Below are 55,222 nucleotides of genomic sequence, written 5' to 3'. Positions count from 1 at the left end.
CGAGATAGGCGACACCGCCTCTCACCGCAATATCAACGCACACACATGCCGCATCCCTGTTCAGCGTCATGCGCTCAAGGTGGGTCAGGCGTGGCACAACTTGTGGCATTCGCCGACCGCCTCCTACAGGTGTTGGATTGCCGCAGCCGTTGTATCGTTCTTTGCTGGTGCGGGATTCGCACGCGGTCGGGGGGTCGATCACGAAGATGATGTCGAAGGGCTGTCGAAAATATGAGAATCGCCGCGAAGTTCACGACCGCGCTTATCGGTGCGGGCACGGTCGCAATGATGGCGGCGGGGCCCGCTGTCGCCGCGCCGGACACCGGTTCCGGGTCGGCGGTCATCCCTGCGGGCAACACGATCGAACCGCCCATCGACTGCACTCCGGACTCCGCGCACCCCAGGCCGGTCGTGGTGTTGCCGGGCGGGGACGGAACCACTGCCGATACCGCGGCGCAATGGAATACCATGCTGACCACCTTGCGCGGGGCCGGGTACTGCGCGTTCTTGTTCCAGGGCGGGATCATCAACGGCAACCGCTGGACCGGCGATATTCCCAGCGCCGCACAGCAAGTCGCGGACTTTGTGGCCGAGGTACGTCAGACCACCGGCGCCGATCAGGTCGACATCGTCGCGCATTCGGCCGGAACGATTGTCAGCAACTACTTCCTCAAAGTCCTCGGCGGCGCCTCCTCTGTCGCGCGTGCGGTGTTTCTCACTCCGGAAATCCGGGGCTGTGACGGTTCCGGATTCCTTGGCGCATACGGCATCAAGAACCCACCCATCAGCCCGGCCCAGGTGGCCTCCGGCCTGCCGTTTCTGGGCACCGTCCTCGCGGTCATCGCCCCCGACAAGGCCAACCTCGTCCAGATGATGCCCTCCTCGCCGGTTTACCAGGCCGTCTTCAATGGCCAGGTCGCTCAGCCCGGCGTCCGTTACTCGGTGCTGTCGACCCGCAACGACGAACTCGCGACACCGGCCACGGTTTGCACGAATCTCACCGAACCGGGCGTGAACATGAACTTCTACGAGGACCTGTTCCCAGGCGCCGCCCCAGTCGGGCACTCCAGCCTGCGATCAAGCCCCGACACCGCGAATTGGGTAGCCCAGCAACTCCAGGCCTGAAACCGTCTGGCACCTACCAGAACCAGGGCGAGGACGGTGGGCACGAGTTGGATCCGCGTCGAGACGGTAAACACCGACGATATCCGAACATCGTGCACGCCGCGCTAACCGGACCGGCCAGCGTAGGCGGCGGAAGATCTCAACCGGCCATGCCCATCTGACGTCGGCCGAACGTCCGCAACGGCCGATTATGTGATGTGTGGTTGATTCGGCGCGCATGGTTGCGGTGGGTCGGTGTTGGTGCGCACGAATTCCGCGGCTCGGTGTTGCGCGGCGCAATCGCGCAACACCGAACCTCGGAATAGATCATCTAGCGTTGCAGGAACTCGAGGGTGATGCGTTCGAACGCGTCCTTCGCCTCGAGCATGATCCAGTGCCCACAATTCGGGAACACGTGCAGTTCGGCGTTCGGGATGCTGCGCATCGGCAGCAAGGCCATATCGAGTGGAGTCTGGCGATCATCGCGTCCCCAGGCGAGCAGGGTCGGGCACACGACCTTGTGCATCATCGCCCAGTACGGTGGCGTCTCAGTGTCGGCCAGCGCTCGCCGACGCGCCTCGAAAGCCGCTGCGCCGTACATGGATTTGATCGATGCCAGCGCATCCGGATCCAGCGCGGTCTGCCAGCGCTCCTCGATCAACTCTTCGGTGACGAGCTCCGGACTGTAGGACATGCACCGTATCCAGCGGATCAGGTTCTCCCGCGTCGGCTGCTCCGTGAAATCCTGCAGGATCTGCGACCCTTCGCTGAGGGGCTGGGTGAACAGGTTCGGCCCCACCCCGCCGATGCAGACGAGCTTGTCGACGCGGCCCGGGTGGCGGATCGCCAGGTTCAGCCCGACCACCGCGCCCAGCGAATTCCCGATGACGGCGGCGGATTCGATACCCAGTGCGTCCATGAAGCGGAGCACCGAATCCATCGCGGTCCACACCGGATTGCCCGGAACCGGGTCACTGACGCCGAATCCGGGGAACTCCAGAACGTAGCAGTGATACTGCTGTGCGAACGCTGCCAGGCTGCCGCGGTAGTTCCGCCAGCCGGTCACGCCGATCCCGGAACCGTGCAGCATCAACAGCGGCGGCCCGTCGCCGGCCTCGTGGTAGCGCAGAACGCCCGTGTCCGTGGCCACTTCACGTTTCGTGGTTTCAAAGGCTGTATCCATGACCTCGAAACTAGAACGTGTTCCTAAGATCAACATGTGCAATCAATAAGGGATACAAAGGATTTCGTTGTACCAATCCACCGAAGCGTCTCCCCGGTTGGCGCTGCTCACAAGCAGCAGCAGCGCAAGGCCCGACTCGGTCGGGCGCTCTTGATCTCCACGGCAGGCACAACATCGACCATCTGAAGGCTCCCCTCACAGCAGCAGCACCAGAACATCCGAAAATGCCTGCTACTCGCGCTGACCGAACCAGCCGGCGCGGGGCGCCGGCGGTCGGAACCCGGTGCGGCGCGGAACGTCCGCAACGAGCCGATTTCCGGATGTTCAGATGTCGCCCACGGCAGACCCGGCCCCAGTTGAGAATGTTGGGACTGGGCCTGATCATCCAGTCCGACAACCATATTCAGCCTCACACGAATCCGGCACAGAGTGCGGTCGACAACGGCTACGCTCCGCGAGATGGTCCCGCTTTCACACGCCGCGGCCTTCGCCTTCGCCGCCTCGATCCTCATCGTCATTCCAGGCCCGAACGTGCTGTTCGCCATCGGCCGAGCGCTGACTCTGGGGCATCGGTCCGCGGTCCTCTCGGTCGCGGGTGGCGTCACTGGATCGTTCGTACCGCTGGTCGCAGTGTCGTTCGGCCTGGGCGCGGTGTTGATGGCCTCAGCAATGTTGTTTCTGATCATGAAAGTTGTTGGGGCCGCCTATCTGATTTACTTGGGCGTCTCGACGATCCGGCAGCGGAAGAAGCTGGCGGCAGCCTTGCAGTCGAAGGTCCCGAGCATCGGTGGCAGTCGTGTGTTCAGGCAGGGATTCATCGTCGGTGCTACCAACCCCAAGACGATCGTGTTCTTCGGTGCCGTCCTTCCGCAGTTTGCGGTACCGAGCCGGGGGGCTCTGCCCGCACAGTTGCTGATTCTGGGTGTCATATTCCTTGCTATCCAGGCGCTTTCGGACGGATGTTGGGCACTGTTGGCAGCAACGGCGCGGTCATGGTTCGCGCGTTCTCCACGTCGCCTCGAAACTGTCAGCAGCACCGGCGGGCTGATGATCATCGGAGTCGGCGCCGGTATGGCGCTGACCGGTCCCAACTGACGGAAGCCAAGGGATCTGGGCTGCTGCTGAGCGAGAGCCGAGCATCCGCTGGCTGCATACCGCGCTGACCGAACCGGCCGGCGCGGGGCGTCGGAAGCTCAACCGGCCGTGCCGATCCGAGGCCGGTGGAACCTCCGCAACCACCGAATGCCGGATGGAGTGTTGTACCCGGGGATGGCCTCATGGGGGGCTTTGCGGATGCGTGGTCAGGCAGGTTGGTCGGCGGCGAGGAAGGGGGTTATGAGGTTGAGCAGTTCTTGCGGACGGTCCAGCGGGATGATGTGGCCACAATCCGGAATGACGTGTCCTGCAAGGGTATCGGCGATAGGGCGAAGTTGCTGCTCGAGTGCGTCGCCGACCGGGTGGGCACCGATCGCCAGGGTGGGTGTGGTGAGTCGGTCGGCTGCCACGGCGTGATCGATCTGTCGTGCGCTGGTCGGCAGTGCCCGGTAGTAGGAGAAGGCGCAACGTAGGGCGTCTTCACCGGTGTAGGCATCGACGAACGCGTCGCGGATATCGGCCCGCACACCTCGGCCACGGGTGCCGGTGGTGAGAAACCATTCGACATACTGTGCCTCGTGGCCGGGCAGAACCGTTTCGGCGAGACCGGGGACGGCGTGAAAGCCGAACCACCACGGCGGACCCGCGGTGAGGAAGTCCTCGGCGCCGGGGAGCGTGCCCAGCAAGGCTTCCATGACCACCAGCCGTCGTACCCGGTCGGAGTGGCGCAGGGCGAGCAGGACCGCGACCGGGGTGCCGGCATCGATCGCGACCACGGCCGCGGTGGGTTCGCCGAGGGCATCGAGGATCCCGGCCGTATCGGCGGCCAGCGTACCGGCGTCGTAGCCGTCCGATGCACGGCTGGTGGCGCCGAACCCACGCAGGTCCGGGGCGATGATCCGGTAGTGCTCGGACAGCGGGCCGATGATCTCGCTCCAGAGTCGCCAGGTGTGGGGAAAGCCGTGCAGCAGAACGACTGCGGGGCCGGAGCCGGCGATGGCGACGTTGGCGCGGATGCCGTTGGTCTCGATCCGGCGCAGCTCGATAGGGGCGGTTTGCAGTGGTGGCGTGTGGGTCATGGGACCTCCTTGCGGTTACCATTGGTTACCAGGAAACGATAGGTAACCTCAGTTAGGCTGCCAAGAAGGCACTTCGGCTACAGGTGGTGAGGTCCAGGTGACTACTCGATCAGCGCACGCGAAGACGCCGGTTCGCGGTGATCTGTTCGATTCCCAATGCCCGACACGGCAATTACTGGACCGCATCGGCACCAAATGGACGTCGATGGTGGTCAAGGTCCTCGCGCAGGCCGCCCCGGGTGAGGTGCGCTTCGCCGAGCTGCGGCGGCGAATGCCCGGTGTATCCCAGAAGATGCTGTCGGTGACCCTGCACAACCTGGCCCGCGACGGTCTGGTCACCCGTCGAGTGGAGCCGACAGTGCCACCACGCGTGCACTACCGGCTCACCGAACTTGGCTTGTCCCTGGAGATCCCCTTGGCGGCTTTGCGCACCTGGGCCGAGGACCATATGGCCGAGATCGATTACGCCAACACCGTCAACGACGCACAAGCCGACCCAACCGCCAGCGAATAGCTTCCCAACACACGCTCATGCCGCTGATCGTGCTGGTCGAGTCGCGCTGGTCGCAGGTGGGCAGGCACCGCTTCACCGTTCAGTGGAGGCCCGGCCTTTTCACGAAGTCCGCTGTGCAGCAGGCCGGTTCGGGATCGAATGGGCTTGCGGCCTTGCGGTGGTTCGGTTTCGTGGCCGCGCTGGCGCCGGATACCTGTCCCGAGAAAAGTCGAGACACTAGTTGGCGGATGGAAACTAGTTGATTATGCTGCGATAGTGAGCGACGCATTGGCACCACAGGACGCACTCGACATCGCCTCGGCCACCACTCGTCGAGCGCGCAGCGCGCCGGCCCGGCCCCGCTGGGTGCCAACGGCGGGGGCGCTGCTGTGTTTCTGCTCGTTCTTCCTGATCGGCGACGCGGTCGCCATGCCCATCGATCGCGCGATCACCGTTCGTGGGGTTGCCGGAATCGTTGTGACGGTTGCATTCGGTGCCTTCGTGGCGTGGGTGCTTCGAGAATGGCGCAACGGTGGTGTCGTTCCCCGGTCTCTGGCCGAGCAACCGGTGCAGCGATGGAAGCGAGTGGCTTTGGGCTGGCTTCCGCCATTTGTCGGCGTCACCCTGCTCGGTGCCATGCCCGGATGGATGACTATCGCGTCCGCTGTGATCATGGGCGCATGGATGTGGTTCCAGCTGACCCAACCACGGGCCGCGTCGTGACGGAGCTGAGCGAGCTGCTGGGTTCGCTGCCGCGCCTGAAAGTGGTTGCGTTTCTGGACGGATGCCGCGAGGCCGAGTTCGGCATGATCACCGACCTGTGCGAGATGAACAAGTCCACGTTGTCGAAGGCGATGACCGTCCTCGAGGCCGCCGGATATATCACGATCACGAAGGGATATGTCGGGCGGCGGCCCAAGACATGGCTCGCATTGACCGACCGCGGCCGCACGGCCTATCACGAACACTTGAACGCCCTCACCGCACTCGCACAACAGGCACGGAAGGCGGCGGGCGAGCCGGACTCACCGTCTGGTAGATCCTGATCGCGCTGGGAAAGAAGTGTAGCTGTGGGCTGATGGCGGGATGTCGCACCAGTGGTCTTCCGCCGAATAGCCAGGGACACATCCAGGCCCGCGGCGATTCGAAGCCTGATCTGCCGAACGCACTATTCTGCCGCTGGTCGCGCTGACCGAATCGGTCAGCGCGGCACCGCGGAAGATCAACCGGCCGTTGCCGAACCGAGGCCGGCCAGTGTCTACACATGCCGAGTTCCGTTCGACCGGTGCAATCCCGCACAATCCGCTGTAGAACAGCGATTTCGCGCCAATTCCTCAGCTGTAGTGCATGTTTAGAACGGTTGGGCTGGCCGTCCATGCCCGCATGGCAGCGCACGCTCCTGCCGCGTGGCGCGCGGCTCGGATCGGCCACGCGGCGACCTCGAAGATCAACGGGCAGAGACCATCTCGGGTAACGCACGGCCGTCGGCACTGCACCGTAATGCCGAATTGCGTGCATTCCGAACGATTCATCCGGTCGCGGAGTCACCGAAAAACCTGTTGGCGGACTACAGCGACCACTGCTAGCTTTCCGGAGACCGTGCAAGAGGCCGAGGAGGTGGTACCCGTGAACGCAGTATCGACATGGGTGCTCCCCTCAGGGGTCACGGTCGGGCGATAGGTCGTCCGGGAGCGCCGTTCAGCAGCACTCCCGAAAGAAGACACGACCATGCACTTCACTTCCGAAAAGCACCTCGATGACGACAGCATCCTCGAGCGTGAATTCACCCTCGGCGAGATCCCCGGCATCCTGTGGACGCCCGCGTCCGTATCCGCACCGGTCCCGCTGATCCTGCTCGGCCCCCCTCCCCTCGGGCTGCGCAAGGCATACCCGCGACTGCTGGCCCGGGCCCGGCACGCCGGGGCGGAAGGCTACGCCGCGGCTGCCATCGAGCTCCCCGGCAGCGGCGAGCGGCCCCGTTCCGCTGCCACCGATCAGGCCCGCGCCGATCTACAGCGGGCGCTGCAGGCCGGCGAGCCGGTCACCGACGACATCGTCGACCGGCTCATTCTCCCGCTGGTCGACCAGGCTGTCCCGGAATGGCAGGCCACCCTGGACGCCCTTCTCGCACTGCCCGAGATCGGCGGCCCGGTCGGGTATGCAGGCGGGGTGATCTCGATCGGCACCCGGCTGGCAGCGGTCGAGCCGCGCATCTCGGCCGCCGTTCTATTCGCCGGGAGCTTCGTGCCCCGCACCATCATCGAGGAGGCCCGGCAGGTCACCATCCCGCTGCACGTCCTGCTGCAATGGGACGACGAAGGACACCACCGGCAGATGGCGCTGGACCTGTTCGACGCCTTCGGCTCCAAGGAGAAGACGCTGAACGCCAACATGGGCGGGCACCTCGGCGTCCCGCAGCACGCGGGGGAAGAGGGGAACGGGTTCTTCGCCCGACACCTGAAGTAGGGCCAGCCCGTCAGGCCGCCAGACGCTAGGAGCAGTCGGCCAGGACGCCGCTATCGAGGACAGGTCTCGGCCCTTCCTCGATAGCGGTGGCCGCAGTCAATGCACGGTCATGCCGCTGATCGCGCTGGGTGTCTGGCTGGTTGCCGGCGTCTCGCATCCTGGCGTTTCGGTAGGCGCCTGGCTGGGGGTGTCGGGGACGCTTGTTACATCGTCGCGACAGCGACCGTATTGATGTACGGCCATCGGCACGGCAGCTACGAATCACTCTCAGCGGTCAATGAGTGAAGTCACTGCGAGAGAGGAGACCTACCGTGCCCAGCTCCAACGATCCGATGGCGGTGGTGCGCCAGTATGTCGACGCTTTCAACAACGGTGACGAGAAGGCGATGGCAGCGGCGTGCGCTGACCCGATGCAGATTCTGGACGGAATGTCGCCACATGTGTGGCAGGGGCCGACAGCCGCAGCGGACTGGTGGCGGGCCGCGCTTGCCGAGGCTGAACACGTCGGGGCTTCCGGCTACCGCATCGATCTCGGTGAGCCGCGGCATGTCGATGTCACCGGCGACTTCGGGTATGTCGTCGTTCCGGCCACCTTCTCGTACACCCTTCAGGGCGAGCAGGTCACGCAAACCGGCGCGGTCTTCACTGCGGCACTGGACAAGGTCGGCACCGACTGGCGCTTAACGGCCTGGGCCTGGGCAAAAGGATGAGAGACACTTGGCGGCTCTACGATGACCGCCTGAGCCCGCACCGCATACCGCGTTGACCGAACCGGCCAGCGCGAGTGCGTGGAAGATCAACTGGCAGGTGCTATCTGAGCCCGCCGACCGAACGTCGTCAGTGCAGGTAATGCCGCATAGTGCGCCGTTCGACGGGCCATCCGGTGGACCGAAGGTCTACGGCGCGTGATCATGTCGGGCTGGTTCGCCCGCGCGGTTGGTGTCCGGGCCTCCGGTACGGGCGGTGTGTCAGGAGGGCGCCGCGATGGTGTCGTTGTCGACCATGGCCGTCGTTATGCGGTGTGGCATTTCGATGCGGAGTTCGCGGCTGGATGTCCCGGCAACCACAGTCGACGAGAACTGTGTCCTCGAACCACGTCACTGCCCGTTGCGCTGCTTGCGCATCCGCTCTCGCTGCGCACGAGTTCGGTCGGTGAGTTCCTCCGGCCGTTCGATTTTCGGCCGCATCCGATGCTGTGCACGAAATCTCACCGCCAACATCGCCACGATTCCAACCGCGAACAGCACCGCTCCTGGCCAGACGAGCCAAGGCTCCGGGGCCCGCGCATTGATCGCGGAGACTGCCGGACGACTCCAAAGCCGTATTCGGGCCGGGATCCATCAGATGCAGGCCGAGGGACTCATTGGTGCACACGTCGACGCCGACGCGATCGCCCATTCACTGGTAGCCGGTATCCACGGCGCAACCTTGCTGCAACTCGCAACAGGAGCCGACTCCCACATCGGCAATGTCATCGACACGGCCGTCGAACAACTCGAGAGCTCGGCGCCTCAGCGCACAGCGGTGCAGCCGACATGATCGCGGTCGAAATGATGTGTGTCTCTGTGGAACGCGGAGGTAGGCGGATCGGACATGGCTGCTCGACGACGGAGGCCCGATTCCATCCGTGAGGATGGGAACCTTTGTTTCCGGCGACGCGTGGCCGCCAAGCCGGAATCGATCTCGGTGCCGCCCAGGCGGTCTCGGTCGACGCCCTGTCACAGGCTGTGCTCGACCAACTCGGTGCTGGTGAGGATCGGCTGATCCGGGTGATCGGAAGTCTGGGAATGCGGCTGCATTCGTATCTCCCGACGCGGACCTTCGAGCTCGCCGTTCAGGACTCGAGCATCGTCCATTGGGCGCGCGTGCTGAAGCGCCATGAATTCGAAGCACGTCGTGCCCCGTCTGATCGGGGCACCAGAACCCGTGGCTGTCTGCGGGACAGCGATCTTGGAACAGTTGCGAGGGCTTTCCATTCCAACAGATGGGTTTCCACACGATGACTACCGTTCGCTCAGCTCTCCGTACCGGCCTGGTGGCCACGGTTGCCGCCGCCGCGATCGCGGCGGGCTCCGCGGTCGCCGCCGCCTCTCCCACGTCGGTCGACGGGGTTCCCCTGGAACTCGCAGCGCCCGCGAACCAGCCAGCCGTCGCGCAGCCGATCTACACACCGGACAGCGGCAGTGCCGTGATCAACCTCCTCAACCTCCTCACCGGCAGTGCTGATCGGCCGTGCAACAGCCCCGCCACCTGCCTCTGATCCGATCTCGCGTAAAGGCCGTCCATCCTCGGTTTCGTTCGATCTGCCCGCAGCGCCCCTGCTTGCCACAGGCGTGGTCTGAGCGGGCCGAGATGGACGGCCTGGCACTCGTGCCACAAGGTGGTCCCAAACTCATTGCGGGCGGCGGGGCTGTCGCGCGCCGATGTCCTCTGGGCGGCTGCCGAGGTTGTTCGTCTGCCGCCGCGGGAGGGTGCCGATGCGCGGCTGTCAGTTGGGTTCGGTGTGGCGGTCGTAGCGGGTGCGGGCTCGATTGTGGGCGTTTCGGAGGAGGGTTCGGATTGGGGCCTCGGTTCGGGGGCCGGGGTTGACGACGGCTAGCCAGGCGGCTGAGGCGTAGACAGGGTGGGGGATCAGGGTGTCGGTGGTGGTCGGGTCGAGGGAGCCTGATTCGCGGGGAGTGTGGCCTGTCCACTCGATGAACTCGGCCCTTGATGTGTTGATGTTCAGACGGAACGTGTTGGGGCGGCCGAGCTGAGAGGTGGCGTCGTCGGGGTAGTCCTTCGTGACGAGGGTGGCGAAGGGCTGGACCGTGGTAGGGGTGACGCCGTCGGGGGCGTAGTAGAAGAAGTAATCGCCCCAGGCGATTTCGGGGGTGCCGTCGCCGGGGGCCGGGTGGAGGGTGAGGACGCCGCCGAGGGATTCGATGTATATGGCCAGGTCTTCGATGGTCATGAGTTACAGCGTTACATTGAAGTGCTTGTGTGGACTTTTCCCTGGATATAGGGAGGTGGGGAGTTGCGAAGTCGCAACTCGGGACGATTGCGGACCGTGGATGTGGCGCGGCTTGCGGGGTGCTCGGTGCAGCAGGTCCGCAACCTGGAGAACGAGGGCGTGCTGCCGCCGGCGATCCGCACGGACGCCGGCTACCGGATGTACGGCGAAGCCCATCTGTGGTCCGTGCGGGCATACCGGAGTCTGGCGGCGGGCGCGGGGCCGGGGGCGGCCAAGCAGATCATGCGGGCCGCGCAGGCCGGAGCCGGCCCCGAGATGCTCGCGTTACTGGATGCAGTGCACGGGCGGCTCGACGGCGAGCGGCGGGAACTCGAAATCGCAAGGGCCGCAGCCAGGTTGATCGCCGAAGAACCCATCACGGATGCGCGGCCCTCGGACGAGATAGGCGTGACCGAGTTGGCGGGGGCACTGGGAGTGCGGGCCTCCACGCTGCGGCACTGGGACGCGATGGGACTGGTTGTGCCGGGACGTGGGGACAGCCGGGGTGCGCGCAGATACGCGCCGGCCGAGGTGCGGGATGCCCGGATCGTGCATCAGTTGCGGGCCGCGGGGTACCGGATTCCGCAGTTGCAGGAGTTGATGCCGCAGTTCCGGGGTGCGCGGCGGTGGGACGCGGTGATGGCCGGGCTGGCCGCGCGGGACAAGAGCATCGAGAACCGGTCCCGGGCACTGTTCGAGGGCACGGCGGCACTCAGCACAGCCATTTCGGCGGCGGGCGATGAGGGAAGATCGACTTCTCTTGAAGGACCGAAGGTTTCGGACTGACAGAAGAATGCGCTTGCGGCGCTACAGTTGCACACCGCGCCGCTCCGCACGACCTACGACCCCGGCTGCCCTGTGCAGCATGGATTTTCGCCGTACCAATAGTTGACCACGTCAGCCGCCGCGATACGAACCCGCGAGCCATCCGGCGACCAGAGCACATCCGAGCCGACGCGTCTACGAAACATGTTGTCAGCGACCAAATTCGGCGTTGGCGACACCCTTGGCGAAGGCGGACCATTCGGCGGGGTTGTAATCGAGGGTGGTGCCGTGGGGGTTGGTCAGCGTCGCACCGCCAGCGGCGGAGAGGGTGACGGACAGGTGTTCACCGATTCGGCCGGAGTTGCCACTCAGCACGAGATCCAGAAAGGCGGGCCAGAGTTCTGGGGCGATCGCGAGCGTCGGTTGATCGTGAGACGGGCCTGTGTACTTGCTGTCGCGGAGCAGTACACGGTCAGCGCCGTGGGCGACCTCGACGCAGGTACCGTCCCCGCCGCTGAAGGTGGACTTGAAGAATTCGGCACTCACGGTTTTCACCTTAGTTCTGGCGGGCAATCTCCTTGATCAGCTCGAGCGAGCGCTGATGGTCGAGTGCGATCGATTGGATCTGCTCGAAGAGGTACTCGAGTGCGGTGACTCGCTTCGGATCATCGACGATCTCGAAGTAGGCAGCGGCTTCGATCCAGCCCAGCGTGGGAAGGCGCGCACTCTTGAAGTCCAACAGGTGAAAGGTCGCGGAGTTGAGACTCGCGATAGCGCCGCCCGCCTCGTACGGAATGACGCGGATGTCGAGAGTGCCCGAATGCCTCTCTGCCATCTCTATCAGGTGCTGCAGTTGCCTGCTACGGATGTCGTCGTTGCCGACCTTGTACATCAGGGCCGCCTGCCCCATCACCACGGATAGCTCGAGCGGATCGGGACCTTCGAGTAGCCGCTGCCGACGGAGCCGCGCGCTGACACGTGGCTCGACCTCGGTTGGCCTACCGGTGGTTACCCGGGCCTTCATGAGAACGCGCGTGTAGTCCTCGATCTGGAGCAGACCGGGTATCACGATGTTCTCGAAGCTGCGGATACTCTGCGCACCGGCCTCCAGTCCGTAGTAGCGCATGAGCTGTTCGTTGAACAGGGCGGAATACTCGGCGAACGGATGGCGCCCCTTCGCAATGTCGCGTAGCGCCAACAACTCTGCTCGTTCGTCGACGTCGAACTCGAGCAGACCCATGAGGTCCTTCAGCTTGTCCTCGGCGAGCGTGCCTCGCCCCCGGGTGAGTGCGGACCAGTACTGCTGGCTGACATCGAGCGCCTTCGCGATCGTGCTTGTCTTCACTCCGCGATCGTCAGCCCGGTTCCTGATGCGCAGCATCAACTCCCAGTTGGCGACCGTTGGAGACGTACCAGTCATCTCGATCCTTCCTGCGAAGAAACCGCCAACACCGTATAGCACCGGCCAGATCCGAAGTGCCGCTTCAAGGCTTGCTGGTTGTAACAACTAGGCGTAACGTGTGATTTGAACAACATTTCACAAGCCGAGGCGGCACATGGACCGCACGGCATCGAAACCCAAGATCCGCAAGCGCATTCAGCGAGGAGCTGGCGTAATGGTTTGGGACATTTGGTTTTTACTTCTGATTACCGCTACGGGAACTGCACTTCTGGCTGTCGCACGGTGGGGATTCGGCGATGCCCGTACGGCTGCACCGGGCCACGCGGCGCTGGTTGCGGGCAGATTTGCCCGCGTGCCGCTACATAACCGCCACCGCGTGCGTGGCAGACACCGCGCGTGGTGACAACGTGCCCTCTTCCCGTCAGACGACCCGGAGTCGATGATGACCAATCCCTATATCGCGCCTGCCGATCCACCCGGGCACGACCGGGCGGCGTCGCTGCGCGCCCATCCGTCCTGGCATGCGCAGCCCTCACCCTGGGCGGTGTTCTCCGATCGAGAGATCGAAGCCCTCTTGCAGGCCCATAGTGAGGCGTGCGAGAAGGCCGGCTGCGCGCTGCGCCGACACCTCGTGCGGTTGCGCGACGAGCGCGAGCACAAGGGGCGGCGACCATGATCAGACTGCCCGATTGGGTGAAAGTAGGTGCGCCCGTGCGGTTCCGGATGACCGGAAGGGACGACGCCGACTGCATCATCACCGGGATCAGTTCGACCGGGCGAGTCACTCTCTGCAATGGCGAGTGCTTCGCCCCGGCCCACCTGACATCCGGAAGTCTCGATGACACACGGTATTTCGAGAAGTTCAACCGCTTGTCGAGAGTGACAAAATCGGTGCGCAAAGCGTGACTCGAGGTGCCGGCGGCCGGACTGAAATCGAAGGCCGTGGCGGTACCCGGGGGCATCACACGCCGATGTGGAGCGCGCTGACAGCGCGCTCCACAGGATCATGGTGCGGGTATTCAGTCGATCTTGACGCTGAGGCCGTAGTCGACGGTGCTGTGGCTGGGCGAGGACACCGTGAGCCGGTAGGAACCGTTGACCGGCAGGGTGACCGAGGTCCACTGGTGCTGGTAGGACAGGGTGCCGGTGGGGCCGGTGATGGTGACCGTCGCGTCCGACCAGTAGGGGGTGGCGTCGACCACCATGACCTGGCCGCCGTGGGCGTCGACCTGGTAGGTGTCGTGGCCGAAGCCGGTCAGGCGGCCGCTGACGTAGCCGTTGTCGGCGCCGTAGGCGAAGTAGATCTGGTGCACGTCGTCCGCGGAGGCGGGGCCGGCGCCGAGGATGGTGGCGGTCGAGGCGGCGGCGAGGACGGTGGCGGCGAGGAATTTCTTTTTCATGCTGCCGAGAGTGGGCGGCGGCACCAATCAGATTCCAACCGAACACTATTGGCGCATATCAACGCCACCGCTCGACGGCCGGCGCTCTCGCGGTAGCGGACTCGCGTGGAGCGAGGACACACCCATCTCGGGGTTGGAGGTCCTCACACCGACCAACTCGCGCCGTTGTTGGAACGTGGAATCCCCCGGCAACCGGGACGAACGGACGCGGCCGCAGCTCTACCTTCGGCATCCAGGTTCGGGCAGTGAAGCCCGGCACCTGCAGGAAGGACATCCAGATGACCACGAGCAAGCGGATGCGCGTGCGCATCGCCGCCGCGATCATGGGCGCGGCCGTGATGGCCGGTACGCACAGCGTGAACGCCCAGGCCGCTACCCAGCCCACGATCCAGGACCTCGTCGACGCCATCAACACCGGCGTGACCACCGCCGGCAAGGCACTCGCGGACACCGGCATCTCCAGTGCGCCGCACTCCACCATCCCGACCGGCAACGGTCCCGAAATGACGGACGCCGTCGCCGCGTTCACCTTCTCACTCGCCAATGAGAACATGGCCCCCGCCGGCGCCAACGACTGGAACTGCAAACCCAGTGCGGCGCACCCCGAGCCGGTGGTGCTGCTGCACGGATCATGGATGAACGCCTATGACGGGTTCGCCTATTTGTCGCCCAAGATCAAGGCGGCCGGATTCTGCGTGTACGCGCTGAACTTCGGCCAGGAGGGTCTGCTGCAGCAGGGTGGTCTGGGCGCGCTGGTGCCGGGCGTCAATGGCATTGCGCCCATGGAGGATTCAGCCAAGGAGGTCGCCACCTTCGTCGACAAGGTGCTCACCTCGACCGGCGCACACCAGGTCGACATCATCGGACACTCCCAGGGCGGCACGGTCGCCGACCAATACCTGAAGTTCGACGGCGGCGCCGGGAAGGTCGACCAGTTGATCACCTTCGGCGCCACCCACCACGGCACCACCCTCGACGGCATCGCCACCCTGGGCCGGCATCTGACGGACATGGGTTTCAACGCACTGGGATTCAGCCAGCTGCTGGTCGGTCAGGGCTTGATCGAGCAGGTGACCGGATCCAGCTTCTACTCGACCCTCGACGCCACCGGCGACACCGTCCCCGGCGTGCACTACACCAGCGTCGCCACCACCCACGACGAGATCTCGACCCCGTACAACGCCACCTTCCTGACCGCCGGCCCCGGCGCGACGGTGAACAATGTGACCCTGCAGGACAACTGCGGTATCGACCTGTCCGACCACCTGTCGATGATGTACTCCCCACGGGCCGCGTCCATCGCCCTGCACGCCCTGGACCCGGCCGGCCATCCGAACCTGGTCTGCACCTTCAATCCGTACGCACTCTGAGCGACCGCCCGGATTCGCCGCGCGGGTGCGCGCCGAACCCGGGCCCGGACCGGCAACGCCCACCGGACGGTCGACAGTCGTCGTCCCGGACGGGTCAGGCCGCGCCGGACTCGAAGGCCGTCATGGTGCCGACGGTCGCATCCGGCTTTTCCCAGGGGGCCGGATCCGGGAAGTAGGTTTCCAGGAATTCCGAGACTGCGCGGACCCGTTCGGCCTCCGGGACCTCCGGGAAACTGCCGTCGTTGAGGCAGAAGAAATCTACGTTGCGGCGTTTGGCCAGGCCGTCGAGCAGGGCCAGGCCCGTGTACATGGTGGTGTCCACATAGCGCATCTTCGCGGCCTCCTGCGGGACCGCGCGGCCCGTGAGCAGGGCGTAGTAGTGGTACAGGGAATTCGTCACCGAGATATCGGTGGCGGCCCGGAAGCGGCTGGCTCGGGTACGCGCGAAATCCTCGGCGAAGACCTGCTCCATCTCCAGGAGCACACTGCGGCGCAAGGGAACCGGCGTGTGCTCGAGGTGGCGGGTGATGACGTGGCCGAAACGCTGGGTCAGCAGGGCGCGGTTGACGCGGGCCGCGTTCTCGAAACCGCTGCGGCGTTCGTTGTTGGCGCCCGGGCCGATTCGGGTGCCCGCTTCGATATAGCGGCTGATGCCCGCGGGAGTGAAGAACATGGACGGGCGCACGGGGCGGGCGAAGAACATGTCGTCGTTGGAGTAGAGGAAGTGCTCCGACAAGCCCTCGATGTGCTGCAGTTGGCATTCGATCGCATGGGAATTGAACACCGGCAGGCCGCTGATATCCGAGAAATGGTCCACCGCACGGACAATGGTGACCTTCGGGTCGTCGGCCAGCCAGTCCGGAATCCGGGAATCGGTGGCGATGAAAATGCGCCGGATCCACGGCGCGTTCTTGTGCACCGAGCGCAGGGCGTAGCGCAGTTCGTCGATCTGGCGGATGCGGGCGTCCGCCTCGTCGCCCTCGCCGACCACCACCTGCGCCATCATTCCGGCACGGCGGGCGCGGAATTCGGGGTCGGTGCCGTCCACCCACGAGAAGACCAGGTCGATGTCGAAGCCGACATCGGTCGGGTTGGGGGTGAACATGCCCGCCAGGGTGGGCCAGCTGGCGTCGTAGAGCAGCACGGTGGCGGGTTCCACGTCGGCGACGTCGAAGACCATGCGGGTCAGGGCATTCGGGCGCGGGCACTCGACGGTGTCGCCGTGGTACTCCCACAGCTCGAGCTCCACGTGATGGGCCGGGTCCAGGTCGCGGCCGAGGCGGAAGACATTGTGCGGCTTCTCGTTGCAGGAGAAGCCCGCGACCATCGCGGCCCCCAGCACCCGTCTCAGGGCCGACCGGTGACCGCTGTCCACGGCCAGTACCAGCCGATGGTCGGTGTCGCGCACCAGCACGAACGGCACATCCGCGGCGGCCAGTTCGCCACGCAGGTAACGCAGATCATCGATGACCGCATCCGATACCACCAGATTCGCCGCGGTCGCGCGCCCCACCATCTCCACCATTTCCGGCTGCTGCCCCGAACCCAGATCCGCCATCACCATCTCCGCTCTCTTCGCGCTGTACACCTCACATCTGCAGCCCCGGACCGGCGCGACCGGACGCCGGGCGGACCCGGTACCGGCAGCGTCGTGAAACCTGTTGGGCAGTCAGAAGAACGGAGCGGACAGGGCGGTGCGAGGTGTATTCCACGGTCGTCGCTGATACGGCCGGAATCCCATTCGCACTCACCTCACTCGTTCACATGGCGCCTGCCGCGCCGGTTGGGAAAAGCTGCTGCGTTCGTCGACACCCGGATGGGCGGACGATATTCACCGGGCAGTCATCGGCCGGTTACTCGCATGACCTCGTTCAGTCGAGGGACTGTAACGAATGATGCAACCGTTATCGCTTCTCGTCAATCTGTTTCCACGCAGGTCCGGCGGTGTTTTCACAGTCGTAACGGACGAACCTCGCGGAACCGGCACGCCGCGGGCCCCGATCGGACGCCAGCGGGCCAGCGCGGCAACGGCATACACTTGCGGCAGCACAGTCCAGCCCGCTGTGCGGAGCCGATGGTGAGGTGACGCGGATGGTAGCCGGAGCGCGGGAACGTCAGGAGCCCTCGACAGTGACGGAACCGGACGACACCGAGACGACAGCACATCCGACCGACCACCCCGAACTGGACGCCCTGCCCGAATGGCCGCAGGACACCATCGCGGTTCTCGTCACCACCGATCCCGCGCCGCACGCCATCCCGGTCTCCTGGCCGGTGCGCGCCGGTGATCGCCGAATCCTGCTCAGCCTCAAGTTCGATCGCGGCTCGCTGACGCGGCTGCGGGAACGTCCTGAGATCGCGCTGCTGATTCTGGGCGGCGGCGATGTGGCGCTGTGCGCCCGCGGCACCGCCAAGGTGATCGCCGATCCCATGCCGGACGCGGACGACTATGTGGCGGTGGAATTGACCGTCGAGGTGATCGACGACCACCGGCAATCAGCATTCTCGGTCGCCACGGGAATTCAGCGCACCGTCCTCGACGACAGCGAACTACGCTATCTGGAGAAACGAGTCGCGACGCTCAAAGCGATGGCGGCCGACCGCAACTGAGTATCGAAGGAGACCGTGTGTCTGTCAGCTTGGCCAAGGGCGGAAACGTTTCGCTGTCCAAACAGGCCCCCAACCTGACCAAGGTCGCGGTGGCGCTGGGCTGGGACGTGCGCACCACCACCGGCGCCGATTACGACCTGGACGCCAGCGCACTGGCCTGCGGATCCAATCAGCGCGTGCTCTCCGACGCGCACTTCATCTTCTACAACAACCTGCGCTCCCCCGAAGGCACCATCGAGCACACCGGCGACAATCTCACCGGGGCGGGCGACGGTGACGACGAGGTGATCAATGTCGATCTGGCCGCCATGCCGCCGACCATCACCAATATCTTCTTCCCGGTCTCCATCCACGAGGCCGACGTCCGCCGCCAGTCCTTCGGCCAGGTCCGCAACGCCTACATCCGCGTGATCGACGCCGTGACCAGTTCCGAACTGGCGCGTTTCGACCTCACCGAAGACGCGTCCACCGAAACCGCCATGGTCTTCGGCGAGCTCTACCGCCACGGCCCCGAGTGGAAGTTCCGCGCCATCGGCCAGGGCTACGCCTCCGGCCTGGCCGGCATCGCCCGCGACTACGGCGTGAACGTTTGATCATCGCCTTCTCCGTGACCCCGCTCGGCGTCGGCGAGAACGTCGGCCGCGCCGTCGCCGAAGCGGTCCGGATCGTCCGCGCCAGCGGCCTCCCCAACGAGACCAATGCCATGTTCACCACCATCGAGGGTGAATGGGACGAGGTCATGGCCGTCGTCAAACAGGCCACCGACGCCGTCATGGCAGTCGCCCCACGCTGCAGCCTCGTCCTGAAAGCCGACATCCGCCCGGGCGTCACCGACGCCATGAAGGCCAAGGTCGAAACCGTCGAGCGCTACCTCGCCGAAGAGTAGACGTGCCACCGATGAATGTGGTGGAAGTCGCGAGCACCCCGGTTGTGCTGGACGACCCGTACCGGCAGACAGCTACCTGATTCGAACGCCGACGGGGCCCGGTCGATCCGCGGTCACGAGATGCATTGGCGGAGCCAGGTAGGGATTTGTGCTAGCTCATGGTTGCCGGCCGGGTCGCGGCGACAACGTGTCTCCATGGCTGCTATCTTGGGGACACCGTGTCGCCAAGATGGGAGGTCGAGGTGCCGAGGATCGACGCGCCGACTGTGGCGGAGCATCGGGCCAATCAGGAGCAGGTGCTGCTCGCGGCGGCTCGGGAATTGTTGCTGAGCAAGGGGGTTGGGGCGGTGACGCCGGCGGCGGTGGGGGCGGCGGCGGGGCTGGCCAGGAGCAGTGTCTACAAGTACTTCCGGTCTGGGGAGGAGATTCTCGCGCGGATCGTGGTGGACTCGTTCGCCGGCTGGGCGCGGATCGTGCGTGAGGCCGTTGCGGCCGCCGAAGGGGCGGATGCGCGCGTCATCGCCTATGTGCGGACCACCGTGGAGTTGGCGGGGGCGGGGGCACATCGGATCGCGGTCCTCGGCGGGGCGGGGCTCACGAATGAGAGTGCACGGGAGCGGATTTCGCGTACGCATCATGAAATGGCCGAACCGTTGCGGCAGGCGCTCGCCGAGCGGGGAGATCCGGAACCGGAGTTGACCGCGGAGCTGATCGATGGGGCGTTGGGACGGGCCATCGATCGGATCGACGCGGGGGATGGTCTCGATCGGGTGCTGTCCACCACCGTGCGATTCATCGGTCGCGCGCTGAATCTCGAGGAGTAGTCATGTTTGTCGTCGTCAATGAGTTGTTCGTGGCGGACGCGGATCGGGAGGTGTTCGAACGGAACTTCGGGGCGAGCATGCGGGGGACGCTGTCGGCGGTGCCGGGACTGGTGGGGGCGCGGCTGATGCGCGCCCGGGAGGTCGGGCGCGGCTATGTGTCGATGCTCGAATTCGCCGATGAGGCCGCGTATATCGGGTATCTGGAGTCGGATGCGTTTCGGGCGGCACACGACTGGCCCGACCACGCGCCGATCGAGAGCAACGTATTGAGCACCTATTCGGTGATCACCGACGTGGTCGAGAACGTCCGGCCCTGAGCGGTCCGCGCGATCAGGAGATGCGCTGGCGGAGCCAGGTGGGGATTTCGTCGCCGGCGCGGGGGTAGGTGGCGAGTTCGCGGCGGCATTCATCGGGTTCGGGGATCGGGAGCCAGTCGGGAATTTCCTTGAAGGACAAGGTGAATTCGGCCTTGGTGGAGGCGGCGCGGAGGACGACCTGGCCGCTGAGCCAGGTGCCGGTCATCTGGTCGTAGCAGACTTCCTTGAGCCGGTTGAGGAGCGTGAGGATCTCCTCGGAAGGCTGGAGCTCGTCGGTGTGATCGGCGTCGGGGTCGGTCAGTTCCAGCTGGATGCCGGCGTGGCCGTCGTCGCCGACCAGGGAGAACCACAGGACCGCGACATTCCAGCCGACGGGGAGCGCTTCGGTGAGGGCGCCCACGAGCGCGCTCTCCACCATGTCGCGATCGGGTGAGCGGGGCGCGGCCGGCGGCGCGCCGGCGGGCGCGTCCTCGACGGCACGCACCGACAGGCCGGGATGATGCTCCCGCATCACATCAACCACCATCGGCACCGGCACCGGCAGCCGCTCGGCCACGATGAACAGCCGGCGGTCCGGATTGCGGCGCATGGTCACATCGCCGAGTGCCTGTACGCGGTCACGGAATTCGGCCGGATCGCGCAGCACCACCTCGGCGAACATCTCCGTTCGACCGCCCTTGCGCAGCCGCCCGATGCCCAGCCGCACCCGCTCCACCTCCGCCCACGCCACATGCGGAAACCCGCGATAGGTGAAGCCCTGGTCGGTGACCAGCAGGGTCGGCTGCGGGCGAAGCAGATCCTCGAGCATGGCGTACACCCCGAAACCGAACAACGCCATGGCCAATCCGCCGAGCACCCGCATGACCAGCTGCTGACTGCCGTCGAACACCACGAAACCGGGTAGCGCGGTCATCGATAGGAAGAAGACCAGCGCGATGATCGCACCCGTTCGTGGCGGGTAGTACTCGGTAATCGATTCGCGCCCCGAAGCATGCACCCCTCTGACGCTAGCCGAAACGAGCCGAAGGCAACACCGCCGTTATCGCCCGGCATTGCGACCGCGATGCCCGATCCGTCCGCGACGCCGGATTCCGTTCAGCCGCGCGGCCAGTACCGATGCCAGTCCGCGGCGGCCAGCGCGCGCCGCTCGCCCCGGTCGATTTCCGCGGCATCCTCGGCGGCGCGGATGGCGGTAGCGAACGCGAGAGTGGCCTTGCGCAACCGCTCTTCGGCACTGTCCGGCCCGCCGAGCTCCACGACACGCAGAGCGCCGGGAATCAGCTCCTCGGGTAAACCCGCCTTGATACCTCGCGAGCGAACCTTCTCCGCCAGCGCCAGCGCGGGCTGCGCCATGGCAATGCCGTCCAGGCAGGAGCGCCGCGCCTTCTCGGCGGATTTGCGCTCCTCCCAAGCCCTTTCCTGCGCCGCGATCTTGTCGGCGACCGCCGCGGCCGGATCGATGCCGTATTCGCCGGAACCATGCTCGCCGATCAGATGCGGACTGCGGTGCACCAGCTTGGACACCAGGGCCGCGGCTACGTCGGCGACGGTGAATTCCCCTGCGGCCTCGGCGATCCGGGAGTGGAACAGCACTTGCAGCAGCAGATCCCCCAGCTCCTCCTTGATGGTCTCCGCGTCTTCGGCCTGAATGGCGTCCAGAAGCTCGTACGTCTCCTCCAGCAGGTACGGCCGCAGCGAATCATGCGTCTGCGTCACCTCCCACCCGCCGAAGTTCCACAGCCGGTCCATCACCTCGACCGCCTCGCCCAGCGCCGCGATCATGCGCGCGGTATCCGCCGCGGATTCGGCCGCCATCGCCTCGCGCCCCGCCTCGCCACGCCCGAAACCGCCTCCCGCACTGGGCTGTTCCGAGCCCGGCCGGACCGACTCGCTCCGCCGGGCCGACTCCGCTCCCGCGCCGTTCCCGGTACTCATCACGCCACCGCAGCCGCGGGCCGGACGCAGGACGCCATCGGCGCGACGGCCCGCCCTGCGAACGCCCGTGGCAGGCTTGCATTGGTCGGACAACTCATCGGGGAGCCAGCACCTCCGCCGCGACCTTGACATCCACTGCGCCCGGGGCCTTTCCGTCCAGGGCGAGCAGCAGGTCCGCGACGAACTGGAGCACCTGCACGTCGCGGACGCGGGCCGCACCGACGCTGTCCTCGACGCGCGGCAGCGGCAGCTGGACGATGCCGGTCGCCGGGCGGTAGGTGGCGTTGGGGTACAGCCGCTTCAGCCGCAGCTGCTTGGAATCCGGGAGCTGCAGCGGCGACACCTTCAGAGTGGTTCCGGTGACGCCGATCTCGGCGATGGCGTACTCGCGAGCCAGCAGGCGCAGCTTGGCGACCGAGACCAGGCGGCCGACCTCCACGGGGAGCGGGCCGTAGCGGTCCACCAGTTCCTCGACCACGGCCGAGAGCGCCGAATCGTCCTGGGCGGCGGCGAGTTTGCGGTACGCCTCCAGGCGCAGGCGGTCGGAGGCGATGTAGTCGGGCGGAATGTGGGCGTCCACCGGCAGGTCGATGCGGACCTCCTTGACCTCCTCGTCCACCGAGATCGGGCGGCCGTCGGCGGCGGCCCGGTAGGCCTCCACCGCCTCGCCGACCAGGCGCACGTACAGGTCGAAGCCGACACCCGCGACATGGCCGGACTGCTCGGCGCCCAGCACATTGCCCGCGCCACGAATCTCGAGGTCCTTCATGGCCACCGCCATGCCCGCGCCCAGATCCGAGTTCTGCGAGATGGTCGCGAGCCGGTCGTAGGCGGTCTCGGTGAGCGGCTTCTCCGGCGGGTACAGGAAGTAGGCGTAGCCGCGTTCCCGCGAGCGGCCGACCCGCCCGCGCAGCTGGTGCAGCTGCGAAAGGCCCAGGGCGTCGGCGCGTTCCACGATCAGGGTATTGGCATTGGAGATGTCGAGACCGGTCTCGATGATGGTGGTGCACACCAGCACATCGAATTCCCGCTCCCAGAAGCCCTGCACGGTCTTCTCGAGCATGTCCTCGTTCATCTGCCCGTGCGCGACCACCACTCGCGCCTCCGGCACCAGGTCGCGAATCCGCTTGGCCGCCTTGTCGATCGACGACACCCGGTTGTGCACGTAGAACACCTGGCCGTCGCGCAGCAGCTCACGGCGGATGGCCGCGGCCACCTGCTTGTCGTTGTAGCCGCCCACGTAGGTGAGCACCGGATGCCGCTCCTCGGGCGGGGTCAGGATGGTCGACATCTCGCGAATGCCGGCGAGGGACATCTCCAGCGTGCGCGGAATCGGCGTGGCGGACATGGTCAGGACGTCCACGTGGGTGCGCAGCGCCTTGATGTGCTCCTTGTGCTCGACGCCGAACCGCTGCTCCTCGTCGATGACGACCAGGCCCAGGTCCTTCCAGCGCACCCCGGTCTGCAGCAGACGATGGGTACCCACCACGATGTCGACATCCTTGGTGGTCATGCCCTCCAGGATTTCCCGCGATTCGGCCGCATCGGTGAAGCGGGACAAGCCCTTCACCACCACCGGGAAACCGGCCATCCGCTCGGTGAAGGTCTGCAGATGCTGTTGCGCCAGCAGCGTGGTGGGCACCAGCACGGCCACCTGCTTGCCGTCCTGCACCGCCTTGAAGGCCGCACGCACCGCGATCTCGGTCTTGCCGTAGCCGACGTCACCGCAGATGACGCGGTCCATCGGGACCGCCTTCTCCATATCGGACTTCACCTCGGCGATGGCCGAGAGCTGATCGACGGTCTCGGTGAACGCGAAGGCGTCCTCCATCTCCTGCTGCCACGGCGTGTCCGCGCCGAAGGCGTGGCCGGGCGCGGCCTGCCGGGCGGCATAGAGCTGCACCAGCTCGGTGGCGATCTCACGAACCGCCTTGCGCGCCTTGCGCTTCGTATTGGCCCAGTCGGAACCGCCCAGTTTGGACAGCGACGGCATCTCGCCGCCGACATAGCGCGACAGCTGATCCAGCGAGTCCATCGGCACGAACAACCGGTCCCCCGGCTGGCCGCGCTTGCTGGGCGCGTACTCGATGACCAGGTACTCGCGGCGCGCGCCGCCGACGGTCCGCTCGATCATCTCCACGAAGCGGCCGATGCCGTGCTGGTCGTGCACCACCATGTCGCCGGCGGTCAGCGCCAATGGATCGACCTGGTTGCGCCGCCGCGCGGGCAGCTTCTTGCCCTCGCCGGGCGCGGTGACCCGGTTGCCGGTGAGATCGGATTCCGCGATCACCACCAGCTTGGCGTCGTCGAACACGACGCCGTCGTGCAGCGACCCGCACAGCACGCCGACCAGTCCGCGCACCGGCTCGGCACCGGCCTCCAGCGCCGCCGCGGGCACCTCGGCATCGGCGAGCCGTTCCAGAATGCGTTGCGCCGTACCGTGTCCGGCCACCACGATGACCGCGCGGCCACCGGTCGCGACATGCGCGCGCAGCGAGGCGAAGATGGTGGCGACCAGCTCCTCCGAACCGCGCGCCGAGGCGGCGGCCAGCACCGGCAGCGCGATCTCGTTCGGATCGTCGGCGGCCAGCGGGCTCAGCGTCCACCAGGGCAGGCCGCGCCGCTCGGCATCGGCGTGCACCACATCCAGCCCCCGGTAACTCGAGGCGGCCAAATCCAGCCCGTGCGCGCCCAGCGGGGCGGCCCCGCCGAAGGAGGCCGCCGTCCACGACGCCTCCAGGAACTCCTGCCCGGTGCGCACCAGGTCGGCGGCGCGGGTGCGGACCTTCTCCGGATCGCACAGCAGCACATGGGTTTCCGCGGGCAGCGCGTCCACCAGCAGTTGCAGCTCACCGGGCTGCAGCACCGGCAGCAGCGCCTCCATGCCCTCCACTGGGACACCCTGGGAGATCTTCTCCAGCATCTCCACCAGCGCGGCATCGGCCGGATTCTCGGCGGCCACCCGGGCGGCGCGTTCCCGCAGGGCGTCGGTGAGCAGCAGCTCCCGGCACGGCGGCGCGACCACCAGCTCGATCGGCACCTCGTGGATCGAGCGCTGGTCCTGCACCGAGAAGGCGCGCACCTCGGAGACCTCGTCGCCCCAGAACTCCACGCGCACCGGATGATCCGCGGTCGGCGGGAAGACGTCCAGAATGCCGCCGCGCACCGCGAACTCGCCGCGCTTGCCGACCATGTCGACCCGCTCGTAGGCGAATTCCACCAGCCGCGTGAGCAATTGGTCGAAGTCGAACTCGGCGCCGCGGCGCAGCACGATGGGCTCGATCTCCCCGAGCCCCGCCGCCATCGGCTGCATGAGCGAGCGCACCGTGGTGACCACCACCCGCAGCGGACCCGCGAACCCCGGGTCCTCCGGATGCGCCAGCCGGCGCAGCACCTGCAGCCGCCGGCCCACGGTGTCCGCGCCCGGCGAGAGTCGCTCGTGCGGCAGCGTCTCCCAGGACGGGAACAGTGCGACCGTGTCGCCCAGTATCTCCGTCAGCTCGACGGCCAGATCGTCGGCCTCCCGCCCGGTGGCCGTCACCACCAGCAGCGGGCGGTGCCCGGCAATGGTCGACGCGACGAACGGCCGCACCGCCGACGGCGCGACCAGCATCGCCGACTCCCGGCCGATCAGGCTCGCGACCTGCTCCAGCGCGGCATCGGCACCGGCCACCGCAGCCAGTCCCGCCAGAGGTGGACGTTGGGTGGTCATGGGGCAGACTCCTCGGCGCAGATCAGCGTTCCAGACAGCCAACTGAGTCTAGTCACCCGCTGTGACAGCTTCACCACGCAGACGCTTCTCAGCCCCCGAGCGCCCCGGCCGTGCTTGGATGGCGGAATGTCCCAGGCGAACGATCCGCGGGTGGACGCCTACATCGACGCCCTGCCCGGCTGGCAACAGGGCATCTGCGGCCAGGTCCGCGACCTGGTGCACGCGGCCGACCCGGCGGTCGAGGAGACCATCAAACGCACGGTCCGGCCCTACTTCGTGCTCGACGGCAATATCTGCGCGCTGCTCGCCACCAAGAAGGCCGTCGACATCTTCCTCTACGACGGGGCCATCGTGCCCGATCCCGAGGGCATCATCACCGGTGGTCACGACAACAAGACCGCCCGCATGATCGCCGTGGCGGAGGGCGAAACCCTCAATGCTCCAGCACTTCTCGCCATGTTCCGGCAGATCATCGCCAACAACCGCGCGGGCGGCCGGCGAAAACTCGAGGGCAAGTAGCCGTGCCGGGCGCTGCCGCCGATTTCGCCGGCCTACCGGCGTCGGGGCCCTGTGATAACAATGGTCCCCGCGGGGAGGAGGTCCGGGGCTCGACCCGCTGTGACCAGAACGCCCGGGTCCAGGGGACAGTATGACCACACCGCCACCCGCGCCACCCTCCGGCGGGCAACCGGATCAGCACAGCAATCCACCGCAGCCGGACAGCCAGTGGGCACCCACCCAGCAGTGGCACGGACAACCGGCTCAGACGCAGTTTCCGCCACAGGGCCACTTCCCGTCGCAGCAGCAATTCGGGCAACCACAGCAGCAATTCGGGCAACCACAGCAGCAGTTCGGACAGCCCCAGCACTTCGCCCCGGGACCGGGTCACGATGTACCGCAGCACGGGTTCCCGCCACCGGGGTTCGGCGCACCGCAGCGCCAGTTCAGCTCCCCGCAGGGTCAGTTCGGTATGCCGCAAGGGCAATTCGCTCAGCAGCAGCCCTTCGCCACACCGGGTCAGTTCGGCGCACCAGCGCCGGTGATCACACAACCGGTGGGGCGCAACCGGAATCGGATGATCCTGCTGGCGCTGGCCGGAGTCGCGGTGCTGGTCGTGGGTGCGGTGATCGCCGTGGTGGCGACCCGGTCGGATGACTCGGGCGGCACACAGGCCCAGTCCCCGGAGACGTCGAGCGCGGCCACCACCACCAAAACCGGAGCGGGCACGAGCGATCCGGCGGCGATGGTGCTGGCGGTCGACGACCTGCCGGTCGGGTGGACCGAGGACACCAAGAAGGAGCAGCAGACCAACGACGGCACCGATGAGGCCCGGGTCTCGGGTGAGACTCCGGACTGCACCGCGAAGCTGAAGAAGGAGGCCGCCCCGCCCGCGACCAAACCGGCGGCGAAGGCCACCTCCGCCTTCGGCCAGAAGGGCGGCTACGGCGGGGCCGCGGTGACGACGACGGTCGCGTTCCGCACCCCCACCGAGATCAAGACCGAATTCGACGAGGAGAAGGACGCCTCCGACAACTGCCCGACGGTGATCTACGACGGCATGCAGATCGTGTACACGAAGATCTCGAACATTCCGGCGGTGGGCGACGAGATCATCGGCTACCAGATGGACGCCACGGCGGCCGGCGGCGGCCAGGCACGCGGCCTGCACTATGTCTGCCGGTCGGGCGGCAAGATCTGGTACTTCGACTACAACGCCAACGTCAACGACTACCACGCCGACGAGGCCAACCGCCTGCTCAGCAAGGCGCTCACCAAGTGGCAGGCGGGGCTCAAGTAGCCGATTCGCGAAACCTGCTGCGCCGCAGCACTGCTCGCTGCCTGCTCACACGCACCACACGGTGCTCACCGCACTGCACCGTGCGCAGTCTCACTGCACGTAGCGACGCAGGCGCCGAGCCGCGAATTCACGGAAGTAGGCGACCTTCTCCTCGGGCACGATGCTCGGCAGCAGGAAGTACCAGGCCCGCTCCATGCGGGTCGCCATCTGATCGATGGACTCGGTGCTGACCGCGACGATATGGACGCCGGTGGTCATCTCCTGCAGCAGCATCCCGATGGTGTCGGGATCCAGGTCGGGTTTGAGATCCCCCTGGGTGATCGCGCGTTCGGCGAGCAAACGGTGCGTCTCACCCCAGGTCTTGGCGATATTGTCGCCGGTCGCGCCGCGGTAGTCGCCGATCTGGTGGGTCAGTTTGAGCATCGCGCCCACCATCGGGTCGTTCATGGTGAGGTCGGCGACCACATAGGTGATCCCGATGCACGCCTCCAGCGCCGGCACCCGCGGATCGAAGAATCCCTGGCATGCGCTGACCAGTCGCTCGTTGCCCTGATCGACGACCGCGCGCGCCAGTTCTTCCTTGGATCCGAAGTGAAAGTACAACGCGCCCTTGGTCACATTCGACTGCGCGATGATCTCGGACAGGGACGCGTTCGCGTAGCCCAGTCGCAGAAAGACATCGGCCGCGCCCGCGAGGACGGAATCGCGAGTGATCTCCGCACGCGCCTGCCTAGCCATCAGAGCCGCCTGTCATCAAACCAGCCATCCTGAAGTAGACCGATATCCCGAAGTTGACCGACATCACAGTTCGAACAGCACTCGAAGGATGGGTGAACCGTACCACCCGGCTGCGTGCTGCCAGTCGATTCGAGCATTCGACCCGTCCTCCTTCGCAATTCGCTGGTTAACTGTCCAGTTCCGCCCCGCTAGGACAGACATATCAGACCTGAATTCAAACCGCCGGGTTCTATAACCCCTTGCCGCTCGGCCATTCCGACGCCAGCTGGGGTTCCGCCTCCAGATGCGTGAGGCCGTTCCAGCACAGGTTCACCAGATGCGCGGCCACCACTTCCTTGGATGGCTGGCGCTCGTCCAGCCACCAGGTCGCCGCCGTCGCAACCATTCCCACCAGCGCCTGCCCGTACAGCGTCGCCAGCGTCGGGTCCAGCCCGCGGCGCTCGAAATCCCCGGCCAGAATGTGCGCCACCTGATTCACGGCCTCGTTCAGCAGACTCGAGTAGGTGCCCTCCGCGGCCGACACCGGCTGATCCCGCATAAGGATCCGGAAGCCGTCGGTCCGCTCCTCCATATAGGTGAGCAACGCCAGCGCCACCTGCTCCAGCCGCACCCGCGAACGGTTCTGGGTGAGCGAGGAGGTGATCATCTCCAGCAGCGTCGACATCTCCCGGTCGACGACCACGGCGTAGAGCCCCTCCTTGCCGCCGAAGTGCTCGTACACCACCGGTTTCGACACCTGGGCCCGCGCCGCGATCTCCTCGATCGAGGTGGCGTCGTACCCTCGCTCCGCGAACAGCGCCCGGCCGATCTCGATGAGCTGCTGGCGGCGCTGAGTGCCGGTCATGCGCGCCCGCGCGGGCCGACTGCCCTCACCGCCCGTCATCGCTACCGCCTCCCTACTCCGCAATCAGACCGCTCATAACTGTTCCAGACTCTCCAGGAGAATGCGGCCAGGGGTCACTCGCCGTCCGTATTCGCCAACGTAACAACTGATTTGTCTCGATCGGGGTAACTCCTGGGGTACTGAGTGAGTCCGTTGCGTCGTAACCGCCGGTCCATGACGCGAACCGGCCCCGCACGTGACTCGTCGGCAAGAAACACGGAGAGGCGGGGGAGCACAGTTCGACGTAGAGGCGTACTTCATGCGAGGATCAGACCCGCATGAAGCGTCAATCCGCCGTGGTGTAATGGCAGCACAACTGATTTTGGTTCAGTTTGTCCAGGTTCGAGTCCTGGCGGCGGAGCTCACGAGCAGGGTCGATATGGTGGGCCCCGCACAAAATCGCTGACCACGCTGTGGGTGCTGACCCACTGTGGCCCAGCACAACCTGACTCAGCACACGATGACCGGCAGCCGAGGGAGATCCATGCCACAGCAGACCGCCGTCGTCGTTCTCGCCGCCGGAGCCGGAACCCGAATGCGGTCCAAGACACCCAAGGTGTTGCACCCGCTCGCCGGTCGGAGCATGCTCGCCCACGCGCTGCATGCCGCGCACGAGATCGACCCGACGGCGCTCATCACCGTGATCGGTCACGATCGCGAACAGGTCGGCGACGCGGTCGGCAAGGTGGGTGCCGAACTGGGCCGCCAGATCACCCTGGCGGTGCAGGAGGAACAGCGCGGTACCGGGCACGCCGTGCAGTGCGCGCTCACCGCGCTGCCGGAGAACTTCGACGGCGACGTCCTCGTCACCTACGCCGACGTGCCACTGCTGGACGGGCACACCCTGCACGCACTGCTCGACGAGCACCGCAGCTACTCCGACGGATCCGCAGTCACCGTACTGACTTTCGAGCCCGAGGACCCGAACGGCTACGGCCGCATCGTGCGCGACGCGCAGGGTCACGTGCTGGAGATCGTCGAGCACGCCGACGCCAGCCCGGCGCAGGCGGCCCTCACCGAGGTCAACTCCGGCGTCTACGTCTTCGACGCGGCCGTGCTGCGAATCATGATCTCGCGCATCGATACCGCCAACGCCCGCCACGAGCTGTACCTCACCGACGTGCTCAAGCTGGCCCGTGAGGCCGGACATCCGGTGCACGGCGCGCGGCTGATCGATTCCGCCAAGGTCACCGGCGTGAACGACCGGGTGCAGCTGGCCGGCGCGGCCCGCACCCTCAACCGCTACATCCTGGAACGGCACATGCGCGCCGGGGTCACCATCATCGATCCGGCCAGCACCTGGATCGACGGGAACGTGGTGATCGGCCGTGACACCGTCATCCGGCCGGGCGTACAACTGTTGGGCGACACCGTGATCGGCGAGGACGCCGAGATCGGACCGGACTGCACGCTCACCGACGTGACCGTCGGCGACGGCGCCAAGGTGGTGCGCACGCACGGCGAGAAGTCGAGCATCGGCCCGGGCGCGAGCGTCGGCCCCTTCGCCTATCTGCGGCCCGGCACCTCGCTCGGCGCGGAGGGCAAGATCGGCGGCTTCGTCGAGACCAAGAACGCCACCATCGGCGCGCACTCCAAGGTCCCGCACCTCACCTATGTCGGCGACGCCACCATCGGCGAATACAGCAATATCGGCGCGTCCAGCGTTTTCGTCAATTACGACGGGGTCAAGAAGCACCACACCACGGTCGGCTCGCACGTGCGCACGGGCAGCGACACCATGTTCGTCGCGCCGGTCACCGTGGGTGACGGCGCGTATTCGGCGGCGGGTACTGTACTGCGCAGAAGCGTTCCCCCGGGAGCGCTCGCGGTGTCGGGTGGAGCACAACGCAACATTGAAGGCTGGGTGCAGCGCAATCGCCCCGGCACCGATGCAGCCCGCGCGGCCGAAGCGGCGCTCGCGGCTCTCCCGGATCCGCCGGGAACCACCGAGATATCCAACGAGCAAAAGGATGGCGAACGTCAGTGACCGCGTTCTCTACCGATAACCAGAAGAATCTGATGCTGTTCTCGGGGCGCGCTCATCCTGAGCTCGCCGAGGCGGTGGCCAAGGAACTCAACGTTCACGTCACTCCCCAGACCGCGCGCGACTTCGCAAACGGTGAGACCTTCGTCCGGTTCGAGGAATCGGTGCGCGGCTCCGACGCTTTCGTGCTGCAGAGCTTCCCGGCCCCGCTGAACCAGTGGGTCATGGAGCACCTGATCATGATCGACGCGCTCAAGCGCGGTTCGGCCAAGCGCATCACCTCGGTGCTGCCCTTCTACCCCTACGCCCGTCAGGACAAGAAGCACCGCGGCCGCGAGCCCATCTCGGCCCGCCTGATCGCGGACCTGCTCAAGACCGCGGGCGCGGACCGCATCATCACCATCGACCTGCACACCGATCAGATCCAGGGCTTCTTCGACGGCCCGGTCGATCACATGCACGCGCAGGTGCAGCTGGCCGAGCACATCCGCAACAACTACGACCTGTCCAACATCACGGTCGTCTCCCCCGACGCCGGCCGCGTGAAGGTCGCCGAGAAGTGGGCCAACTCGCTGGCGGACGCGCCGATGGCGTTCATCCACAAGACCCGCGACCCGCTGGTCCCCAACCAGACCGTCTCCAACCGCGTGGTCGGTGAGGTCGAGGGCCGCACCTGCATCCTGATCGACGACATGATCGACACCGGTGGCACCATCGCCGGCGCGGTCAAGGTGCTCAAGCAGGCCGGCGCGGGCGACGTGGTCATCGCCGCCACTCACGGCATCCTGTCCGACCCGGCCGCCGAGCGTCTCGCCGGCTGCGGGGCCAAAGAGGTCGTGGTGACCAACACCCTGCCGATCGACGAGGCCAAGAAGTTCCCGACGCTGACCGTGCTGTCGATCGCCCCGCTGCTGGCGCAGACCATCCGCGAGGTCTTCGAAAACGGTTCCGTCACCGGCCTTTTCAACGGGAACGCATAACCGGAACTCTCGTAGCCTCTCAGGGCTCCGCCCCTGAACCCCAACGGCAACCGGGGCTCTGCCCCGAACCCACCGGGGCGGCCATCACAATCGCTTCAACGAGCGCCCCTCCCACTTCCGGGAGGGGCGCTTCTGTGCGAAATGGGGATGGCAATGGATGTCCGTTTCTGAAGGTAAGCGGTAGCGTTGGATCGAACTCAGGGTTGCTACTGGTGCGCTGACTGCGCGGAGAGGTGGTGCCGAATGGCCGGCCGGCCCGACGAGGACGATGCCCGCCTGATGGACGAGATCTTCGACACCGATCAGGTCTTCGACAGCGACGTCGACAACCTCGACTACGACCTGGGCGACGACGATCAGGAGGACGAGATCCGCGAGTACACGCGGTTCATCACCGATCCGCCCGAGGACCTCGTCATCCGCGATCGCGAGAGCGCCGACACCGGCAGGCTCGGCATCGGAGCCGAACTCGACCAGGAGTGGAGCCGCCGGCGGCAGCGCGAAGAGTTCGTGGCCGAGGACGACCGGCCCGCGGAGGTCGCCGCCATGGACATCGTGGAGGAACTCGGCGATTAGGACTGTTGCGTAGCACGTCCCGCAGAGGGATATCCCTGAAGACGCACACCACGATCGAGGAGGGCGCGATGAGCACGCCGCCGCACGAGCCCGGCAAGCCGTCGGACGAATCCGGCACCGGACCGGCCGACATGTTCAAGAAGGAATCCGACACGCCAGCGGCGGAGACGCCAGAAAACGTCTCGGAAGCATGGCCCACCGACGAACAGCCCGCGGACGACATCACCTTCCGGTACATCCCGGGCACTCCCCCGCCTCCCGGTCAGCCCGACCCCACACAGTTCAATCCGGCCGCGCAGTCCGAGCCTCCACCGGCCCAGCCGCAGTACCCGGCAGGCGGGGTGTACGGATACCCGCCACAGGGCGATCAGCCACCGGCCGCCTACCCGGGCGGCGGGTTTCCGCCCTACCCGAACGCTCCCTACCCTCAGGGTTCGCAGCCTTCTTACCCCCAGGGTGCGCAGCCGCCGTACCCGCAGCAGTTCGGACCCGGTCAGGAGCCCTACGGTCAGCAGCAGCCGTACGGTCAGCAGCCCTACGGGCAGCCGTATCAGCCGTATCCCGGTGGCGCGAATTTCGGTGCGCCGCCGCCGCGCAGCGGGCCGCAGACCTTCTCGATCATCGGATTCGTCTGTGCGGTCATCGCGCTCATCTTCTGTCCGCCGCTGTTCGGCATCGCGGGCATCGTGCTCGGCGTAATCGGGCACAGCAAGGGCGAGCCGCTGGGCAAGTGGGCCGCGGTCGCCTCCGGGGTGGCGCTGGTGCTGGGCATCATCATCGGGGTCGCGATCTACGGCTCCGGGGTCATGCCGAACACTAATTGACATGACCGCATTCACCGGATTCCCGTTCGCCGGACTCGACTTCTACGAGGATCTGGAAGCCGACAACAGCAAGACCTTCTGGAACGCCCACAAGCAGGTATGGGAGGAGTCCGTCCGGGATCCGATGAAAGCGCTTGTCGCCGAGCTGGAACCGGACTTCGGCGAGGCCAAGATCTTCCGGCCGTACCGGGATGTGCGCTTCGCCAAGGACAAGTCGCCCTACAAGAACCATCAGGGCGCGGTGGTGTACAGCGCGCAGTACTCCGGCTGGTACGTCCAGATCAGCGCGGCCGGACTGCGGGTGGGGGGCGGCATGTACGCCGCCGAGAGCGCCCAGCTGACCGCGTTGCGGGCCGCCATCGACGACGAGGTGCGCGGGACGGAGCTGGAAGGGCTGATCGCACAGCTCGTCTCGGCCGGATACCAGATCGGCGGGGACAGGCTGGCGACCAAACCCAAGGGCTACGACATCGATCACCCGCGCATCGAGCTGCTGCGGCACAAATCCCTCACCGCCGGCAGGGATTTCGGCGCACCCAAATGGCTGAGCACCCCGCGCGCCGCCCGGGAGGTCCGGGCGGCGTGGGAGGAGATGCGGCCGCTCATCGAGTGGCTGGCGGCGGTGACGGCGCAGAAGTAGCCGCCACCGCCCGCACACCTACCCGCGCTCGGCGAGCACTGTGCCTACCTGCGCTCGGCGAGCACCAGGGCGAACCGCTCGGCGGGATCGGTCCACACCCGCTCGGTGGTGAAACCGGCTGTTTCCAGCTCGCTTTCGAGGACCTCGCGGCGGAACTTGGCGGAGATCTCGGTGCGCAGCTGCTCGCCCGCGGCGAAATCGACGGTCAGGTCGAGCTCCGGGATGTGGACGGCCATGGCCTCGGTGGCCTCGAGGCGCATTTCGATCCACTCCCGCTCGGCGTCCCAGATCGCGACGTGCCTGAACTTCTCCGGGTCGAAGTTCGCGCCCAGCCGGGTGTTCAGGACATGCAGCACATTGCGATTGAATTCCGCGGTGACACCCGCGGCATCATCGTAGGCGGGGACCAGGACCGCCGGGTCGATGACCAGGCCCGCGCCGAGCAGCAGCTGCTCGCCCGGTTCCAGGACATCCCGGATGCCGCCGAGGAATTCGGCGCGCTCGGCGGGGATCAGGTTGCCGATGGTGCCGCCCAGGAAGGCGACCATGCGGCGGCCGCCGCCGGGCAGGTTGTCGAGGGTGGCGGTGAAATCGCTGACCACGCCGTGCACGCCCAGGCCGGGGAACTCCGCGGCCACCTCGTCCGCCGCCATCCGCAGCGCCGCGACCGAGACATCCTGCGGCACATAGCTCTTCAGCGGCCCCTCGGCCTTCAGCGCGTTGAGCAACAGCCGGGTCTTGGCAGCCGAGCCCGCGCCGAGCTCGACCAGCACCTCGGCCTGCGCGGTCCGCGCGATCTCGCCGACCACCCGTTCCAGCAGGGCCCGCTCGGTGCGGGTCGGGTAGTACTCGGGCAGCTCGGTGATCTTCTCGAACAGCTCGCTGCCGCGCGCGTCGTAGAACCACTTGGGCGGCAACCACTTCGGTTCCGCGGTCAGCCCCTGTCGCACGTCCGCGCGCAGCGCGGTCGTCAAATCCTCGTCGGTCAGATGAATTTCCAGCGTAGCCGCAGTCATGAGCCAGCCTTTCCGATCTCGATATCCAGTGGTTCCACCGACACCCGCCCGTCCCGCACGCTCAGCAGCCGCCGATCGGCAATCGGCCGCCACCGCGGATCGTCATCGAACGGTTCCGAGGCCACCAACACGAACCCGTCGGTCTCCAACACCGACAAAGAGTGATGCCACGTCGTCCCCCAAATTCCCGCCCCATCCCCCATCAGCAAGTTCAACCGCGCGCGGGGCGACCGCGCCAGCACCGCCGCCATCACCAGCCGCAGTACCTCCCCCGGATCTCTCGCCCGCGCACCATGGAACGCCGCGCCGGCCGAGCCGTCCGAGGTCGTGGCCGACCCCCAGGTCCGAACCTCCGGCGCCGCACTGGAAGCCGAGGTGACACTGATCGCCGACCGGGACGTCACCGTCGCGCCGAAACTGCGCGATTCGCCGATGCCCGAATGCTCGACGCCCGCAGTGGTGTCGCCACCACCGTCGAGCAGTCCGCGCAGGATCACCCACAGGGCGGCGGAGTCGGTCAGGGACTCTGCCTCCAACAGCGGTGGCGAATCGAATTCGGCGGCAACCGCACTCAGCGCCCGCCGCCAGTCGGGGATCGCGCCGTTGTGGCTGAAGGCCCAGCGGCCGTGGGTGAACGGGGCGCAGGCCGCTCGCTCCACGGGCATTCCCACTGTGGCGGAACGGATCGCGGCCAGTACTGCTCCGGACCGGATCTGCGGCAACACCTCGTCGACCGCCGGATCGGTCCAGATCGGTGCCGCATTGCGATACCGGCTGACCACCGGATCCGCCCCCGCGGCATCGGATCCGGCCTGATCCGCCTGAGCGCCGACGGATTCCGCCGCAGCCCGGATATCCGCGGCCGTGCCGCCGTGCCAGATGACGCCGGGTCCGTGGTCGGGAGCGGCGGCATCGGGGTGGTGCCACCAGGCGACGCCGAAACCGTCGGCGTTGATGGTGCCCCCGCCGCGCATGTCGTGCGGAGCCCAGGATTGGGTGCGCAGGGAATTCGGGCCCCGGGTCAGGAGCACCCCTACCGGGGTGGGTGGTCCCAGGTAGGCGAGGTGACGGCACATCAGCGCTCGTCCGATCTCAGGTCCCGGGCGAGGCGGAAGCCGGCGAAGATCTGGCGGCGGATCGGGTGATCCCAGTTGCGGAAGGTGCCACGGGAGGCGACCTGGTCGGCACCGAAGGAACCACCGCGCAGGACGCGGTAGTCGCCGCCGAAGAAGACCTCGGAGTATTCCCGGTACGGGAAGGCGCGGAAGCCCGGGTAGGCCTCGAAACCCGAAGCGGTCCACTCCCAGACGTCGCCGATCAGCTGATGGACACCGGCCGGGGACGCGCCCGCGGGGTAGGCACCGACATCGGCCGGTTCCAGGTGGTGCTGGCCGAGATTCGCCAGGGCATCGCTGGGATCGATATCGCCCCAAGGGTATCGGCGAGAGCGGCCGGTGGCCGGATCGAAGCGGGCGGACTTCTCCCATTCCGCCTCGGTGGGCAGGCGCTTGCCCGCCCAGTTCGCGTAGGCCTCGGCCTCGAACCAGCAGACGTGCACCACCGGCTGGTGGGCGCGCAGCGGCTGCATGGTGCCGAAAACCCTACGCCACCAACGCCCTCCGGCGTCCTGCTCCCAGAACTGGGGCGCGGTCAGCCCGGCCTGCACGCGGTGCGCCCAGCCCCGCTCGGACCACAACTCGGGCCGCTCGTAGCCGCCGTCGTCGACGAAGGCCAGATACTGCTCGTTGGTGATGGGCGCGGCGTCGATGGCGAAGGCGTCGACGTGCACCGGGTGCGCGGGCCGCTCGTTGTCCAGGGCCCAGGGATCGGAGTCGGTGCCCATGATGAATTCGCCTGCGGGAACGACGACTTCACCGGTGACCGCCACCCGCGCGGCGGGGGTGGGCGGGGCGGACAGCACAGCTTCACCGGTCCGCAGTTGGTGGGTGGCGAGCATGGTCTCGTCGTGCTGCTGTTCGTGCTGGGCGATCATGCCGAAGGCGAAGCCGTCGTGGACCAGGTCATTGCCGCGTAAGGGGCTGCGGTCCAGCACATCCCACACCTTGTCCCGCACGGTGCCGACATAGTCGCGGGCCTGCGCCGGATCCAGCAGCGGTAGCGCGGGCCGGTCCGCCCGCGCGTGCCGGAAGGCGTCGTAGAGGTGATCGATGTCCTGCCGCACGGGTTCCCGTCCGCCCACATCGCGCACCAGCCAGAGTTCCTCCTGGTTGCCGATGTGCGCGAGATCCCAGACCAGCGGGCTCATCAGCTGCGAGTGCTGCGCGACCAGTTCGGCCTCGTCGACGCACTCGGTCAGTCCGATGGTCCGCCGGCGCGCCCGCTCGAGCGCGTCCGCGATCCGTCCGCGCAACGCCTCGGTCGCCGCCCGATCCGATCCCGGCAGATGCTGAACAGTCATGAGAGAACTTCCGATTCTGTCGGGGTGCGGCCGCTGCGACATCGGTCGGCGGCGGCAGCCAATTCCTTGGCCGCCTCGGGAGTGGCGGCACGCGCGGTGGCCAGGTCGAGCAGGGCGACCGCGGCTGCCCGCAGCTCCGCGTCGGCCAGCCCGCAGCGGGCGGATTCGGACCAGAGATCCGCGGTGGAGGCGGCCAGAGCCGTTGCCTCCGTGATGGTTCCGGGATCGGACAGCAGCGCGTCGATGGCATGCACCGGCACCGACCACCCGTCGCCCGGCTGTGTGTCGAGGTAGCGGACCTCGAGGTGCCCGGCCGCGCGGACCGGCGGGAACAGGGTGGTGAGGTGATAGTCCAGATCCGCCCGGTCCGGGCGACGGCCGATCTCCTCGTCCAGCGCCCCGCACAGCCAGTCGGCGAACGTGGCCCCCGGCGGGGCCGACCAGTCACCGGCCTGCGGGTCCAGCGACCGCACACACAGCAGCGGCACGTCCAGCGCCCAGCGCGCGTACCCGGTGATCGGGTCGGCCCAGTCGTGCACGGGCGGCCGGGTGCGGAGCTGATCGAGCCGCTGCCAGGCCCGCATGCGCTGCGAGGCCCAGTCGCCGGGCGGGGCGGTGTGCAGCCCCGGTGAGCAGGCGAAAGCGGCCAGCAGGGCCGGACCCACCGCGTACAGGACCTGCCAGCGGGCGGCGATCTCGGCGGGATTCGCGCCCGCGTCGACGCTCACCTGGGTGGCGGCGGTATTGCACATCATGAGCGCACCGAACGGGCCGATGCCGGCGAAGGACCGCTCCATGGCCCGGTAGCGCGGCAGCTGCAGCACACGAAGCGGCCGCCGAGTGGCATCGGCGGCAGCGGAAATAGTTCGGATTTCGCGGGATTCGAGCAGCTCCCGCAAGCGTATCGAGTCTGCCCGCAAGCGCTCGCACAGTTCGGCTGCGGAGCCGAACGGGGCACTGGACAGTTCGATCTGACCGCCGGGTTCGAGGGTGACCCGGCTGCCTCCCGGCAACGGAACGGCCGGGGAATCGGGGGAAATGGACCGTGGCGCATACGGTCCGAGAGCGTCCGCGAGGACCCTCGGGTCCGGACGCGAATTGGTCGCCGAAAGTTCACCTTGCGCGGTGAGCCACTCCAGTTCGGCGCCGATGAGCAGCGGTGGGCCCTGTTTGAAACAGACTTTTCCGACATAAGCCTCGGCGGCGGCGCGTGACGTGAATTCGCCGCCCGGCTCCGATTCGGCCAGGCCACTGTGCAGCACATCGGTCGGTGACGCTGTGACAGCCATTGCCAACCTCCGTCTGATGCGGTCGCCGCTGGGGATCGCACGGCGACCCAAACAAGAGTAGCGAGCGACGGTGACAAGAAATCTGACGAAATGGAGAACGCCTGCAGAGGAACAACCGATTCCCCGATCCTGCTATCAGGGCCGCACCGAGCGCACGATGGCCCCGGCCTTGCGGCGTTCCTCCAGCTCACGATGGGCATCCGCGGCCCGTTCCAGCGGATGGCGGGCATGGATCCGGGGCCTCGGCTCACCACGGCCCGCTGACGCGGTGGATAGGGTCGAACCTATGAGAGACAACGCCACACTGGACATCGCCCGTCTGCGCGCCGACACGCCGGGGTGCCGGAATCAGGTCTTTCTCGACAGCGCCGGGTCCTCACTCCCCCCGCAGATCGTCGTCGACACCGCCATCGACCACCTGCGGCGCGAAGCCGAGATCGGTGGCTACCGCGCCGCCAACGAGCGCATCGACGACCTGCACGGCGTCAAGACGGCCATTGCCGAACTGATCAATGCCGACCCGGCCGCGCTGGCCCTCAGCGACAGCGCGAGCCGCTCCTGGAGCGACTTCTTCTACTCGGTCCCGCTGAGCCCCGGCGACCGGATCCTGATCTCCGGCGTGGACTACGGCAGCAATGCCATCGCGGCCCTGCAGCGCGCGCGGCAGACCGGCGCGGTCGTGGAGGCCGTTCCCAGCGACGGCAGCGGCCAGCTCGACCTCGACGCTCTGGACGCCATGATCGACGAGCGCGTGAAACTGGTGTCGCTGGTGCATGTTCCGACCAATGGCGGCCTGGTGAACCCGGTCGCCGAGGCCGCCCGCATCGCGCACCGGGTGGGTGCGCTGGCGCTGCTGGACGCGTGCCAGTCGGCCGGTCAGCTGCCGCTCGATATCGCCGAACTCGACGTGGACGCGCTGTCCGCCACCGGCCGCAAGTGGCTGCGCGGCCCGCGTGGCACCGGATTTCTGTATGTGCGGCCCGACCTGGCGCTGAGTCTCGAGCCCGGCCGGCTCGACCTGCACAGCGCCGAGTGGATCGCGCCCGACGACTACGTGCTCTCCCCGGACGCCGGTCGGTTCGAATTCTGGGAATGCTCGGTCGCGAGCCGCCTCGCGCTGGGCGCGGCCGTGCGCTACCTGCTCGACCTGGGTCCGGCGCAGGTGTACGCGGCGATCGCCGAACGCGCCGAGTACCTGCGCAAGGCCCTGCAGGAGATTCCCGGCGTCGAGGTGCGCGACCGGGGCATCCAGCACGCGGGCATCGTGTCCTTCACCGTCGACGGCCTGGAACCGGTCCAGGTGCGCGATCGGCTGGCCGCCGAGGCCATCACGGTGACGGTCAGCCACCGCGGCTCCACGCTGCTCGATATGACCGCCAGAGAACTGAACTCGGTGGTCCGGGCCTCCCCGCACTGCTTCGTCGACTACCAGGACCTGGATCGCTTCGTCGGGGCGGTCAGGACCTTCGTCTGACTGCCGCCCAAAACTCCGAAACGGTTCACAGCCCGCACCGGGCGCGGGATTATTTGAGGTGCTGGTTCGGCGTTTGAGGAGTCGATCGTGAGCCGATTCACCGACGAAATGTATGCCACCGCCCGCGTTTCCCGGAGAGGGCTGGTGACCGGTGAGCCGGATGCACCGGTACGGCACGACTGGGGCCGGATCCATGACATCGCCCGCCGGATGGCCGGCGGCCTGGCCGCCGCCGGGATCGGGCCGGGCGACGCGGTGGGCGTGCTGGCCGGCATGCCGGTGGACATCGCGCCCGCCTGCCAGGCGGTGTGGATGCGCGGCGCCTCGATCACCATGCTGCACCAGCCGACCCCGCGCACCGATCTGCAGGTGTGGGCGCACGACACCGAGACCGTGCTGGGCATGATCCAGGCGCGGGTCGTCATTCTGGGCGCGCCGTTCGAGATCGCGGAACCGCTACTGCGCGAACGCGGTATCGCGGTGGTGACCATCGCGGCCATGCGCACGGGTGAGCCGATCGAGCCGGTGCCGACCGGCGAGGACGATATCGCCCTGCAGCAGTTGACATCCGGATCCACCGGGTCGCCCAAGGCGGTGCAGATCACGCACGGCAACTTCTTCGTCAACGCCCACGCCATGTTCGATCGGGTGAAATTCCAGCTCGACGACGACGTGATGATCAGCTGGCTGCCGCTGTTCCACGACATGGGCATGGTCGGATTCCTCAGCGTGCCCATGCAATTCGGCGCCGAAGTGGTGTGCGTGACCCCGCTGGACTTCCTGACCCGCCCCATCCTGTGGGCCGAGTTGATCTCGAAGTATCGCGGAACCGTCACCGCCGCACCGAATTTCGCGTATTCGCTGCTGGCCCGCCGACTGCGCAACGCGGCCGACGGATCGGTCGATCTGAGCAGCGTCCGCTACATGTGGAACGGCGCGGAACCCGTCGAGGCCGACACCATGGACGCCCTCGCCGAGGCCGGAAAACGCTTCGGCCTCAACCCCATGGCCCTCACCCCCGTCTACGGCATGGCCGAGACCACCCTCGCGGTCTCCATCCCCGATCCGGGCCTCGGCCAGGTCCTCGACGTCGTCGACGCCGACCTGTTGGAAGCCCTCGGCAAAGCCGTCCCCATCCGCGATCCGGAACACCATCACGGCGGCGTGCGCCGCCTGCCGACCCTCGGCTACCTGGTCGACAACCTCGAGGGCCGGATCGTGGACGCCGAGCGCCGGCCCCTCCCGGTGCGCAGCGTCGGCGTCATCGAATTACGCGGCCCCGCAGTCACATCCGGCTACCTGACGGTGGACGGCTTCCGCGCCGCGCAGGACCCGCAGGGCTGGCTCGACACCGGCGACCTCGGCTACTTCACCGACGACGGGCTGGTGGTGGTGTGCGGCCGCATCAAGGACGTCATCATCATGGCGGGCCGCAATATCTTCCCCACCGATGTCGAGCGAGCGGCCCTGCGCGTCACGGGGGTTCGCCCCGGCAATGCGGTGGCCGTGCGCCTCGACGCCGGGCAGAAACGCGAAAGCTTCGCCGTCGTGGTCGAATCCAACGATCACCAGAATCCCGAGGAGGTCCACCGCATCGAGCACGACATCGTGCACGCGGTCTTCTCCGAGGTCGGGGTCCGGCCCCGCAGCGTGACCGTTCTCGGCCCGGGCGCACTGCCCAAGACCTCCTCCGGCAAGCTCCGGCGCTCGGCCACCGCCACCCACCTCGGCTGAGCCGGTCCGGGGGGGGTGGGTCGCGGCACCGGCTATTCCGTCCCGGCGACCAGGAGTTCGAGGGTCAGCTTCGGCATCTCCTTGGTGATGTACTGCAACCGCCACTTGTCGCTGAACAGCGCGAGCAGCGCGCCGTCGGTGCGGGTGAAGACCTCGACACCGCGCTGACGGTTCAGTTCCTCCGCCGATTCCGCGTCGGTGCGCCGGGCCAGCTGGTACGGCAAGTGATCGAGCTGGGTCTCGACATTGAACTCGGATTGCATTCGGGCCGTGACGACTTCGAACTGCATGGGACCGACCGCGGCCAGCACCGGCGACTGGTCACCGCGGGCGTCATTGCGCAGCACCTGCACCACGCCCTCGGAGTCGAGCTGGTCGATGGCCTTACGGAACTGCTTGTATTTGCCCGCGGTCTGGGCCCGCAACGTCGCGAAGTGCTCCGGCGCGAAGGACGGGATCGGCGGGAACTCGACCTTCTTGTCCACGAACAGGGTGTGCCCGGGAGCCAGCGCGGTGGCGTTGACCAGACCGACCACGTCACCGGGGTAGGCGGTGTCGACGGTGGTGCGTTCGCGGCCGAACACCGTCAGCGCGTACTTGGTGGCGAAGGGCCGCCCGGTCTGCGCGTGGGTCACCACCATGCCGCGCTCGAACTCACCGGAGACGATGCGCATGAACGCCAGCCGGTCGCGGTGCGCGGTGTCCATGCCCGCCTGCACCTTGAAGATGACAGCGCTGAACGGCGCGGTGGTATCGCGCGGATTGCCCTTGATGTCCTTGCGGCCGCGCGGCGGCGGCGCGAGCTCGACCAGGGTGTCGAGCAGCTGGCGCACACCGAAGTTCAGCATGGCGGAGGCATAGATGACCGGCGAGGTGTGCCCGGCCAGGAACAGTTCCTGATCGTGGTCCTGCCCCGCGGCCGAGAGCAGTTCGCTCTCCTCGGCGGCCGTGGTCCACACATCGCCCTCGCGCGCGGCGGCCTGCTCGGGCGTGAAGTGCTCCTCGGGGGCGATGGTCGCGCCGCCCGCGGTGCGGGTGAAGTGGATGTACTCGGTGGGCGTGCCCTCCTCGCCGCGGCGCAGCAGGCCGCGGAAGTCGCCGGCGATGCCGACCGGGAGGAACAGCGGGGTGGGGGTCAGGCCGATGCGCTCGACGATCTCGTCCAGCAGTTCCAGCGGCGCCTGGCCCGGGCGGTCCCACTTGTTGATGACGGTGATGACCGGGATGCCGCGATCGCGCGCGACCTGAAAGAGCTTGAGCGTCTGCGGTTCCAGGCCCTTGGCGGCATCGATGAGCATGACCGCCGCGTCCACCGCGGTGAGCACGCGGTAGGTGTCCTCCGAGAAGTCGGAGTGGCCGGGGGTGTCCACCAGGTTGATGACGCAGTCGCCGTACTCGAACTGCAGGGCCGTGGAGCTGACGGAGATACCGCGCGCCTTCTCCATCTCCATCCAGTCGGAGACGGTGGACCGGCGGCCGGCCTTGCCGTGGATCGCGCCCGCCTCGGAGATCATCTTGGCGTGCAGCGCCAGCGCCTCGGTGAGCGTCGACTTACCCGCGTCAGGGTGGGAGATCACCGCGAAGGTGCGCCGCCGCGCCGCCTCGTCGGCCAGCCGACCGGCGGTAGCTGAGGGGGCAGTCGGGGAACTCACGGGGGACTCCTTTTTGTGCAGACGAGGCAACCGCCCCAGGGTACGTGACCGGCCCCTCTGCCCGACCGGCCGGTCCAGCGCCGTCCGGGTCCGGCACGCTATTCGCCGGTTTGCCCTGCGAGGTGCCGGGCGACAGCCTGCGCGACCAGCGCATCGATATCGGCCCCCGGCGCGATCGCCTCGATACTGCGATTCGCGACCACCACCGCGATGCCGTGCAGCTGGGTCCACAGGCTCAGGGCCCGCTCGTCCGCGCCGTCGCGCACGCACTCGGCGACCAGTGCCCGCCAGCTCGCGAACATGGGCAGGGTTGTGTTCGCCCGCAGGTTCTCGCCCGCGCCCTCCAGCAGGTCGTGGCGGAACATGAGGGTGAACATCTCCGGCCGCGCGGCCGCGAAACCGATGTAGGCCAGGCAGGTGCGCCGCACCCGCGCCGGCGCCGTATCACCCTGCACCGCATCGATTTCGGTCCGCAGGTCGGCGTAGCCACGCGCGGCGATGGCGGCCAGCAGGGCACTGTGGGTGGGGAAATACCTCCGGGGGGCGCCGTGCGAGACCCCCGCCTCACGGGCGATGGCGCGGAGGCCGAGCTCGGCGGAGCCGACCTCCTCGAGCAGGGCGACACCCGCGGTCACCAGGCGTTCCCGCAGCGGCTCCAGCGAAGTCATGCGTCACATTCTCCCGATAGGGGTAGACAGTGTCTACTCCGGTCCGGTAGGAACAGTGAGTAGACATTGTCTACGGCCGCGATTCGGGAGGCATTCCATGTGGTACTGGCTACTGAAGCAGGTATTGGTGGGGCCGGTGCTGCGACTCCTCGGGCGACCGAAGATCGAAGGGCTGCACCATGTTCCGAAGGACGGACCGGTGATCATCGCGGCGAACCATCTGGCCGTGGTGGACTCGTTCTACCTGTGCCTGGTGCTGCGCCGCAGGGTCACCTTCATCGCCAAGCAGGAGTACTTCACCGGGAGCGGCTTCCGCGGCCGCATCAAACGCTTCGTCATGAATGCCACCGGCCAGGTGCCGGTGGATCGCAGCGGCGGCACCGCGGGATCGGATTCACTGGCCGCCGCGGTCCGCATTCTCAGGTCGGGCGGTATCTGGGGCATTCACCCGGAAGGGACCCGCTCACCCGATGGCCGCGTCTACCGGGGACGCACCGGCGCGGTCCGCGTCGCCATGGAGACCGGCGCTCCCGTCATCCCGGTCGTACTGTCCGGCACCGATCGGGTCAATCCGCGCAATCGGCGTTTGCTGCGCCCGGCCAAGGTGGGCATCTCCTTCGGCCACCCGCGCTATATCCCGCCCGCCGATCCGCCGGCCGTGCGCCGGGCCACCGACGAGCTGATGGCGGATATCGTGCGCCGCTCCGGCCGCCCGTACGTCGATTGCTACGCGGCCACGTTCAAGGCCGCGTAGCAGGTCGCCGACGCCGCGTAATCGATAGGGCCGCGGATATCGAGACGGCCCGGGAAAACAGAACGGCCGGTTGCTCGGACCCCCGCGCGGGTTCCGGGCAACCGGCCGCCAGCCAGAACGTCAGCTCACCGGGGAGGAGGCGCCGAGGCTGCTCAGGAGGTTGCTGATCAGCGGGATCAGCGAGCCCGCGCTACCGGTTCCCGTCGTGGTGGTGGTCGTCGTCGAGGGGTCGGAGACGGTGACATCCACCGGGCCGGAGGTCGGCACCGACTGGGAGCCGCCGCTCAGTACCACCCACAGGTGATGCGAGCCCGAGGTGGCCGGGGTCCACTGCACGGACGCCTGGGTGGAGCCCGAGGAGGTCGCCGAGCCGACCGACACCGTGGTGTTGGAGGCGTTGGTGTCGTACACGTTGGCGGTGACGCCGGGAACGCCGGTGATGATGTTGATGGTGTACGCCGTGCCGGTCTGGAAGTTGCTGCCGACCACGGTCATACCGTTGCTGGAGGTGTCCGCGGCGGCGAACGGGGCGGCGAGGGCGGCGGTGGCGGAGATGGCGGCGATGCCCGCAGCGCTCAGACCGAACCGGCGGATGTTCTTCATGTATCTGTTTCCTTACTTCGAAGACAAGCTACTCAGCGTGCCGATCAAATTGCCTAGCACCGGAGTGGCGTCTCCGCTACCGGAACCGGTATTACCGCGGAAAGCGATGACGACCACCCGAACCGGTCACGACAGCGAGGCAAACAGATAACCGACCGCCGGTTCAGTCCGGTTTCGTCAGCCGACCGAGGTAGCGGTGCCGCTGGCCGTCGAAGTGCCGTGGGCGCCCAGGCTGCTCAGAATGTTGTTGACGAGCGGGCCCAGGGTGGCCGAGCTGCTGCCGGTGCTGGTTCCGCCCGGGGTGGACGGGGGGCAGTTGGCATTCGAATCGGCCGCGGCGACCGGGGCGGTGAGGGCGACGGTGGCGGAGACGGCGGCGATGCCCACGGCACTCAGACCGAACCGGCGGATGTTCTTCATCAAACTGATCCTTACTCGGAAGACACGCTACTCAGCGTGTCGTTCGAATTGCCCGGCACCGGAAATGGGGGCACATTTCCCTACGGCGCAAAGCATTCCCCGCGAGGCGGAGTGATGCGAAATGGTAGTGTGTCAGATTGCGGGAAACAAGAGTGAAAATATTCCTGTGCAATTCCTGGGAACGCACGCCCCGCACCCGGCCATCGAGGGGGTGGCGCAGAGCCGTTCCGGCCGCGTGTTAGAGTCGTCAGGTTGTCTCGGCGAGGGTGCGGCACCCAATTGCCCACCGTGATCGACGCGGCTCGGCCTATACGGCCGTCCATGTTGGTCTTCGCCGACGAGCAGACCAACCTCAGCCAGGGCGGCCCCCGTCGCCTGGCGACACGCTGACATTACAGCCGGACGAGCCGTAGGGAGTAGACAGTCATGTCCGACGCCAACCTTCTCGAAGCCACCGTACGCACCGAGTTCGGTAAGGGCGCTGCCCGCCGTACCCGCCGCGACGGCAATGTCCCGGCCGTGCTCTACGGCCACAACGAGGAGCCGCAGCACCTGTCGGTGAACGCCCAGGCGTTCGCTGCCATCCTGCGTGAGCACGGCACCAACGCCGTCCTGAACCTCGACATCAACGGCAAGAAGCAGCTGGCGCTGACCAAGTCGGTCGTCGTCCACCCGATCCGCCGCTACATCGAGCACGCCGACCTGCTGATCGTGCGCCGCGGCGAGAAGGTCACCGCCGACGTGCTCGTCGCCCTGGTCGGCGATGCCGCCTCCGGCACCCTGGTCACCCAGGACGCCACCACCCTGTCCATCGAGGCCGAGGCGCTGAACATCCCCGAGTCCATCGAGGTCTCGATCGAGGGCGCCGAGGCCGGCACCCAGATCACCGCCGGCCAGATCGAGCTGCCGAAGGGTGTCACCCTGGCCGGTGACGCCGAGGCCCTGATCGTCAACATCATCGCCGCCCCGGCCGCCGCCGCCGAGGAAGAGGCCGCCGCTTCCGAGGAAGCCGCGGAGTAACTCCCTACTCCCACAACGGTTCTCGATGACCGAGGCAACGGCCGGGCCCGCGCTGGTGGTCGGTCTGGGTAATCCCGGATCCGAATACGAGCGCACCCGGCACAATGTCGGTTTCCTGGTCGCCGATGTGCTCGCGGAGCGCGTCGGCGGCCGTTTCACCGTGCACAAGAAGTCCGGCGCGGATCTGCTCGAGGCCCGCCTGGACGGGCGCAAGGTGCTGCTGGCCAAGCCGCGCACCTACATGAACCTGTCCGGGCGGCCCGTCGCGGCGCTGGCCAAATTCTTCTCCGTGCCCGCCACCGAGGTGATCGTCGTCCACGACGAGCTCGACCTCCCCTTCGGCGCCATCCGTCTCAAGCGCGGTGGCGGCGAGGGCGGGCACAATGGGCTGCGCTCCATCTCGCAGGCCCTCACCACCAAGGACTATCTGCGCGTCCGCTTCGGCATCGGCCGCCCGCCGGGCCGCCAGGATCCCGCGGACTACGTCCTCAAGCCCTTCTCCGCGCCGGAACGCAAAGAGGTTCCGGTGATCGTCGAGCAGACCGCCGACGCGGTCGAACTGCTGCTGCGCGTGGGCTTGGAAACCGCGCAGAACCAGCTGCACTGACGCACAACGCATTCGGCGCCGGGAAGTGACACGTTCGCTGTGGTGAGCAGCGACCCGATGCCGTCAGCCCATCGTGGCCGTCCCGTCCGAGCTGGGTTCGGTGCGCGGCGATTCCGCGGGTTCGCGGGCGATCAGCCCCCAGCGGCTCGAGGTCAGGCGCAGGCTGGGCAGATCCGACAGCGACAGCACCACCTCATAGGTGCGCTCGTATCCGGTGTGCGCGATGCGCCACTGCCCGTCGTCGCAGCGGACGTAGCGGTCCGTATAGAACGCCGCGCCGCGGAGCAGCATGTTGTGCCCCGGGATGAGGACGGTGTCGGCCAGGTACCAGGTGCCGGTCGCCTCGTCGCCGTGAACGTCGATTTCCGGGTGGTCGCAGCGGTGTTCGGTGATGACGTGCGGGCCCAGGGTGTTGCGCATGAAGGCCAGGAAGGCGTCGCGCGATTCGAACTGGAGGTACTCGCTGTAGGTGGCGGTGGCCTCCGGAATCATCGTGTCGGCGAACTCCTCCCACGCCTTCGTGTCGAGCGCGCGCAGGTAACGGAACTTCAGCCGGCTGATCGCCGCGACGGCATCGGAATCCATACCTTCAACCATCCCATCAGGTGTAGGAAACCTTCAGGGATCGGCACGGATTTGTACCAGATCGCTATCAGCCGGATACCGACTCAGCCGTTGATGCTGAAGCAGGTGTTGCAGAAATCCTCGCCGAACTCGGTCAGTCGCAGACTCTTTCGCACGATCTTGGGCACGCGACCGGCCTTCTTCAGCGCCTGCTCCACGACGGGCTGCACCTCGAGCACCATGTATCGCGACAAAACGACCGGATCTTCCGAGGTCATGGTGAGGCCGAGGCGGTTCAGATTGATCAGGTAGTGCCGGGCCCGGTCCGGGTAGCGGACGCCGGACTGCTCCGGAACCGAGGTCAGGTCCCCTGCGACCAGTTCGGAACCGATGCCCAGCGGCCGGTTGGTACGGACGTCCACCGACGGCTGCGGACCCTGCAGCGCCATGAAGCGCAGAATCCGGGCCTCGTCGGGGGCGAGCTGATCGAGGATCCGGTCGTAGGCCGGGTGCACGTCCTCGGTGAAATAGACGTCGGCAGACCGGGCCAGCAGCGCGTCGCCGCGCCGGCGCAGGTCCTCGTTGGTGACCGAGCGCACCAGGCCGTTGGTGATGGCCTGCTGCGGCGCGCCCATGGGAGTCGGTACGTAACTGACGATCTCGCGCACCGAACCCTCGGTGACACCGAGCGCGCTACGCGCGATGGACCGCAGCGCCGCCCCCGTGCGCTCGGCGATATCGGCCGACGACTCGCCGTCCAGCGCGGCCTGGGTCAGCTGTTTGGTGATCTCGAAGCTGGTGCCGACCGCCCACTCGGTCCCCCGCACCGCGGTGCCGACCGCCAGGCCGGCGGCCCGGAAGGCGCCGCGGATCAGCCGGGCCTCATTGCTGATCTGCCGCTTCTCCACATCCGAACTGCGTTCCACGGCACGGGGTCCCGGACGGGCCACGTCCTGCCCCGGGATCCTGTCTTCCGCCACGTCCATCTCCGAATATCGCCAGGTGAACACAATCGTCCACAGATTATTGCCCCCGACGGACCTTCGGGCACGTTGAACCCGCGAGCCAGACGAAGGTTACCCCAGTCCACGTCCGCCGCAGAACGACGCACATGACCCCCAACACGACCGCACAGCGCGCGATATGGATGTGGTCCGTGCCATTCTCGTGTTCCTATCGAGAGAGAGGAACATCGAGCCCGGCCAGTGTGACTGAGATCTCCGACTCAGACACTCCCCGCTGGACTCGATTCCTAAAGAACCAGTAAGGTCCGAACCGCCGAGGGGTTGTCAACGCCAACGGCGGTGCGTTGCGGGTCGGCAGGAGGGTGTCGTGCTGGAAAGTGTTTTTGGGGTGCGTCCGACCATCCTCTTGGAATTGATCACCATCCCGTTGTTCACGGGTGTGATCGGCTATATCACCAACTGGACCGGTGTGCTCATGCTGTTCAAGCCGATCCGGTTCCACGGATTCCGGCTGCCGGGGCTGGCGGCGTTGTTTCCATTGCTGCCCAAGCGCATTCAGGTGCTGCCGTTGCTGCAGTACGACGGCCGGATCGGCTGGCAGGGGATCGTGCCGTCGCGGGCGGACAAGATGGCCAGCATCGCGGTGGACAAAGGGCTGGCGAAACTCGGCAGCGTCGCGGATTTCTATCGGGAACTGGAACCCGACAAGCTCGCTGAACATTTTGTTGAAATTGCGGACCTTCAGATTCGCGACATTGTCGAGGACATCCTGAAGCGCGAACACCCGCAGCTCTGGTACAACCTGCCGACCGGTCTGCGTGAGATGGTGCACAGCCGCGTGCGCGAACAGTTGCCCGATATTCTCCGGGAACTCACCGATGAACTCGGCAAGAACATCGATCAGCTGCTGGACGTCAAGTCGATGACCATTCGCTACTTCCAGGCGCGGCCGCAGATGCTGAACTCCGTGTTCCAGGTGCTGGGCGCCAAGGAACTGCGATTCATGCAGAACTTCGGCTTCTACTTCGGTGCGCCCATGGGTCTGGTGCTGGTCGCCATCCTGCACTTCACCGGCTGGTCGTCGCTGGTGGTGCTGCCGGTCGGCGGGGTGATCATCGGCTGGGTGGTGAACTGGATCGGCATCAACCTGATCTTCGAACCGGCCTACCCGAAGTGGTGGTGCCCGTGGCGGCAGGGCCTGCTCATCAAGCGGCAGCCGGAGATCACCGAGGGGTACGCGGCCCTGGTGGCCAGCGAGATCATGACGGTCGCCAATATCGGTGACGAGCTGCTCAACGGTCCGCGTGCCGACCGCACCATGCAGATGCTCCAGGACACCCTCAAGCCGGCGGCCGACCGGGCGCTCGGACCGGCCCGATCGGTGGTCAAGTTCGCGCTGGGCAGCCGCGAGTACGACTCGCTGCAGGACACCTTCACCTCCGAGGCGATGACCATCGCGCCGATCGCCTTCGCCGACCCGGCCTTCAATGTGCAGCAGGGCAAGCAGGTGCAGGAGTACATCGCCAAACAAATGTCGGCGCTGCCCCCGCCGGAGTTCGTGGACATGCTGCGTTCGGCCATCAAACAGGACGAATGGCTTTTGTTCGTCCATGGCGGCGCGCTGGGCCTGTTCGCCGGTTACGCTCACCTCCTGATCTTCGGAACAGGAGTGGCCACCTCATGGATATGACCGACCCGTCCACCGGTGGGCGCGCCGAATCAGGTTCGGGCGAGGACGATCCCGCCGATACCGGCACCGACATCGCTGTTCGCCAGGCCGCGCCGCTGCCGGTGCCGATCGACACGACCGAGCGCCGGGGCGCGGCCGGGCCGGTGCGCGCCGCCACCGGGGTGGTGCGAGTGGCGATGTCGGCCGCGGTCGAGGCGAGCTTCTGGAGCCTGCAGACCGCGCTGGGCGTGACCTCGGTGGTGCTGCGCGGCAGCATGGCCGGGCAGCCGCCGCGCGAGATCCTCTCCGATGCCGGTGCGCAGGTGCGGCATTCGGTCCGGCAGGCGCTGGGCGTGACCGCGCCCGAGGCCGCCGAGATCGCCCCCGAGTCCAGTCCCGCCAGCGTGCTGCGCGCCCGCGGCGCCGAATTGCTGCGCCGCTCCGCCGATTTCCACACCGAGGACGACAACCACCATCACACCGCCTACGCCCGCATCCTGGGCGAGCTCGCGCCCGACGAGGCGCGCGTGGTGCGGCACCTGTACCTGGACGGGCCGCAGCCCGCGGTGGAGGTGAAGACCGGGCGGACCGCCTACCGTGGCGTTTTCAACCTGCTGGGCGAGGATGCGGCGCTGCGGTATCCGAACCGGATCGATGAATACCTGACGAATCTGGACCGGCTGGGCCTGATCGACATCACCCGCGAGGCACTGGGCAATCCGAACCGCTACCAGTTGCTCGAGGCCATGCCGGAGGTACGCCGGCTGCTCAAGCGAGCCAGCTTCGGCACCAAGGTGATGTACCGGACGATCGAATTGACCTCGTTCGGCGCTGGATTCACCCGCACCTGCCTCCCAGTCCCGTCCCTGGACCCGCAGGTGCTCGAACAGCACGGGTAAAGCTCCGGTTGCGCCCCGCGCAACGCGTATGCCAGGGCGACAACTGATTTCGTGACGGTTGGGGTAACTCACCGGGTACGTCCAAAATCGGTTCGCCCCCCAACCGCCGGCACGGATGCGTGGCGGATAACGACTACCGCAGCCCGCTGAAGGCTCGGGGAGGCGGGCTAGCCATTGTCGGCCAACTCGAGCCAGCGCTCCTCGGTGGCTTCCTTTTCCGCTTGTACCTGCTTGAGTTCCGCGCCGAGCGTGACCAGCTTGTCCGGCTCGGTGGCCGCCTCGGCCAGGGCCGCGTGCAGCTTGTCCTCGCGGTCGGTGAGTTTTTCCAGAGCGCGTTCCAGCTTGGCCAGCTCCTTGCGGGCCGCGCGGTAGGCGGCCGAATCCGTCGCCGGGGCGGCGGAATTCGCGCCGGCCGGGGACGCGGCCCTGACCGGAGCGGCCGTCTTGCCCGCGGTGAGGCCGGCGCGCTTGCGCAGATACTCCTCGATGCCGCCGGGCAGGTTGGTGAGCTTGCCGTCGCCGAACAGCGCCCAGGTGGAGTCGCAGATGCGCTCGATCAGGTAGCGGTCGTGGGAGATCACCACCAGGGTGCCCGCCCAGCCGTCGAGCATGTCCTCGAGCTGCTGGAGGGTGTCGATGTCGAGGTCGTTGGTGGGCTCGTCGAGCAGCAGCACATTGGGCTCGGCCATGAGGATGCGGGTCAGCTGCAGGCGGCGGCGTTCGCCACCGGACAGGTCGCCGACCGGGGTGCGCTGCTTGGCCGGGGTGAAGCCGAGCCGCTCGGCCAGCTGGCCGGCGCTGATCTCCTTGTCACCCAGCATCATGCGCTGCGCCACGTCCTGGACCGCCTCCAGCAAGCGCATGTTCAGCGGCAGGTCGTCGAGTTCCTGACGCAGCCAGCCGATCTTGACGGTCTGGCCCTGGATCCGCTTGCCGGACTTCGGGTCCGCGTCGCCGGCGAGCGCGCGCAGCAGCGTGGTCTTGCCCGACCCGTTCACGCCGACCAGGCCGACGCGTTCGCCCGGGGCGAGCCGCCAGGTCAGATCGGTCACCAGTTCCCGGCCGTCCGGGGTGGCGAGGGTGGCGTCCTCGAGCTCGATCACCACGCGGCCCAGGCGCTTTCGCGCGAAGGAGGCCAGCTCGACGGTGTCGCGCGGCGGCGGCACATTCGCGATCAGGGCCTCGGCGGCCTCGATGCGGTAGCGCGGCTTGGAGGTCCGGGCGGGCGCGCCGCGGCGCAGCCACGCGAGTTCCTTGCGGGCCAGGTTCTGGCGGCGGGCCTCGCTGGCGTCGGCCTGGCGGACACGTTCGGCACGGGCGAAGATCCAGTCGTTGTAGCCGCCCTCGTAGGTCTCGACCCGGCCGCCCTGCACCTCCCAGGTGCGGGTGGCGACGGTGTCGAGGAACCAGCGGTCGTGGGTGACGACCACCAGCGCGCTGCGGCGGTTCAGCAGGTGCTCGGCCAGCCACTGCACGCCCTCGACATCGAGGTGGTTGGTGGGCTCGTCGAGGACCAGCAGGTCGAGGTCGCGGACCAGGGCGGCGGCCAGGGCGGTGCGGCGGCGCTCGCCGCCGGAGAGGTTGGCCACGGGGGTGTCCATGCCGAGGTCGGCGATGCCGATGCCCTCGACCACGGACCGGATGCGCGGATTGGCGGCCCATTCGTGTTCGGCGACACCGTCGGTGCGCTGATCCTCGGCCAGGCCCGCGAGCACGACCTCGCCGACGGTCGCGCCCTCGGGCAGCATGCCGCGCTGGGTGACGACGGCCATGCGCAGATCACCGCGACGGCTGACGCGCCCCGAGTCGGGCTCCTCGATTCCGGTCAGCACTTCCAGCAGCGTGGTTTTGCCACCGCCGTTGAGACCGACGACACCGATCCGCTCCCCCTCCTGAACCCCGAGAGAGATTTTGTCGAGCAGCGGCTTGATACCGAAGCTCTTGGAGACCGCTTCCAGGTTGATCAGATTGGCCATGAATCCTCTGTGTCGTCGATGCTTGCCCTGGGCAAGCCTACCGAGCGACCGGGACCACCCCGATGTCAGCGCTTGGCGGCGTCCGGGGAATCGGTGATGCGGCGGGCGCCCGGGACCGGGCCGTGGGCGGTACGGACGCTGCGGCTGACTCCGGCGCCCGCGAGTTCGGCGGCGACGGTGACCGCGGCCTCCTCGCCCTCGCACAGGAAGGCGCAGGTCGGGCCGGAGCCGGAGACGATGCCCGCGAGGGCTCCGGCGGTGACGCCCGCGCGCAGGGTGCGGCGCAGTTCGGGTTTCAGCGAGAGCGCCGCGGCCTGGAGGTCGTTGCCGAGCAGCGGGGCGAGCTGTTTGGCCTCGCCGGAGGCCAGCGCCTGCAACAGCTCCTCCGGGCTGCCGAGTCGCGGCGGGTCGCCGACTTCGCGCAGGCGGTCGAGTTCGCGGAAGACGGCCGGGGTGGACAAGCCGTCCTTGGCCAGGGCCAGCACCCAGTGAAAGGTGTTGCGGGACAACACCGGCAGCAGTTCCTCGCCGCGGCCGCGGCCGAGGGCGGTGCCGCCGTGCAGGGAGAAGGGGACGTCGCTGCCGAGTTCGGCTGCGATATCGGACAATTCGGTGCGCCCGAGGCCGAGTTCCCACAGGTCGTTCAGACCGACCAGGGCCGCCGCGGCGTCGGCGCTACCGCCGGCCATGCCGCCCGCCACCGGAATGCCCTTGGTGATGGCGAATTCCACCAGCGGGGCGCGTCCGGCCATATCGGCCAGCTTGACGGCGGCCTGCCAGACCAGATTGCCGCGATCGGTGGGAACCTCGTCGGCCCCCTCACCGACAACCTTGACGCGTAGCGCCGAGGACGGCGAGATCTGCACGTCGTCGCTGAGCGATAACGCCTGGAACACCGTGGTGAGGTCGTGGTAGCCGTCCTCGCGCAGGTCGCCCACCCCGAGGTGCAGATTCACCTTCGCGGGCGCGCGCACGACGAGGGGGCTGGGCACAACTGAGAGCACGCGCACAGCCTAGTCGACAGATTTCCCGTTCGAATACTTGCGCAGGGTACCCATGGGGGGTATGTTTCTGGATGTCGGGGATACCCCCTCACCGTATGAACAGCGAGCGAAGGAGACCACCATGGCCACCAGCACCTACACCGTCACCGGCATGACCTGCGGCCACTGCGTCGGTTCGGTGCAGCAGGAGATCGGCAAGATCGACGGTGTCACCAGCGTGGATGTGGATCTCGCCACCGGCCTGGTCACCGTCGAGTCCGGCGCCGCGCTCGCCGACGCCGATGTGGTCGCCGCCGTCGACGAAGCGGGTTACGAGGTGACGGTGTGAACGATCGGCTGAAGTTCGCCGCCTTCGGCGGCGGACTGGTCGTCTTGTTCGGAGCCGCGCTCGGCATCGGCGCCCTGGTGGGCGACCGGTCCGGCGCGGCCCCGG

The 55,222-nt window shown here is 67.3% G+C and carries 58 protein-coding genes and 1 tRNA gene (2 of these 59 only partly in view); 35 read left to right on the top strand and 24 right to left on the bottom strand.

Annotation, left to right across the window (positions count from 1 at the left end):
• Together ACWEQQ_RS21480 and ACWEQQ_RS21475 are read left to right on the top strand one after the other, a co-directional pair.
• A protein-coding gene (locus ACWEQQ_RS21480) for a zinc-binding dehydrogenase (RefSeq protein ID WP_452349417.1) crosses the window boundary here: on the top strand, positions 1 to 8 show its final stretch. The gene continues 964 nt to the left of window position 1, outside the view; 8 of the gene's 972 nt are visible here — the last part of the coding sequence; the start codon falls outside the window, past its left edge; the stop codon is at positions 6 to 8.
• A gap of 223 nt (positions 9 to 231) precedes the next feature.
• Positions 232 to 1,125 (top strand): esterase/lipase family protein, encoded by an 894-nt coding sequence (locus ACWEQQ_RS21475; protein ID WP_452349416.1) that lies wholly within the window; start codon positions 232 to 234, stop codon positions 1,123 to 1,125.
• Between the two features lie 310 nt (positions 1,126 to 1,435).
• On the opposite strand, the gene ACWEQQ_RS21470 is transcribed toward ACWEQQ_RS21475, so the two are convergent.
• Positions 1,436 to 2,287, bottom strand: a complete 852-nt coding sequence (locus tag ACWEQQ_RS21470) for an alpha/beta fold hydrolase (protein ID WP_452341473.1) — start codon at positions 2,285 to 2,287, stop codon at positions 1,436 to 1,438.
• A gap of 459 nt (positions 2,288 to 2,746) precedes the next feature.
• Here ACWEQQ_RS21470 and ACWEQQ_RS21465 point away from each other — a divergent pair, with 459 nt between their 5' ends.
• Positions 2,747 to 3,382, top strand: coding sequence for a LysE family translocator (locus ACWEQQ_RS21465; RefSeq protein WP_452349415.1), 636 nt, complete (start codon positions 2,747 to 2,749; stop codon positions 3,380 to 3,382).
• A gap of 206 nt (positions 3,383 to 3,588) precedes the next feature.
• Here the strand turns inward: ACWEQQ_RS21465 and ACWEQQ_RS21460 are convergent, their stop codons facing one another.
• A complete protein-coding gene (locus ACWEQQ_RS21460) occupies positions 3,589 to 4,461 on the bottom strand; it encodes an alpha/beta fold hydrolase (protein ID WP_452349414.1) in 873 nt (290 codons plus the stop codon).
• 97 nt (positions 4,462 to 4,558) lie between these two features.
• On the opposite strand from ACWEQQ_RS21460, the gene ACWEQQ_RS21455 reads away from it, so the two are divergent.
• From ACWEQQ_RS21455 to ACWEQQ_RS21425, 7 genes are all read left to right on the top strand, one after another.
• Positions 4,559 to 4,975: a winged helix-turn-helix transcriptional regulator gene (locus ACWEQQ_RS21455; RefSeq protein WP_379442934.1), complete on the top strand. Its 417-nt coding sequence runs from the start codon at positions 4,559 to 4,561 to the stop codon at positions 4,973 to 4,975.
• A gap of 255 nt (positions 4,976 to 5,230) precedes the next feature.
• Positions 5,231 to 5,677: a hypothetical protein gene (locus ACWEQQ_RS21450; protein ID WP_452349413.1), complete on the top strand. Its 447-nt coding sequence runs from the start codon at positions 5,231 to 5,233 to the stop codon at positions 5,675 to 5,677.
• Entirely contained in the window at positions 5,635 to 6,000 is a 366-nt protein-coding gene (locus tag ACWEQQ_RS21445; protein WP_452349412.1) for a transcriptional regulator, read from the top strand. Before ACWEQQ_RS21450 ends, ACWEQQ_RS21445 begins: the two co-directional genes overlap by 43 nt.
• Before the next feature lie 682 nt (positions 6,001 to 6,682).
• Positions 6,683 to 7,420, top strand: a complete 738-nt coding sequence (locus ACWEQQ_RS21440; protein WP_452349411.1) for an alpha/beta hydrolase — start codon at positions 6,683 to 6,685, stop codon at positions 7,418 to 7,420.
• A 311-nt stretch (positions 7,421 to 7,731) separates the two neighbouring features.
• Positions 7,732 to 8,130, top strand: coding sequence for a nuclear transport factor 2 family protein (locus ACWEQQ_RS21435; RefSeq protein ID WP_452341467.1), 399 nt, complete (start codon positions 7,732 to 7,734; stop codon positions 8,128 to 8,130).
• Positions 8,131 to 8,572: 442 nt separating this feature from the next.
• Positions 8,573 to 8,959: a hypothetical protein gene (locus tag ACWEQQ_RS21430; protein WP_452349410.1), complete on the top strand. Its 387-nt coding sequence runs from the start codon at positions 8,573 to 8,575 to the stop codon at positions 8,957 to 8,959.
• Between the two features lie 460 nt (positions 8,960 to 9,419).
• Positions 9,420 to 9,680: a hypothetical protein gene (locus ACWEQQ_RS21425; RefSeq protein WP_452341465.1), complete on the top strand. Its 261-nt coding sequence runs from the start codon at positions 9,420 to 9,422 to the stop codon at positions 9,678 to 9,680.
• A gap of 228 nt (positions 9,681 to 9,908) precedes the next feature.
• On the opposite strand, the gene ACWEQQ_RS21420 is transcribed toward ACWEQQ_RS21425, so the two are convergent.
• Positions 9,909 to 10,373 carry a DUF6194 family protein gene (locus ACWEQQ_RS21420; protein WP_452349409.1) on the bottom strand — a complete coding sequence of 155 codons (465 nt, stop codon included), beginning with the start codon at positions 10,371 to 10,373 and terminating at the stop codon, positions 9,909 to 9,911.
• Between the two features lie 63 nt (positions 10,374 to 10,436).
• Between ACWEQQ_RS21420 and ACWEQQ_RS21415 the strand changes: the two genes are divergently transcribed.
• On the top strand, positions 10,437 to 11,198 hold the full coding sequence (locus ACWEQQ_RS21415) for a MerR family transcriptional regulator (RefSeq protein WP_452349408.1): 762 nt from the start codon (positions 10,437 to 10,439) through the stop codon (positions 11,196 to 11,198).
• A 189-nt stretch (positions 11,199 to 11,387) separates the two neighbouring features.
• Here ACWEQQ_RS21415 and ACWEQQ_RS21410 read toward each other — a convergent pair whose 3' ends face one another.
• Positions 11,388 to 11,723, bottom strand: coding sequence for a DUF397 domain-containing protein (locus ACWEQQ_RS21410; protein ID WP_452349407.1), 336 nt, complete (start codon positions 11,721 to 11,723; stop codon positions 11,388 to 11,390).
• A 10-nt stretch (positions 11,724 to 11,733) separates the two neighbouring features.
• On the bottom strand, positions 11,734 to 12,597 hold the full coding sequence (locus ACWEQQ_RS21405) for a Scr1 family TA system antitoxin-like transcriptional regulator (RefSeq protein ID WP_452341461.1): 864 nt from the start codon (positions 12,595 to 12,597) through the stop codon (positions 11,734 to 11,736).
• A 424-nt stretch (positions 12,598 to 13,021) separates the two neighbouring features.
• On the opposite strand from ACWEQQ_RS21405, the gene ACWEQQ_RS21400 reads away from it, so the two are divergent.
• On the top strand, positions 13,022 to 13,255 hold the full coding sequence (locus tag ACWEQQ_RS21400) for a hypothetical protein (protein WP_452349406.1): 234 nt from the start codon (positions 13,022 to 13,024) through the stop codon (positions 13,253 to 13,255).
• Positions 13,256 to 13,598: 343 nt separating this feature from the next.
• Here ACWEQQ_RS21400 and ACWEQQ_RS21395 read toward each other — a convergent pair whose 3' ends face one another.
• The gene (locus tag ACWEQQ_RS21395; protein ID WP_452349405.1) at positions 13,599 to 13,979 is read right to left on the bottom strand and encodes a hypothetical protein; all 381 of its coding nucleotides are present in this window, start codon (positions 13,977 to 13,979) and stop codon (positions 13,599 to 13,601) included.
• A gap of 278 nt (positions 13,980 to 14,257) precedes the next feature.
• Between ACWEQQ_RS21395 and ACWEQQ_RS21390 the strand changes: the two genes are divergently transcribed.
• Complete coding sequence (locus ACWEQQ_RS21390; RefSeq protein WP_452349404.1) at positions 14,258 to 15,349, top strand: esterase/lipase family protein; 1,092 nt, start codon at positions 14,258 to 14,260, stop codon at positions 15,347 to 15,349.
• Positions 15,350 to 15,443: 94 nt separating this feature from the next.
• On the opposite strand, the gene ACWEQQ_RS21385 is transcribed toward ACWEQQ_RS21390, so the two are convergent.
• Positions 15,444 to 16,874: a stealth family protein gene (locus ACWEQQ_RS21385; RefSeq protein WP_452341541.1), complete on the bottom strand. Its 1,431-nt coding sequence runs from the start codon at positions 16,872 to 16,874 to the stop codon at positions 15,444 to 15,446.
• Positions 16,875 to 17,479: 605 nt separating this feature from the next.
• On the opposite strand from ACWEQQ_RS21385, the gene ACWEQQ_RS21380 reads away from it, so the two are divergent.
• The 5 genes from ACWEQQ_RS21380 (at position 17,480) to ACWEQQ_RS21360 (ending at position 19,986) form a co-directional block, all read left to right on the top strand.
• Entirely contained in the window at positions 17,480 to 17,959 is a 480-nt protein-coding gene (locus tag ACWEQQ_RS21380) for a hypothetical protein (RefSeq protein ID WP_452349403.1), read from the top strand.
• 17 nt (positions 17,960 to 17,976) lie between these two features.
• Entirely contained in the window at positions 17,977 to 18,552 is a 576-nt protein-coding gene (locus tag ACWEQQ_RS21375) for a TerD family protein (protein ID WP_354833161.1), read from the top strand.
• The gene (locus tag ACWEQQ_RS21370) at positions 18,549 to 18,845 is read left to right on the top strand and encodes an MTH1187 family thiamine-binding protein (protein ID WP_354833159.1); all 297 of its coding nucleotides are present in this window, start codon (positions 18,549 to 18,551) and stop codon (positions 18,843 to 18,845) included. The genes ACWEQQ_RS21375 and ACWEQQ_RS21370 overlap by 4 nt, the downstream gene beginning before the upstream one ends.
• A gap of 242 nt (positions 18,846 to 19,087) precedes the next feature.
• Positions 19,088 to 19,669: a TetR/AcrR family transcriptional regulator gene (locus ACWEQQ_RS21365; protein ID WP_452341455.1), complete on the top strand. Its 582-nt coding sequence runs from the start codon at positions 19,088 to 19,090 to the stop codon at positions 19,667 to 19,669.
• Between the two features lie 2 nt (positions 19,670 to 19,671).
• Complete coding sequence (locus ACWEQQ_RS21360; RefSeq protein WP_379397585.1) at positions 19,672 to 19,986, top strand: antibiotic biosynthesis monooxygenase family protein; 315 nt, start codon at positions 19,672 to 19,674, stop codon at positions 19,984 to 19,986.
• Between the two features lie 13 nt (positions 19,987 to 19,999).
• Here ACWEQQ_RS21360 and ACWEQQ_RS21355 read toward each other — a convergent pair whose 3' ends face one another.
• The 3 genes from ACWEQQ_RS21355 to mfd form a co-directional block, all read right to left on the bottom strand.
• Positions 20,000 to 20,983, bottom strand: coding sequence for a hypothetical protein (locus tag ACWEQQ_RS21355; RefSeq protein WP_452349402.1), 984 nt, complete (start codon positions 20,981 to 20,983; stop codon positions 20,000 to 20,002).
• A gap of 98 nt (positions 20,984 to 21,081) precedes the next feature.
• Positions 21,082 to 21,801 carry a MazG family protein gene (locus tag ACWEQQ_RS21350; protein WP_452349520.1) on the bottom strand — a complete coding sequence of 240 codons (720 nt, stop codon included), beginning with the start codon at positions 21,799 to 21,801 and terminating at the stop codon, positions 21,082 to 21,084.
• Between the two features lie 214 nt (positions 21,802 to 22,015).
• Entirely contained in the window at positions 22,016 to 25,633 is a 3,618-nt protein-coding gene (gene mfd, locus ACWEQQ_RS21345) for a transcription-repair coupling factor (protein ID WP_452349401.1), read from the bottom strand.
• 126 nt (positions 25,634 to 25,759) lie between these two features.
• Between mfd and ACWEQQ_RS21340 the strand changes: the two genes are divergently transcribed.
• Positions 25,760 to 26,152 carry a DUF1801 domain-containing protein gene (locus ACWEQQ_RS21340; protein WP_452349400.1) on the top strand — a complete coding sequence of 131 codons (393 nt, stop codon included), beginning with the start codon at positions 25,760 to 25,762 and terminating at the stop codon, positions 26,150 to 26,152.
• Positions 26,153 to 26,282: 130 nt separating this feature from the next.
• Positions 26,283 to 27,431, top strand: a complete 1,149-nt coding sequence (locus ACWEQQ_RS21335; protein WP_452349399.1) for a hypothetical protein — start codon at positions 26,283 to 26,285, stop codon at positions 27,429 to 27,431.
• A gap of 90 nt (positions 27,432 to 27,521) precedes the next feature.
• Here the strand turns inward: ACWEQQ_RS21335 and ACWEQQ_RS21330 are convergent, their stop codons facing one another.
• Complete coding sequence (locus ACWEQQ_RS21330; protein ID WP_379387467.1) at positions 27,522 to 28,169, bottom strand: TetR family transcriptional regulator; 648 nt, start codon at positions 28,167 to 28,169, stop codon at positions 27,522 to 27,524.
• A 229-nt stretch (positions 28,170 to 28,398) separates the two neighbouring features.
• Positions 28,399 to 29,013 carry a TetR/AcrR family transcriptional regulator gene (locus ACWEQQ_RS21325; protein WP_354836545.1) on the bottom strand — a complete coding sequence of 205 codons (615 nt, stop codon included), beginning with the start codon at positions 29,011 to 29,013 and terminating at the stop codon, positions 28,399 to 28,401.
• 329 nt (positions 29,014 to 29,342) lie between these two features.
• Between ACWEQQ_RS21325 and ACWEQQ_RS21320 the strand changes: the two genes are divergently transcribed.
• From ACWEQQ_RS21320 to ACWEQQ_RS21295, 6 genes are all read left to right on the top strand, one after another.
• A tRNA-Gln gene (locus tag ACWEQQ_RS21320) sits at positions 29,343 to 29,413 on the top strand.
• A gap of 123 nt (positions 29,414 to 29,536) precedes the next feature.
• A complete protein-coding gene (glmU, locus tag ACWEQQ_RS21315) occupies positions 29,537 to 31,039 on the top strand; it encodes a bifunctional UDP-N-acetylglucosamine diphosphorylase/glucosamine-1-phosphate N-acetyltransferase GlmU (RefSeq protein ID WP_452341450.1) in 1,503 nt (500 codons plus the stop codon).
• Positions 31,036 to 32,016, top strand: coding sequence for a ribose-phosphate diphosphokinase (locus ACWEQQ_RS21310; protein ID WP_452349398.1), 981 nt, complete (start codon positions 31,036 to 31,038; stop codon positions 32,014 to 32,016). Before glmU ends, ACWEQQ_RS21310 begins: the two co-directional genes overlap by 4 nt.
• A 243-nt stretch (positions 32,017 to 32,259) precedes the next feature.
• Positions 32,260 to 32,592, top strand: a complete 333-nt coding sequence (locus ACWEQQ_RS21305) for a hypothetical protein (RefSeq protein ID WP_364623051.1) — start codon at positions 32,260 to 32,262, stop codon at positions 32,590 to 32,592.
• Between the two features lie 68 nt (positions 32,593 to 32,660).
• On the top strand, positions 32,661 to 33,416 hold the full coding sequence (locus tag ACWEQQ_RS21300) for a hypothetical protein (protein ID WP_452349397.1): 756 nt from the start codon (positions 32,661 to 32,663) through the stop codon (positions 33,414 to 33,416).
• Position 33,417: 1 nt separating this feature from the next.
• On the top strand, positions 33,418 to 34,056 hold the full coding sequence (locus tag ACWEQQ_RS21295; protein ID WP_452341447.1) for a DUF2461 domain-containing protein: 639 nt from the start codon (positions 33,418 to 33,420) through the stop codon (positions 34,054 to 34,056).
• Between the two features lie 44 nt (positions 34,057 to 34,100).
• Here the strand turns inward: ACWEQQ_RS21295 and egtD are convergent, their stop codons facing one another.
• The 4 genes from egtD to egtA are packed head-to-tail and all read right to left on the bottom strand — an operon-like array spanning position 34,101 to position 38,780.
• Positions 34,101 to 35,072, bottom strand: a complete 972-nt coding sequence (gene egtD / locus ACWEQQ_RS21290; protein ID WP_452341446.1) for an L-histidine N(alpha)-methyltransferase — start codon at positions 35,070 to 35,072, stop codon at positions 34,101 to 34,103.
• Entirely contained in the window at positions 35,069 to 36,148 is a 1,080-nt protein-coding gene (locus ACWEQQ_RS21285; RefSeq protein ID WP_452349396.1) for an ergothioneine biosynthesis protein EgtC, read from the bottom strand. The genes egtD and ACWEQQ_RS21285 overlap by 4 nt, the downstream gene beginning before the upstream one ends.
• A complete protein-coding gene (gene egtB, locus ACWEQQ_RS21280) occupies positions 36,148 to 37,491 on the bottom strand; it encodes an ergothioneine biosynthesis protein EgtB (RefSeq protein WP_452349395.1) in 1,344 nt (447 codons plus the stop codon). The genes ACWEQQ_RS21285 and egtB overlap by 1 nt, the downstream gene beginning before the upstream one ends.
• Positions 37,488 to 38,780, bottom strand: coding sequence for an ergothioneine biosynthesis glutamate--cysteine ligase EgtA (egtA, locus tag ACWEQQ_RS21275; protein ID WP_452349394.1), 1,293 nt, complete (start codon positions 38,778 to 38,780; stop codon positions 37,488 to 37,490). Before egtA ends, egtB begins: the two co-directional genes overlap by 4 nt.
• A 286-nt stretch (positions 38,781 to 39,066) precedes the next feature.
• Here egtA and ACWEQQ_RS21270 point away from each other — a divergent pair, with 286 nt between their 5' ends.
• Positions 39,067 to 40,254, top strand: a complete 1,188-nt coding sequence (locus ACWEQQ_RS21270; protein WP_452349393.1) for an aminotransferase class V-fold PLP-dependent enzyme — start codon at positions 39,067 to 39,069, stop codon at positions 40,252 to 40,254.
• A gap of 87 nt (positions 40,255 to 40,341) precedes the next feature.
• The gene (locus ACWEQQ_RS21265) at positions 40,342 to 41,988 is read left to right on the top strand and encodes a fatty acyl-AMP ligase (RefSeq protein WP_452349392.1); all 1,647 of its coding nucleotides are present in this window, start codon (positions 40,342 to 40,344) and stop codon (positions 41,986 to 41,988) included.
• A 32-nt stretch (positions 41,989 to 42,020) separates the two neighbouring features.
• Here ACWEQQ_RS21265 and ACWEQQ_RS21260 read toward each other — a convergent pair whose 3' ends face one another.
• Complete coding sequence (locus ACWEQQ_RS21260; protein ID WP_452341440.1) at positions 42,021 to 43,640, bottom strand: peptide chain release factor 3; 1,620 nt, start codon at positions 43,638 to 43,640, stop codon at positions 42,021 to 42,023.
• A 98-nt stretch (positions 43,641 to 43,738) separates the two neighbouring features.
• On the bottom strand, positions 43,739 to 44,308 hold the full coding sequence (locus ACWEQQ_RS21255; RefSeq protein ID WP_452341439.1) for a TetR/AcrR family transcriptional regulator: 570 nt from the start codon (positions 44,306 to 44,308) through the stop codon (positions 43,739 to 43,741).
• A gap of 97 nt (positions 44,309 to 44,405) precedes the next feature.
• On the opposite strand from ACWEQQ_RS21255, the gene ACWEQQ_RS21250 reads away from it, so the two are divergent.
• Complete coding sequence (locus tag ACWEQQ_RS21250; RefSeq protein WP_452341438.1) at positions 44,406 to 45,062, top strand: lysophospholipid acyltransferase family protein; 657 nt, start codon at positions 44,406 to 44,408, stop codon at positions 45,060 to 45,062.
• A 120-nt stretch (positions 45,063 to 45,182) separates the two neighbouring features.
• On the opposite strand, the gene ACWEQQ_RS21245 is transcribed toward ACWEQQ_RS21250, so the two are convergent.
• A complete protein-coding gene (locus ACWEQQ_RS21245; RefSeq protein WP_452349391.1) occupies positions 45,183 to 45,665 on the bottom strand; it encodes a hypothetical protein in 483 nt (160 codons plus the stop codon).
• Positions 45,666 to 45,842: 177 nt separating this feature from the next.
• Positions 45,843 to 46,085, bottom strand: coding sequence for a hypothetical protein (locus ACWEQQ_RS21240; RefSeq protein ID WP_452341436.1), 243 nt, complete (start codon positions 46,083 to 46,085; stop codon positions 45,843 to 45,845).
• Between the two features lie 426 nt (positions 46,086 to 46,511).
• Here ACWEQQ_RS21240 and ACWEQQ_RS21235 point away from each other — a divergent pair, with 426 nt between their 5' ends.
• Positions 46,512 to 47,105 carry a 50S ribosomal protein L25/general stress protein Ctc gene (locus ACWEQQ_RS21235; protein WP_452341435.1) on the top strand — a complete coding sequence of 198 codons (594 nt, stop codon included), beginning with the start codon at positions 46,512 to 46,514 and terminating at the stop codon, positions 47,103 to 47,105.
• 25 nt (positions 47,106 to 47,130) lie between these two features.
• Positions 47,131 to 47,712 (top strand): aminoacyl-tRNA hydrolase, encoded by a 582-nt coding sequence (gene pth / locus ACWEQQ_RS21230; RefSeq protein ID WP_354836056.1) that lies wholly within the window; start codon positions 47,131 to 47,133, stop codon positions 47,710 to 47,712.
• 63 nt (positions 47,713 to 47,775) lie between these two features.
• Here the strand turns inward: pth and ACWEQQ_RS21225 are convergent, their stop codons facing one another.
• Positions 47,776 to 48,297, bottom strand: a complete 522-nt coding sequence (locus ACWEQQ_RS21225) for a nuclear transport factor 2 family protein (RefSeq protein ID WP_452341434.1) — start codon at positions 48,295 to 48,297, stop codon at positions 47,776 to 47,778.
• 83 nt (positions 48,298 to 48,380) lie between these two features.
• Positions 48,381 to 49,262: a DUF4393 domain-containing protein gene (locus tag ACWEQQ_RS21220; RefSeq protein WP_452349519.1), complete on the bottom strand. Its 882-nt coding sequence runs from the start codon at positions 49,260 to 49,262 to the stop codon at positions 48,381 to 48,383.
• Positions 49,263 to 49,608: 346 nt separating this feature from the next.
• Between ACWEQQ_RS21220 and ACWEQQ_RS21215 the strand changes: the two genes are divergently transcribed.
• Both ACWEQQ_RS21215 and ACWEQQ_RS21210 read left to right on the top strand, forming a co-directional pair.
• The gene (locus ACWEQQ_RS21215) at positions 49,609 to 50,931 is read left to right on the top strand and encodes a hypothetical protein (protein ID WP_354836062.1); all 1,323 of its coding nucleotides are present in this window, start codon (positions 49,609 to 49,611) and stop codon (positions 50,929 to 50,931) included.
• Positions 50,922 to 51,809, top strand: a complete 888-nt coding sequence (locus ACWEQQ_RS21210; RefSeq protein ID WP_452349390.1) for an Abi-alpha family protein — start codon at positions 50,922 to 50,924, stop codon at positions 51,807 to 51,809. Before ACWEQQ_RS21215 ends, ACWEQQ_RS21210 begins: the two co-directional genes overlap by 10 nt.
• A gap of 167 nt (positions 51,810 to 51,976) precedes the next feature.
• On the opposite strand, the gene ACWEQQ_RS21205 is transcribed toward ACWEQQ_RS21210, so the two are convergent.
• Both ACWEQQ_RS21205 and ACWEQQ_RS21200 read right to left on the bottom strand, forming a co-directional pair.
• A complete protein-coding gene (locus ACWEQQ_RS21205) occupies positions 51,977 to 53,785 on the bottom strand; it encodes an ABC-F family ATP-binding cassette domain-containing protein (protein ID WP_452341430.1) in 1,809 nt (602 codons plus the stop codon).
• 65 nt (positions 53,786 to 53,850) lie between these two features.
• Entirely contained in the window at positions 53,851 to 54,789 is a 939-nt protein-coding gene (locus tag ACWEQQ_RS21200; RefSeq protein WP_452349389.1) for a 4-(cytidine 5'-diphospho)-2-C-methyl-D-erythritol kinase, read from the bottom strand.
• A 121-nt stretch (positions 54,790 to 54,910) separates the two neighbouring features.
• Between ACWEQQ_RS21200 and ACWEQQ_RS21195 the strand changes: the two genes are divergently transcribed.
• Both ACWEQQ_RS21195 and ACWEQQ_RS21190 read left to right on the top strand, forming a co-directional pair.
• Positions 54,911 to 55,117: a heavy-metal-associated domain-containing protein gene (locus ACWEQQ_RS21195; RefSeq protein ID WP_452349388.1), complete on the top strand. Its 207-nt coding sequence runs from the start codon at positions 54,911 to 54,913 to the stop codon at positions 55,115 to 55,117.
• Positions 55,114 to 55,222: the start of a hypothetical protein gene (locus tag ACWEQQ_RS21190; protein WP_452349387.1), read on the top strand. It continues 791 nt past the right edge of the window; only the first 109 of its 900 coding nucleotides appear in the window; it begins with the start codon at positions 55,114 to 55,116; its stop codon lies beyond the right edge, outside the window. The genes ACWEQQ_RS21195 and ACWEQQ_RS21190 overlap by 4 nt, the downstream gene beginning before the upstream one ends.

This window comes from Nocardia sp. NPDC004123, assembly GCF_053603795.1.
The sequence above is the reverse complement of the archived record's forward strand: the minus strand, read 5'-3'. Positions and strand labels throughout refer to the sequence as shown.

Excerpts from the sequence above, each read along its gene's own strand:
- egtA (WP_452349394.1), bottom strand. The coding sequence starts at position 38,780 with ATGGCTGTCACAGCGTCACCGACCGATGTGCTGCACAGTGGCCTGGCC.
- ACWEQQ_RS21395 (WP_452349405.1), bottom strand. The coding sequence starts at position 13,979 with ATGAAAAAGAAATTCCTCGCCGCCACCGTCCTCGCCGCCGCCTCGACC.
- ACWEQQ_RS21245 (WP_452349391.1), bottom strand. The coding sequence starts at position 45,665 with ATGAAGAACATCCGCCGGTTCGGTCTGAGCGCTGCGGGCATCGCCGCC.
- ACWEQQ_RS21250 (WP_452341438.1), top strand. The coding sequence starts at position 44,406 with ATGTGGTACTGGCTACTGAAGCAGGTATTGGTGGGGCCGGTGCTGCGA.
- ACWEQQ_RS21270 (WP_452349393.1), top strand. The coding sequence starts at position 39,067 with ATGAGAGACAACGCCACACTGGACATCGCCCGTCTGCGCGCCGACACG.
- egtB (WP_452349395.1), bottom strand. The coding sequence starts at position 37,491 with ATGACTGTTCAGCATCTGCCGGGATCGGATCGGGCGGCGACCGAGGCG.
- ACWEQQ_RS21445 (WP_452349412.1), top strand. The coding sequence starts at position 5,635 with ATGGATGTGGTTCCAGCTGACCCAACCACGGGCCGCGTCGTGACGGAG.
- ACWEQQ_RS21225 (WP_452341434.1), bottom strand. The coding sequence starts at position 48,297 with ATGGATTCCGATGCCGTCGCGGCGATCAGCCGGCTGAAGTTCCGTTAC.
- ACWEQQ_RS21220 (WP_452349519.1), bottom strand. The coding sequence starts at position 49,262 with ATGGACGTGGCGGAAGACAGGATCCCGGGGCAGGACGTGGCCCGTCCG.
- ACWEQQ_RS21335 (WP_452349399.1), top strand. The coding sequence starts at position 26,283 with ATGACCACACCGCCACCCGCGCCACCCTCCGGCGGGCAACCGGATCAG.
- ACWEQQ_RS21400 (WP_452349406.1), top strand. The coding sequence starts at position 13,022 with ATGACCAATCCCTATATCGCGCCTGCCGATCCACCCGGGCACGACCGG.
- ACWEQQ_RS21405 (WP_452341461.1), bottom strand. The coding sequence starts at position 12,597 with ATGACTGGTACGTCTCCAACGGTCGCCAACTGGGAGTTGATGCTGCGC.
- ACWEQQ_RS21470 (WP_452341473.1), bottom strand. The coding sequence starts at position 2,287 with ATGGATACAGCCTTTGAAACCACGAAACGTGAAGTGGCCACGGACACG.
- glmU (WP_452341450.1), top strand. The coding sequence starts at position 29,537 with ATGCCACAGCAGACCGCCGTCGTCGTTCTCGCCGCCGGAGCCGGAACC.
- ACWEQQ_RS21295 (WP_452341447.1), top strand. The coding sequence starts at position 33,418 with ATGACCGCATTCACCGGATTCCCGTTCGCCGGACTCGACTTCTACGAG.
- ACWEQQ_RS21440 (WP_452349411.1), top strand. The coding sequence starts at position 6,683 with ATGCACTTCACTTCCGAAAAGCACCTCGATGACGACAGCATCCTCGAG.
- ACWEQQ_RS21360 (WP_379397585.1), top strand. The coding sequence starts at position 19,672 with ATGTTTGTCGTCGTCAATGAGTTGTTCGTGGCGGACGCGGATCGGGAG.
- ACWEQQ_RS21195 (WP_452349388.1), top strand. The coding sequence starts at position 54,911 with ATGGCCACCAGCACCTACACCGTCACCGGCATGACCTGCGGCCACTGC.
- ACWEQQ_RS21235 (WP_452341435.1), top strand. The coding sequence starts at position 46,512 with ATGTCCGACGCCAACCTTCTCGAAGCCACCGTACGCACCGAGTTCGGT.
- ACWEQQ_RS21330 (WP_379387467.1), bottom strand. The coding sequence starts at position 28,169 with ATGGCTAGGCAGGCGCGTGCGGAGATCACTCGCGATTCCGTCCTCGCG.
- ACWEQQ_RS21210 (WP_452349390.1), top strand. The coding sequence starts at position 50,922 with ATGGATATGACCGACCCGTCCACCGGTGGGCGCGCCGAATCAGGTTCG.
- egtD (WP_452341446.1), bottom strand. The coding sequence starts at position 35,072 with ATGACTGCGGCTACGCTGGAAATTCATCTGACCGACGAGGATTTGACG.
- ACWEQQ_RS21465 (WP_452349415.1), top strand. The coding sequence starts at position 2,747 with ATGGTCCCGCTTTCACACGCCGCGGCCTTCGCCTTCGCCGCCTCGATC.
- ACWEQQ_RS21305 (WP_364623051.1), top strand. The coding sequence starts at position 32,260 with ATGGCCGGCCGGCCCGACGAGGACGATGCCCGCCTGATGGACGAGATC.
- ACWEQQ_RS21425 (WP_452341465.1), top strand. The coding sequence starts at position 9,420 with ATGACTACCGTTCGCTCAGCTCTCCGTACCGGCCTGGTGGCCACGGTT.
- ACWEQQ_RS21460 (WP_452349414.1), bottom strand. The coding sequence starts at position 4,461 with ATGACCCACACGCCACCACTGCAAACCGCCCCTATCGAGCTGCGCCGG.
- ACWEQQ_RS21340 (WP_452349400.1), top strand. The coding sequence starts at position 25,760 with ATGTCCCAGGCGAACGATCCGCGGGTGGACGCCTACATCGACGCCCTG.
- ACWEQQ_RS21475 (WP_452349416.1), top strand. The coding sequence starts at position 232 with ATGAGAATCGCCGCGAAGTTCACGACCGCGCTTATCGGTGCGGGCACG.
- ACWEQQ_RS21300 (WP_452349397.1), top strand. The coding sequence starts at position 32,661 with ATGAGCACGCCGCCGCACGAGCCCGGCAAGCCGTCGGACGAATCCGGC.
- ACWEQQ_RS21350 (WP_452349520.1), bottom strand. The coding sequence starts at position 21,801 with ATGGCGGCCGAATCCGCGGCGGATACCGCGCGCATGATCGCGGCGCTG.
- ACWEQQ_RS21205 (WP_452341430.1), bottom strand. The coding sequence starts at position 53,785 with ATGGCCAATCTGATCAACCTGGAAGCGGTCTCCAAGAGCTTCGGTATC.
- ACWEQQ_RS21325 (WP_354836545.1), bottom strand. The coding sequence starts at position 29,013 with ATGACCGGCACTCAGCGCCGCCAGCAGCTCATCGAGATCGGCCGGGCG.
- ACWEQQ_RS21390 (WP_452349404.1), top strand. The coding sequence starts at position 14,258 with ATGACCACGAGCAAGCGGATGCGCGTGCGCATCGCCGCCGCGATCATG.
- ACWEQQ_RS21255 (WP_452341439.1), bottom strand. The coding sequence starts at position 44,308 with ATGACTTCGCTGGAGCCGCTGCGGGAACGCCTGGTGACCGCGGGTGTC.
- ACWEQQ_RS21285 (WP_452349396.1), bottom strand. The coding sequence starts at position 36,148 with ATGTGCCGTCACCTCGCCTACCTGGGACCACCCACCCCGGTAGGGGTG.
- ACWEQQ_RS21420 (WP_452349409.1), bottom strand. The coding sequence starts at position 10,373 with ATGACCATCGAAGACCTGGCCATATACATCGAATCCCTCGGCGGCGTC.
- ACWEQQ_RS21385 (WP_452341541.1), bottom strand. The coding sequence starts at position 16,874 with ATGGTGGAGATGGTGGGGCGCGCGACCGCGGCGAATCTGGTGGTATCG.
- ACWEQQ_RS21240 (WP_452341436.1), bottom strand. The coding sequence starts at position 46,085 with ATGAAGAACATCCGCCGGTTCGGTCTGAGTGCCGTGGGCATCGCCGCC.
- pth (WP_354836056.1), top strand. The coding sequence starts at position 47,131 with ATGACCGAGGCAACGGCCGGGCCCGCGCTGGTGGTCGGTCTGGGTAAT.
- mfd (WP_452349401.1), bottom strand. The coding sequence starts at position 25,633 with ATGACCACCCAACGTCCACCTCTGGCGGGACTGGCTGCGGTGGCCGGT.